General features: G+C 46.0%; 61 protein-coding genes and 2 pseudogenes (1 of these 63 only partly in view). 11 read left to right on the plus strand and 52 right to left on the minus strand.

Annotated elements, in window-relative coordinates:
- Nucleotides 1–40 precede the first annotated feature (40 nt).
- Together BQ5453_RS05470 and BQ5453_RS05475 are read right to left on the minus strand one after the other, a co-directional pair.
- Nucleotides 41–1,084 (minus strand): transposase, encoded by a 1,044-nt coding sequence (locus BQ5453_RS05470; protein WP_074027632.1) that lies wholly within the window; start codon nt 1,082–1,084, stop codon nt 41–43.
- Nucleotides 1,085–1,118: 34 nt separating this feature from the next.
- The gene (locus tag BQ5453_RS05475) at nt 1,119–1,496 is read right to left on the minus strand and encodes an ISAon1 family transposase N-terminal region protein (protein WP_143033257.1); all 378 of its coding nucleotides are present in this window, start codon (nt 1,494–1,496) and stop codon (nt 1,119–1,121) included.
- 131 nt (nt 1,497–1,627) lie between these two features.
- Between BQ5453_RS05475 and BQ5453_RS05480 the strand changes: the two genes are divergently transcribed.
- From BQ5453_RS05480 to BQ5453_RS13730, 3 genes are read left to right on the plus strand one after another with little or no spacing between them, the layout of a single operon-like run.
- On the plus strand, nt 1,628–1,999 hold the full coding sequence (locus tag BQ5453_RS05480; RefSeq protein WP_070613087.1) for a DNA-binding protein: 372 nt from the start codon (nt 1,628–1,630) through the stop codon (nt 1,997–1,999).
- Entirely contained in the window at nt 1,996–4,023 is a 2,028-nt protein-coding gene (locus tag BQ5453_RS05485) for a bifunctional DNA primase/helicase (RefSeq protein WP_071122430.1), read from the plus strand. The genes BQ5453_RS05480 and BQ5453_RS05485 overlap by 4 nt, the downstream gene beginning before the upstream one ends.
- Nucleotides 4,024–4,066: 43 nt before the next feature.
- Nucleotides 4,067–4,270: a helix-turn-helix domain-containing protein gene (locus tag BQ5453_RS13730; RefSeq protein WP_070613127.1), complete on the plus strand. Its 204-nt coding sequence runs from the start codon at nt 4,067–4,069 to the stop codon at nt 4,268–4,270.
- Between the two features lie 150 nt (nt 4,271–4,420).
- Here BQ5453_RS13730 and BQ5453_RS05490 read toward each other — a convergent pair whose 3' ends face one another.
- From BQ5453_RS05490 to BQ5453_RS05500, 3 genes and pseudogenes are all read right to left on the minus strand, one after another.
- Nucleotides 4,421–5,785, minus strand: a complete 1,365-nt coding sequence (locus BQ5453_RS05490; protein WP_071122431.1) for an ATP-binding protein — start codon at nt 5,783–5,785, stop codon at nt 4,421–4,423.
- Between the two features lie 129 nt (nt 5,786–5,914).
- Nucleotides 5,915–6,403, minus strand: coding sequence for an SLOG family protein (locus tag BQ5453_RS05495; protein WP_071122432.1), 489 nt, complete (start codon nt 6,401–6,403; stop codon nt 5,915–5,917).
- Between the two features lie 7 nt (nt 6,404–6,410).
- A pseudogene (locus tag BQ5453_RS05500) lies at nt 6,411–6,956 on the minus strand (phosphoribosyltransferase); the annotation flags it as partial.
- 444 nt (nt 6,957–7,400) lie between these two features.
- Between BQ5453_RS05500 and BQ5453_RS05505 the strand changes: the two are divergent.
- Complete coding sequence (locus BQ5453_RS05505) at nt 7,401–7,658, plus strand: helix-turn-helix domain-containing protein (protein WP_032839925.1); 258 nt, start codon at nt 7,401–7,403, stop codon at nt 7,656–7,658.
- Between the two features lie 34 nt (nt 7,659–7,692).
- Here BQ5453_RS05505 and BQ5453_RS05510 read toward each other — a convergent pair whose 3' ends face one another.
- From BQ5453_RS05510 to BQ5453_RS05565, 11 genes are all read right to left on the minus strand, one after another.
- Complete coding sequence (locus BQ5453_RS05510) at nt 7,693–8,070, minus strand: hypothetical protein (protein WP_071122433.1); 378 nt, start codon at nt 8,068–8,070, stop codon at nt 7,693–7,695.
- Nucleotides 8,071–8,147: 77 nt separating this feature from the next.
- The gene (locus BQ5453_RS05515; protein WP_032839926.1) at nt 8,148–8,510 is read right to left on the minus strand and encodes a hypothetical protein; all 363 of its coding nucleotides are present in this window, start codon (nt 8,508–8,510) and stop codon (nt 8,148–8,150) included.
- Between the two features lies 1 nt (nt 8,511).
- The gene (locus BQ5453_RS05520; protein WP_070613098.1) at nt 8,512–8,679 is read right to left on the minus strand and encodes a glyoxalase; all 168 of its coding nucleotides are present in this window, start codon (nt 8,677–8,679) and stop codon (nt 8,512–8,514) included.
- 7 nt (nt 8,680–8,686) lie between these two features.
- On the minus strand, nt 8,687–9,001 hold the full coding sequence (locus tag BQ5453_RS05525; protein ID WP_070613100.1) for a sulfide:quinone reductase: 315 nt from the start codon (nt 8,999–9,001) through the stop codon (nt 8,687–8,689).
- Nucleotides 9,002–10,231: 1,230 nt separating this feature from the next.
- A complete protein-coding gene (locus BQ5453_RS05535) occupies nt 10,232–11,266 on the minus strand; it encodes a Fic family protein (RefSeq protein WP_071122435.1) in 1,035 nt (344 codons plus the stop codon).
- 273 nt (nt 11,267–11,539) lie between these two features.
- Nucleotides 11,540–12,013: a hypothetical protein gene (locus BQ5453_RS05540; protein ID WP_071122436.1), complete on the minus strand. Its 474-nt coding sequence runs from the start codon at nt 12,011–12,013 to the stop codon at nt 11,540–11,542.
- A 77-nt stretch (nt 12,014–12,090) separates the two neighbouring features.
- Complete coding sequence (locus tag BQ5453_RS05545; protein ID WP_071122437.1) at nt 12,091–12,855, minus strand: ParA family protein; 765 nt, start codon at nt 12,853–12,855, stop codon at nt 12,091–12,093.
- A 351-nt stretch (nt 12,856–13,206) separates the two neighbouring features.
- Nucleotides 13,207–14,481 carry a PcfJ domain-containing protein gene (locus tag BQ5453_RS05550; RefSeq protein WP_071122438.1) on the minus strand — a complete coding sequence of 425 codons (1,275 nt, stop codon included), beginning with the start codon at nt 14,479–14,481 and terminating at the stop codon, nt 13,207–13,209.
- Nucleotides 14,478–14,909 (minus strand): PcfK-like family protein, encoded by a 432-nt coding sequence (locus tag BQ5453_RS05555; RefSeq protein ID WP_071122439.1) that lies wholly within the window; start codon nt 14,907–14,909, stop codon nt 14,478–14,480. Before BQ5453_RS05555 ends, BQ5453_RS05550 begins: the two co-directional genes overlap by 4 nt.
- A 50-nt stretch (nt 14,910–14,959) precedes the next feature.
- On the minus strand, nt 14,960–15,196 hold the full coding sequence (locus BQ5453_RS05560; protein WP_071122440.1) for a DUF6926 domain-containing protein: 237 nt from the start codon (nt 15,194–15,196) through the stop codon (nt 14,960–14,962).
- A 32-nt stretch (nt 15,197–15,228) separates the two neighbouring features.
- A complete protein-coding gene (locus tag BQ5453_RS05565) occupies nt 15,229–15,531 on the minus strand; it encodes a hypothetical protein (RefSeq protein WP_071122441.1) in 303 nt (100 codons plus the stop codon).
- Between the two features lie 397 nt (nt 15,532–15,928).
- Between BQ5453_RS05565 and BQ5453_RS05570 the strand changes: the two genes are divergently transcribed.
- A complete protein-coding gene (locus tag BQ5453_RS05570; protein ID WP_071122442.1) occupies nt 15,929–16,213 on the plus strand; it encodes a hypothetical protein in 285 nt (94 codons plus the stop codon).
- A gap of 94 nt (nt 16,214–16,307) precedes the next feature.
- Here BQ5453_RS05570 and BQ5453_RS05575 read toward each other — a convergent pair whose 3' ends face one another.
- The 10 genes from BQ5453_RS05575 to BQ5453_RS05620 form a co-directional block, all read right to left on the minus strand.
- A complete protein-coding gene (locus tag BQ5453_RS05575; protein ID WP_071122443.1) occupies nt 16,308–16,484 on the minus strand; it encodes a histone H1 in 177 nt (58 codons plus the stop codon).
- Between the two features lie 27 nt (nt 16,485–16,511).
- Complete coding sequence (locus BQ5453_RS05580; RefSeq protein WP_071122444.1) at nt 16,512–17,180, minus strand: Lcl C-terminal domain-containing protein; 669 nt, start codon at nt 17,178–17,180, stop codon at nt 16,512–16,514.
- The gene (locus BQ5453_RS05585) at nt 17,177–17,737 is read right to left on the minus strand and encodes a hypothetical protein (protein WP_071122445.1); all 561 of its coding nucleotides are present in this window, start codon (nt 17,735–17,737) and stop codon (nt 17,177–17,179) included. The genes BQ5453_RS05580 and BQ5453_RS05585 overlap by 4 nt, the downstream gene beginning before the upstream one ends.
- Nucleotides 17,734–18,273 carry a topoisomerase C-terminal repeat-containing protein gene (locus tag BQ5453_RS05590; protein WP_071122446.1) on the minus strand — a complete coding sequence of 180 codons (540 nt, stop codon included), beginning with the start codon at nt 18,271–18,273 and terminating at the stop codon, nt 17,734–17,736. Before BQ5453_RS05590 ends, BQ5453_RS05585 begins: the two co-directional genes overlap by 4 nt.
- A 124-nt stretch (nt 18,274–18,397) precedes the next feature.
- Complete coding sequence (locus BQ5453_RS05595; RefSeq protein ID WP_071122447.1) at nt 18,398–19,138, minus strand: hypothetical protein; 741 nt, start codon at nt 19,136–19,138, stop codon at nt 18,398–18,400.
- Nucleotides 19,139–19,142: 4 nt separating this feature from the next.
- On the minus strand, nt 19,143–20,327 hold the full coding sequence (locus tag BQ5453_RS05600; RefSeq protein ID WP_071122448.1) for a DUF3991 and TOPRIM domain-containing protein: 1,185 nt from the start codon (nt 20,325–20,327) through the stop codon (nt 19,143–19,145).
- A gap of 30 nt (nt 20,328–20,357) precedes the next feature.
- Nucleotides 20,358–21,683, minus strand: a complete 1,326-nt coding sequence (locus tag BQ5453_RS05605) for an ArdC family protein (protein WP_071122449.1) — start codon at nt 21,681–21,683, stop codon at nt 20,358–20,360.
- Nucleotides 21,667–21,897 (minus strand): hypothetical protein, encoded by a 231-nt coding sequence (locus tag BQ5453_RS05610; RefSeq protein ID WP_005938397.1) that lies wholly within the window; start codon nt 21,895–21,897, stop codon nt 21,667–21,669. Before BQ5453_RS05610 ends, BQ5453_RS05605 begins: the two co-directional genes overlap by 17 nt.
- A gap of 53 nt (nt 21,898–21,950) precedes the next feature.
- Complete coding sequence (locus BQ5453_RS05615) at nt 21,951–23,240, minus strand: MutS N-terminal domain-containing protein (protein WP_071122450.1); 1,290 nt, start codon at nt 23,238–23,240, stop codon at nt 21,951–21,953.
- Nucleotides 23,241–23,252: 12 nt separating this feature from the next.
- The gene (locus tag BQ5453_RS05620) at nt 23,253–24,029 is read right to left on the minus strand and encodes a DUF4099 domain-containing protein (RefSeq protein WP_071122451.1); all 777 of its coding nucleotides are present in this window, start codon (nt 24,027–24,029) and stop codon (nt 23,253–23,255) included.
- Nucleotides 24,030–24,119: 90 nt separating this feature from the next.
- On the opposite strand from BQ5453_RS05620, the gene BQ5453_RS05625 reads away from it, so the two are divergent.
- The 3 genes from BQ5453_RS05625 (at nt 24,120) to BQ5453_RS05635 (ending at nt 26,293) form a co-directional block, all read left to right on the plus strand.
- A complete protein-coding gene (locus BQ5453_RS05625; RefSeq protein WP_071122452.1) occupies nt 24,120–24,758 on the plus strand; it encodes a glucosaminidase domain-containing protein in 639 nt (212 codons plus the stop codon).
- A gap of 121 nt (nt 24,759–24,879) precedes the next feature.
- Nucleotides 24,880–25,746 carry a hypothetical protein gene (locus tag BQ5453_RS05630; RefSeq protein WP_071122453.1) on the plus strand — a complete coding sequence of 289 codons (867 nt, stop codon included), beginning with the start codon at nt 24,880–24,882 and terminating at the stop codon, nt 25,744–25,746.
- A gap of 118 nt (nt 25,747–25,864) precedes the next feature.
- Entirely contained in the window at nt 25,865–26,293 is a 429-nt protein-coding gene (locus BQ5453_RS05635; protein ID WP_071122454.1) for a hypothetical protein, read from the plus strand.
- Between the two features lie 743 nt (nt 26,294–27,036).
- On the opposite strand, the gene BQ5453_RS05645 is transcribed toward BQ5453_RS05635, so the two are convergent.
- The 4 genes from BQ5453_RS05645 to BQ5453_RS05660 all read right to left on the minus strand — a co-directional run bounded on the left by BQ5453_RS05645 (nt 27,037) and on the right by BQ5453_RS05660 (nt 30,951).
- Entirely contained in the window at nt 27,037–28,419 is a 1,383-nt protein-coding gene (locus BQ5453_RS05645) for a leucine-rich repeat domain-containing protein (RefSeq protein ID WP_071122456.1), read from the minus strand.
- Between the two features lie 3 nt (nt 28,420–28,422).
- Nucleotides 28,423–29,334 (minus strand): fimbrillin family protein, encoded by a 912-nt coding sequence (locus BQ5453_RS05650; protein ID WP_071122457.1) that lies wholly within the window; start codon nt 29,332–29,334, stop codon nt 28,423–28,425.
- An 83-nt stretch (nt 29,335–29,417) separates the two neighbouring features.
- Nucleotides 29,418–30,359, minus strand: coding sequence for a fimbrillin family protein (locus BQ5453_RS05655; protein ID WP_071122458.1), 942 nt, complete (start codon nt 30,357–30,359; stop codon nt 29,418–29,420).
- A 22-nt stretch (nt 30,360–30,381) separates the two neighbouring features.
- A complete protein-coding gene (locus BQ5453_RS05660) occupies nt 30,382–30,951 on the minus strand; it encodes a fimbrillin family protein (RefSeq protein WP_071122459.1) in 570 nt (189 codons plus the stop codon).
- A gap of 33 nt (nt 30,952–30,984) precedes the next feature.
- Between BQ5453_RS05660 and BQ5453_RS05665 the strand changes: the two genes are divergently transcribed.
- Nucleotides 30,985–31,965, plus strand: a complete 981-nt coding sequence (locus BQ5453_RS05665; protein WP_071121765.1) for an IS982 family transposase — start codon at nt 30,985–30,987, stop codon at nt 31,963–31,965.
- Nucleotides 31,966–31,979: 14 nt separating this feature from the next.
- Here BQ5453_RS05665 and BQ5453_RS05670 read toward each other — a convergent pair.
- The 8 genes and pseudogenes from BQ5453_RS05670 to BQ5453_RS05705 all read right to left on the minus strand — a co-directional run.
- A pseudogene (locus tag BQ5453_RS05670) lies at nt 31,980–32,297 on the minus strand (rRNA adenine N-6-methyltransferase family protein); the annotation flags it as partial.
- Between the two features lie 24 nt (nt 32,298–32,321).
- Nucleotides 32,322–33,302: an IS30-like element IS4351 family transposase gene (locus BQ5453_RS05675; RefSeq protein ID WP_005794072.1), complete on the minus strand. Its 981-nt coding sequence runs from the start codon at nt 33,300–33,302 to the stop codon at nt 32,322–32,324.
- 228 nt (nt 33,303–33,530) lie between these two features.
- Nucleotides 33,531–34,262, minus strand: coding sequence for a UpxY family transcription antiterminator (locus tag BQ5453_RS05680; RefSeq protein ID WP_071122460.1), 732 nt, complete (start codon nt 34,260–34,262; stop codon nt 33,531–33,533).
- 756 nt (nt 34,263–35,018) lie between these two features.
- A complete protein-coding gene (locus BQ5453_RS05685; protein WP_071122461.1) occupies nt 35,019–35,414 on the minus strand; it encodes a virulence RhuM family protein in 396 nt (131 codons plus the stop codon).
- Nucleotide 35,415: 1 nt separating this feature from the next.
- Entirely contained in the window at nt 35,416–36,681 is a 1,266-nt protein-coding gene (locus BQ5453_RS05690; RefSeq protein WP_071122462.1) for a site-specific integrase, read from the minus strand.
- A gap of 496 nt (nt 36,682–37,177) precedes the next feature.
- Nucleotides 37,178–38,308, minus strand: a complete 1,131-nt coding sequence (locus BQ5453_RS14545) for an AraC family transcriptional regulator (protein ID WP_071122463.1) — start codon at nt 38,306–38,308, stop codon at nt 37,178–37,180.
- 7 nt (nt 38,309–38,315) lie between these two features.
- Nucleotides 38,316–39,917: an RNA-binding domain-containing protein gene (locus tag BQ5453_RS05700; RefSeq protein ID WP_071122464.1), complete on the minus strand. Its 1,602-nt coding sequence runs from the start codon at nt 39,915–39,917 to the stop codon at nt 38,316–38,318.
- Nucleotides 39,914–40,129, minus strand: coding sequence for a helix-turn-helix transcriptional regulator (locus BQ5453_RS05705; protein ID WP_022251786.1), 216 nt, complete (start codon nt 40,127–40,129; stop codon nt 39,914–39,916). Before BQ5453_RS05705 ends, BQ5453_RS05700 begins: the two co-directional genes overlap by 4 nt.
- Nucleotides 40,130–40,435: 306 nt before the next feature.
- On the opposite strand from BQ5453_RS05705, the gene BQ5453_RS14550 reads away from it, so the two are divergent.
- Complete coding sequence (locus BQ5453_RS14550; protein WP_338142727.1) at nt 40,436–40,783, plus strand: DEAD/DEAH box helicase family protein; 348 nt, start codon at nt 40,436–40,438, stop codon at nt 40,781–40,783.
- Nucleotides 40,707–41,642: a phospholipase D-like domain-containing protein gene (locus BQ5453_RS05715; RefSeq protein ID WP_234983071.1), complete on the plus strand. Its 936-nt coding sequence runs from the start codon at nt 40,707–40,709 to the stop codon at nt 41,640–41,642. Before BQ5453_RS14550 ends, BQ5453_RS05715 begins: the two co-directional genes overlap by 77 nt.
- A gap of 870 nt (nt 41,643–42,512) precedes the next feature.
- Here the strand turns inward: BQ5453_RS05715 and BQ5453_RS05725 are convergent.
- From BQ5453_RS05725 to BQ5453_RS05790, 14 genes are all read right to left on the minus strand, one after another.
- Nucleotides 42,513–43,205, minus strand: coding sequence for a TraX family protein (locus tag BQ5453_RS05725; RefSeq protein ID WP_071122468.1), 693 nt, complete (start codon nt 43,203–43,205; stop codon nt 42,513–42,515).
- A 54-nt stretch (nt 43,206–43,259) separates the two neighbouring features.
- On the minus strand, nt 43,260–45,596 hold the full coding sequence (locus BQ5453_RS05730) for a type IV secretory system conjugative DNA transfer family protein (RefSeq protein ID WP_071122469.1): 2,337 nt from the start codon (nt 45,594–45,596) through the stop codon (nt 43,260–43,262).
- A 34-nt stretch (nt 45,597–45,630) separates the two neighbouring features.
- Nucleotides 45,631–46,104, minus strand: a complete 474-nt coding sequence (locus BQ5453_RS05735; protein WP_071122470.1) for a hypothetical protein — start codon at nt 46,102–46,104, stop codon at nt 45,631–45,633.
- A 12-nt stretch (nt 46,105–46,116) separates the two neighbouring features.
- A complete protein-coding gene (gene traN, locus BQ5453_RS05740; protein ID WP_071122471.1) occupies nt 46,117–46,989 on the minus strand; it encodes a conjugative transposon protein TraN in 873 nt (290 codons plus the stop codon).
- Nucleotides 46,990–47,123: 134 nt separating this feature from the next.
- Nucleotides 47,124–48,362, minus strand: a complete 1,239-nt coding sequence (locus BQ5453_RS05745) for a conjugative transposon protein TraM (RefSeq protein WP_071122895.1) — start codon at nt 48,360–48,362, stop codon at nt 47,124–47,126.
- Nucleotides 48,362–48,853: a hypothetical protein gene (locus BQ5453_RS05750; RefSeq protein WP_071122472.1), complete on the minus strand. Its 492-nt coding sequence runs from the start codon at nt 48,851–48,853 to the stop codon at nt 48,362–48,364. Before BQ5453_RS05750 ends, BQ5453_RS05745 begins: the two co-directional genes overlap by 1 nt.
- Before the next feature lie 21 nt (nt 48,854–48,874).
- Nucleotides 48,875–49,471, minus strand: a complete 597-nt coding sequence (gene traK / locus BQ5453_RS05755; RefSeq protein WP_005938437.1) for a conjugative transposon protein TraK — start codon at nt 49,469–49,471, stop codon at nt 48,875–48,877.
- A gap of 18 nt (nt 49,472–49,489) precedes the next feature.
- A complete protein-coding gene (locus tag BQ5453_RS05760; protein WP_071122473.1) occupies nt 49,490–50,638 on the minus strand; it encodes a TraJ family protein in 1,149 nt (382 codons plus the stop codon).
- A 30-nt stretch (nt 50,639–50,668) separates the two neighbouring features.
- A complete protein-coding gene (locus tag BQ5453_RS05765) occupies nt 50,669–51,310 on the minus strand; it encodes a DUF5045 domain-containing protein (RefSeq protein WP_200800565.1) in 642 nt (213 codons plus the stop codon).
- 25 nt (nt 51,311–51,335) lie between these two features.
- Entirely contained in the window at nt 51,336–52,034 is a 699-nt protein-coding gene (locus BQ5453_RS05770) for a hypothetical protein (protein WP_071122475.1), read from the minus strand.
- A gap of 14 nt (nt 52,035–52,048) precedes the next feature.
- The gene (locus BQ5453_RS05775; RefSeq protein WP_071122476.1) at nt 52,049–52,786 is read right to left on the minus strand and encodes a hypothetical protein; all 738 of its coding nucleotides are present in this window, start codon (nt 52,784–52,786) and stop codon (nt 52,049–52,051) included.
- Nucleotides 52,774–55,614, minus strand: a complete 2,841-nt coding sequence (locus BQ5453_RS05780) for a TraG family conjugative transposon ATPase (RefSeq protein ID WP_071122896.1) — start codon at nt 55,612–55,614, stop codon at nt 52,774–52,776. Before BQ5453_RS05780 ends, BQ5453_RS05775 begins: the two co-directional genes overlap by 13 nt.
- Before the next feature lie 16 nt (nt 55,615–55,630).
- Nucleotides 55,631–55,921, minus strand: a complete 291-nt coding sequence (locus BQ5453_RS05785; protein ID WP_071122477.1) for a DUF4133 domain-containing protein — start codon at nt 55,919–55,921, stop codon at nt 55,631–55,633.
- A 29-nt stretch (nt 55,922–55,950) separates the two neighbouring features.
- On the minus strand, nt 55,951–56,127 hold the 3' portion of the coding sequence (locus BQ5453_RS05790) for a DUF4134 domain-containing protein (RefSeq protein ID WP_071122897.1). 135 nt of this gene lie beyond the right edge of the window; only the last 177 of its 312 coding nucleotides appear in the window; the start codon falls outside the window, past its right edge; its stop codon occupies nt 55,951–55,953.

Below are 56,127 nucleotides of genomic sequence, written 5' to 3' on the forward strand. Positions count from 1 at the left end.
GGCGCACCCGACAAACCCTGTGGAGTAGGCCGTGCAGATGCTAACCCAAAACTGTTGCTAAACGATACATGAAGAATGGTATGTCTATGACTCCTTTTACTTGTGCACGAAAGCATTTGATCTTTGAGTTCAACGATTCAGCTGAAGCGTTAGTCTTACGTCCGTCAAAGTAGTTCAGGATTTCATCCTCATAGAATCTGATGGTATCGCGTACGGACTTGATTTCACGCAGAGTGCAGGAAGCCACTTTCTCATACCACCCCTTGAAATTCTGTTTGGCAGTCTCCTTTGTGAGTTTCTTGTTTCTGAATATGGCTCTAAGGGAGTTGATCAGATTGTATGCTTCTTCAAGTTTTGGGTAGAGTGCGAAAAGTATCTTCGCACGCTTTTTCTGCGTTGCGCTCCACTTCTCTCGGCTCATGGACAATTGCTTGCGACATCGTGTCTGTGCCTCTACAAGAGTCTCGCCATTTTCAAGCCTTTTGGGTTCAAAGCGAGTGTTCAGCCTCATAGGCTTTCTTCCGCGCTTGCTCTTCTTCCAGTTCTTCCCATGCCTTTTCCTCATTCGCTCGCGGTAAGCCTTTCTCTGCGCTGCCAGATTTTCGAGGTATTTGCGAAACTCTGCCTTCTGTCTGTTCGCCTCCTTTACGGCTTTTCGTTTCAGGCGCAGGCGTATCTCTTCGCAGCCCTCTCCACCGCGTTTTACGACATGGAAGCAGTCACGTATGACTGTGGCTTTAGGGAATGCCTCTCGGGCTATGACACGCATGCAATCTGAGAGATCCATCGTGATATTCTCAACCATTTCACGCTTATCTGCAGGTAGTTGCATGAGAACCTTCAGTACGTCAGCAGGATTCGTTCCCTTGACTACTGCTATGATTGCACCCTTGCGACCATGGGCATCCTTGTTGTGAACGATAGTGTACAGTTCGCCCTGGAGGGAGGTCTCGTCTATGCCTTGCTCCTTACCTACGTTTTGCGGAATAAGAATCCACTTGGATGCGTGATCCTTCTGCTCCCACGTCTCGAAGTTACTCAGGGCGTCCTTGTATCTTTTGGCAAACGTGGAGCTGTTAATCATGTACGTATAACCAATCTGACGAGCGGTTATCGTCTCAGAGTCCATTCGCCCTCTTTAAAAAAAGCGCGAAGTCCTTCGCGTATCGAGTGCCCTTATGCTTCAGTTCAAACTCCTTGTCAAGGTCAACACTTCTTGTTGTGCCATCCGGCATTGTCCAACGCCTTCTTCGTATGTGAAGTACCGCCTTCTTGTCTCGGGCTGGATAGTCAAGTAAACATGATTCTTCCCCAAAACCATTGCTCACGGAATCCTTCATGTCTGGTGTGCGATTGTCGCGCTCATCCAGATAGATGTGAAGCTCTGTTGTGTAAAGAACATCCTTGTCCAGAGTACGCTGTGTTGCAAAGTCTGTCACCTCGAAATATTTAAGAACTCCTTCGGGGAGGAAATATGAGGCGAGGCCCTCATACATATTTTTATTGCCATTCTGATTCATAGTGCAAAGGTACTACTTTTGGGCAATCATGTATCGTTTGGCAACTCAGTTTTTGGGTTAGCATCTGCACAGCCCTCCACAGGGTTTGTCGGGTGCGCCCAAATAGTATGGAAGTGATAACGATAGACAGCATTGCTTTTCAGAAACTGGTTGAACAGCTCAACCGGATTGAAAGCTACGTGGAGCGTACAACAGAGTTGTATCGTGATATAGACGATGCCTTGGAAATAAGCACCAAGGATCTGATGACCATCTTCTGTATCTCAGAATCTACGCTGTACAGATGGCGGAAAGGAGGTTCCATCAGTTTCAGATATACCGAAACCGGTGGCGTACGTTTTTCATACAGTTCCCTGTTCATGGCAATAAAGTGTTTCCGCATAAAGATTCCGGGTATGGCGAAGGAGGAAGCACTCAAACGACTGTCTGATTATAAAGACGGGATTCTTCTGAACAAATGCACAACTGAAACCAAATGATAGACAAGGAAGATATACTGGAACGTACAGGCCGCGGGCTTGCCGTGTTCAAACATTACATCAACTTTCCGGTGAGACCCGGAAAAAATTTCAGGAATCCGCTCTACGAAGACCGGATTGCTTCATGCAATATCTATTATGACCGGCATGCCCAAGTGTTCAAGATGAAGGATTTCGGAAATAACGAATATTCGGGAGACTGCTTCTGGTTCGTCGGCATGCTTTACGGATTGGACGTGAAAAGAGACTTTGTCGCTATCATCAACCGTATTGTATCGGACCTGAACATCACCATAGTCCACACAGGAAGCAACGATATGCCTGCTCGTAAAAAGGCAGTAGAAAAACGTATCATTATGAATGACAATGACAATCCAATAAGGAAGGATTACCATACAGAGGTTAAACCCTTTTCAGTTGCTGAACTTGCATACTGGCAGCAATATGGAATCAAGCCGGATACTTTGGAAAGATACAATGTACATTCCTTAAAGTCATTTGAAGGCTACAACCGTTCCGATAAAATTTATAAAATCAGTTCATCTGCAACAGAACCCATGTTTGCTTACATGGGCATGGGATTTACCAAGGTATACCGGCCTCGAAATCAGAATATGCGGTTCTTTTATGGAGGAGAGATGCCTGAGGTGTACTGTTTCGGTCTGGAACAGCTACCCAACAAGGGGGACATGGTTTTTATCACCGGAGGAGAAAAGGATGTAATGTCACTTGCCTCCAAAGGATTCAATGCCGTTTGTTTCAACAGTGAAACGGCCGCCATACCCACTTCACTGATTGAGATGTTTGACCGTAAGTTCCGTCATATTGTCTTTCTGTACGATATGGACGATACAGGCCGGAAAGAATCTGCTAGACGCATGGATGAATTGTCCTCGTTTCATGTACTCAGAATGGAACTGCCTATATCCGGAGCAAAGGGAGACAAGGATATTTCCGATTACTTTGCTTCCGGAAAAAGTGCAGCGGACTTTCAGGTACTGATTACCTCCATGCTGGAGAAGCTTTACTCACAAACTATGATGCTTTTAAAATCTTGCGAAATGGACTACAACAATCCTCCCGAATCTTCCAAAACAGTGGTTTCCGTCAACGGGGTACCGCTTGGTACCTACGACAACCTTCTATGTATAACAGGTGGTGAAGGTACCGGAAAAAGCAATTTCGTATCAGCCCTGATTGCAGGTACACTTGCTGACGACACACAAAACATCGATACGCTTGGCTTTGAAGTTTCACCAAACTACTCTGATAAGGCCGTGTTGCACTATGATACCGAGCAGTCTGAGTTTCAGTTATTCAAGAATCTGAGCAAGACAATCAAACGTATCGGATTACCTGCACCACCGGATTTTTACCATACGTTCTATCTGGCCCCTATGTCAAGAAAAGAGCGTATCAGCATGATCCGTGACAGCATGGATTTGTATTACCACCGGCACGGAGGAATCCACCTCGTTGTACTGGATGGCATTGCAGACCTTATCCGTTCGGCCAATGATGAAGCGGAAAGCATTGCCATTGTGGATGAAGTGTACCGCCTGGCCGGAATCTACAAAACCTGCATCATCTGTGTGCTGCATTTTGTGCCCAACGGAATAAAACTGCGCGGGCACATCGGCTCGGAGCTGCAGAGAAAAGCGGCAGCCATCCTCTCTATTGAGAAGGATGAGAATCCTGCCTATTCCGTAGTCAAGGCAATCAAAGTCCGTGACGGCAGTCCGTTGGATGTACCCATGCTGCTTTTCACATGGGACAAACAGAAGGACATGCACGTATCTGCCGGTGAAAAGCCGGCCGAAGACAAGGAGAAACGGAAAAAAGAAGAGTTGCAGGGCATCATAAAAGAAATCTTCCGAAGCCGGAAGAAAATCACGTACACTGAACTCGTAACCGAACTGATGCAGGCGATGGACATCAAGGAAAGGACAGCCAAAAGCTACATCAGCTACATGAAAACGAACGGTATGCTGAATCAGGACAGTTCGAACAACTACCAGCCTTGATGCTTCCGCTATTGGGAATAGTCAATCTAACAATTTAATGCTTATGAGAGAAATGAAACCTACATGCGACCCGAACGGGGTCTATTCCGTCAAACGTGTATGCGCCGAGCTGGGCATAAGCTACAAGACACTCCGGAAATACAGGGAAAGCGGCTATATCAAACCGCTGAATCCGGGCAATGTCTATCGGCCTAAGTATTCCGGACAATCCATCATTGATTGCTGGCATGTCCTATGCACCCTCTGAAACAACCGGCAGACTTGGACTCCCACCACACCAGTCCAAGTCTGTTTTCAGAAAAAAGACACAAAGCGAAATTCTATCTTTGGTTTTCAGATAAGGATTCCGCTTTGTGTCATCTATAAATAACCCGTGAGCAGACTCATGGGTCTTCATCTAAAACAATCCCGTCATGTATGCAGGCAAACAGAAAATATCCTTGTCTTTTCTTACATCTTTTGTGTAGAGAAGATACCTTTGCAGGATTCTTGAAGAAAATTTCTCCTGGAAAACATCAAGCGACTTATGGGACTTGTATCCGGAGGACTTCACTTCAATAGGACATATCTTATCTTTGCGGGAAAGCAGGAAATCCACCTCATAGTTACGGACAGTCTTGTTTCCGTCTTCGTCCTTGACTATTTCTTCCTGGAAAGTATAGTAGAATAATTCATTGCCGGCACTCTTGAGCATCTGGGCTATCGCATTTTCATATACATACCCCAGATCCACAGCAAGCTTATCCGAAAGAAGTTTCTGGTATATCACATTTCCTGTATAATCGCGATCCATAAAAGCGAGTGTAACGAACAGTCCTGTATCGGCAAGGAACAACTTGAAACAATCATAATCGGCATGAAGGGAAAAACCTACACTGGGGTCATTTGCATGATAGGAAAAGTTTACTGTCATCGAATCCGCCATATCCATCAGCAACTCACCCAGTCTGGAGGCAGTTGCATTCTCAATCACGCTTCCCACCTGATAACGCTTCGAATTTCGGGAGAGTTCTGCAGGTATTGAAGTAAACAAGCGTGAAGCACGTCCTGTCGGGTCTATTTTACGGAAATCATCAATATAGAGTTCGAGAATATTACGCTTTACCGCATCTATGGCTGAAAAATCATTCGATTCCAAATAAGCATTTACGGCCTGCGGCATACCACCTATAAGCATGTAAAGACGAAAATTACGCATAAGGTCACGATTGACAGCATCACCCAATGATTTTAAGTTTTGGTATGAGTATCTAATCAAATCGTAGGTTTGGGATTTATTGACAGCCCATAAAAACTCTTCGAAATCCAACGGGTACATAGAGATACGTGTTTCTTCACTCGGAATCACGATTCCTTTCACATTCTTTTTAATGGAAAGAAGTGACCCTGTTTCAATATAGTCATACCTCCGGTCCTTAACCAAGTGCTTGATGGCTTGTCGGGCCGGTGGATACAGTTGCACTTCATCGAAAATGATAACCGATTTTCGTTCATGCAATGAAACATTGAATAGTGACTGAATCCGCAGAAAAAAGTAATCCAAATCTGAAATATGGGAGAACAATTCTTTGACTGCTGCATCAGCTATTGAAAAATCGATGTTGATATAGGAGTCATACTCTCTACGGGCGAACTCCTCAGCAATGGTTGATTTTCCGATTCGACGTGCACCTTTTATCAAAAGTGCAGTCTGTCCATCACTTTCCTGCTTCCATTGGAGCATTCTTTCATAAATTTTGCGTTTGAATATTTTTTCGGACATATACTGAGAGTTTATTTGATTACAAAAATACACAATATATCGAAATCAGCAAAATGTTTTCGGCGGTTTTTGTCGAAATCAGCAAAATGTTTTTAGCAGTTTTTGTCGGAATCAGCAAAATGTTTGGCATTAAAAGAGATTGACGACAGTCATCCCCCTCTTCCGAGCCTCACGGCAAGTATAATAAGTCCCTCCTTTCTGTTTTCCGTCATAATAGGCAATCACATAGTTTGAATGCTGCAGCATGAAGTCATTTCGTCTGAGCAGACATCCTTTATAATAGGTATCACTCAACACAATCACCTTGTCTGCCTTGACAAGTATATGGTCATATCGTTGCTGTTCTGCCAAGTCCCAACGGCTGCTTTGTCCTCTGAACGGCACAACAGCTATCAGTTGCAGATAAGGAAGGCGAGCTTTGAGGGAAAGAACTTCCTCCGCTGCGAGCATGTCGAAACCCAAAGCCATCCCACAGATACATTGGTACTTTCCTTCCTTGTAAGCAAGAGAAACGGCCTTTCTGAGCCGTTCTCTCACCTTATCTTTCTGTTCGGGTGCAATATTCCGATGCCCTGTAAAGGCTATGGAAGCCTCCTTTATCGTAAATCTTTGTTTCATTGTCTGTTGTTTTAGCCAGGAAGATGCCCCCGATAACATGTGCGCCCAAATTCTCCAACTGGTCAGCATAGGTAGCCCATGTGATGCCGCGAGTGATAACATCATCAAATGTCACTACGGATTTTCCACTGAACCAATCTTCATCAAAATCGATGATATGCACTTTGCGGATTTCCTTTTCTATCTTTCGGTTTTCATGAATGGCAAGCCGTACGCCGATTACCCTTACATGCTCATAGCCGTTGATAGCTCCGGTCAGTTCACAAACCCTTTCACAAAAAGCCTTGTAACGAAGTTCGTTCTTTGGACTTGTGGATGCCGGAACTTGAACGAAAACAATATTCCTGCAGGATTCACCGTATTGTTCCTGCATGTTTGCTGCGGTCATTTGCGCTACCGCTTCAAAGCTTCTTCCGTCTTTGAAATCGTACACCATCTGTCTGTCGGCAATTTCCTTTTCACCGACGTTGCGAATACGCTTGGGAAAATACTTGCAGAACCATGTCTGAGGTTTTGCCAACTGCTTCTTGAGGTTATTGTCAATCTGTGCCATACGCTCTGATTTTTTCCCTTCTGTTTTGCTGTTTTTCAGCTTGTCCGAAGGGATATTTTTTGCTTTTATCAGAGTGCTGGCAGCCCAATAAGGCAAATTCAGGGCAGAAAATACGCTCAACTTGTTTGAGGAAGATTTTCTGCAAGGGATTTGACGTTTGGTGATGACAGCAATACCTTTGCAAAAAAATATCCTCGCAGGCAGAGATGATAAAATAGAACTGTCACCGTCTATACCAATCCTGTTTCTGAACTTATACATCCCATAAACAGAAATCGCAAGTCATTCCCATATAAATCATTCAGGAAAGACCGAACTCACCTTGGCAACAAGTAATGAGTAATACAAAGTCTTTCAAAACATCACAATATCCCTCATTATCAAAGATTTTACCTATTGCAAGAATGGACCTGCATGAGTAACTTTACACCCAAAAGAATACTTATGAACTATATACAGCAAATACAAACGATTGTGATACTCCCGGAAAAAAGATATTCTGTGAAGGAAGCCTGTATCTTCCTCGGCATCCACCGGTGTACCATCTATGACTACATCAGACATGAGGAACGTCCGCTTCCTTTTATCCGGATCCATACCGATAAAAGAGGCATCGTATTTCAGGGAAGCGACTTGCTTGCCTATAAAGCGGCAGGTCTCCCCAAGAAAGGGCGCAAATTCAAAGACAGTACATCTCGGTAGAAGGCTGTCTTTGAATAGTAGCAGGATGTGGGGGTCAGTTCCATTGGTTCCAGGGCAAGCCTATCAGCAATGACTTTCCGTCAGCTTCCCTCAGTTCGCAAGCCAGCAGCCACGCATCAGTCCGGATGGCATCCATGTCGTTTACCGCCTGCTGATACCGGGAAGGAGCCATAGCACCTGACTGAATCATCCATTCCCCGGCACAAGTCTCAGGATCAATGGCATCCACAAAGGATTCAATCTCCTTGATAAGGTTCTCCAACTTTCTATCTTTCATTTCAGCGGTGAAGGAAAACGGAACACCGCTCAAGGTTTTCCGATGGAAGTCAAAGAAAAGACTGCCATCTACATACTTTACAGAAACAGTCCAGCCAAGCAAGGCTGCAATGCTGAATACATTTTTATTTCTCATAAGACATAAAGCTACATACAGACCTGCCAAGTCCGTGATGGATATGGCAGGTCACTTTCTTGTTACAAATCATACGTTCAATAACCCATTCTTGCAAGGAACTCCTGCAAACGGCTGTCACGCAACTTTTTCAGTGGCACCGGATGGAAGTTTTCCTGCTGCCTTACTTGCAGCTTGCCGAAGCCTTGTTTGGTCAAATCCAACTCAATGTCCGAAAGTTCATTCAAGGAAATGTAGCCGTACTCGTCCTCCATCAGTCCGATGACGATACCGAAGAGGATAGTGTCGTTTCCTTCTTTTTCACCTTCAAGAATGAACCACCGCACACCACCGAGCGCAAAGATGGCACGGCAAATAGCGTCCTTTCCCTTGCCGTCCTGAGAATAGAGAGGAAAGCCTTTCAAGGCTTCCTCCAACTGCGTTGTCATAAGTCTGCACATATCAATCCAAAATTATTTCGTCTTTATAAACATCTATTTCTGCACCACTGCTGAACTGAACCACAAAACCATGTTCAGAGAGGGCTACGATAGTTCCTCGGTGGTAGCCTCGCCAAGGGGTTATCAACTCGCATTGTCTGCCATATTCGGGAAAATCATATTCATCCATAGTCCTGTCATTTAGAGGTTGGAAATTCGGGGTCAAAAATCAAGTCACACTCAATGAGCCGTTGATAGGCTTCTGCAGAAAGCCGTGATGCCCACTCATTGCGGTCATCGTATCTTCCCTGCTGATAGTTGTGTGCCAGCTGCTTCATGAAGCCGAGGAACACCTTGAACATCTGCTGTTGCAGGTAGCGGTGAGCTTTGGTCAGTTCCCTGCCAGTCTGGTCAGGTGAACACATACTGCCATTTACAAAGTTGGCGAACTCTTGTGCAAAAGCCTTGTCACGTTCGGAGATGGTAGCTCCGGATAATTCGGGATAATCCATAGTTAAAACAATTTAGATGGTTGCGATTCCGATTCTTCTCCCTCTTGTGAAGCCCTTTAGAGCTTCTTGGTCGGGAAAACCGTTTTTTCGTGCAGTTCCTCACTGCGGACAACAGGGAGAAAAAGGCAAGTGTGAGGTCCGAGGACTTTACGGAATACCCAATTTGGCACAAATTGCGGAAGGCTGCCGGAAAGTCCTCAGTCCGAAAGCGTCAGCGGCACTTGACGTTTCTCCCGTCCGCAGTACCTTTGCACGTATAAAACGAGTTGGACCAAGAAGCTCCAACGGTTTTCAAGACTTTCCCGACTAGGATTCCAAGGGAAAGAATTAGTTCTAACAGGTCATCTCAAATATATTCCTCAGAAAGTCCGCGTAACCCAGTATTCTGACCATCTTGAAGATGAGCTACCCGAAAACCGTTGCCGTTGTGAGAACCTACAAAGTGAAGCGAAGTGGAGCCTTGCAGGTTCTCTCTATGGCAACGGATTGGAGTTCCATTCGCAGCCAAAGCCACTCAGCCGAGCTTTGCTTGGTGTTGAAGACACGGAGCAAACCAGATGGCACATTCATTCCCAAAAAGGTCGTCACTTCCGGCATCGCATGAAATACGAATAGTCGGAAGTGGTGACCAACATCTGTGAGCTAACTGCATAAACCATTCGATGGCTCTACTTCCGCAAGCGTCAGCCTGCGTTCGGTAGAGCCATCGAGCAAGTCATCATTGGTAGATATGTTTTCCAACCTCATTGACACTGTGAGAAACAGCAGAGTGGAGCGAAGTGAAACCCTGCTGCTTCTCTCTGTGGCAATGGACTGAAACTTCCATTTGTAGCAAAAGCCTATCAGCCGGGCTTTGCTTGATGTCGAAGACACGGAGCAAACCGGATGGCACATCTCCCAAAAGGTCGTCACTTCCGGCATCGCATGAAATACGAAAAGTCGAAGTGGTGACCAACATCTGTGAGCTAACTGTATAAACCATTCGATGGCTCTACTTCTGCAAGCGTCAGCCTGCGTTCGGTAGAACCATCGAGCAAGTTATCATTTATAGATATGTTTTCCAACCTCATTGACACTGTGAGAAACAACTGAGTGGAGCGAAGTGAAACCCTGTTGCTTCTCTCTGTGGCAATGGAATGAAACATGCAAAAAAACGACAAACCTACCATGCTATGCTCCAGCCTGCATCAGGTAAGATTTCCGTTTAATAATCAATAGATTTCTGTAATTTCAAAAATATGTTTTTACAGCAAACAGGAACTGATCAATGAAAATCTGTTTGAATGCTGCAATATTGTTCTGTTCATAGAACATCAGCATTGCTTTTTTATAGTCAATTGAATCTACACTGCGGAATGAGATAGGACAATAGCCGTAGGCAATCAAAATTCCATTGCTTATGATGCGTGCCGTGCGTTTGTTGCCGTCAGAAAATGCCTGTATATAGGAAAGGAGCACAAGAGCCAACAAAGCCTTTTCAAACACTTCATTCTTGCCGTTAATAAGCTGACAACTGTCTTCAAGGGCTTCCCTGATTTGAAATTCATTATCAAGCGGTTGATAATTTGTTCCGGTTATACCGACACGCCTAAGACGGATATGGCGTTCGACACCCAGCTCCTTAACAAGCAGCGCATGGATTTCCTCTATACGAGTTAACGATATTTCTTTCAGATAATCCGGTACATCAAGGATAAAGTCAAGAGCATCCTTATGGTTAAGCAGCATCACAGCTTCCTCTTTGGTCTTTCCGTTAGCGGTCTGTTTCTCTTTCAACAGACGTTCCGTTTCAAGTAATGAATAAGTATTACCTTCGATTTGTGAGGATTTCCATGACAGGTCTATACCCAACCTTTCCATCTCCTTACGATATTCAATATCCGTCATTTCCGAAAGGTGCAAACGAAATTTTGACTGTGCTTCATGCAACAACGCCAGCTCATCGTCTGTAAACAAACGTACATTCGGCAATATGTCACGTATCAGGTCAAAGTTAAAACTTTCCTGGACCGTGCGTTCATCAATATCCTTGTCAAAATAAGTATCAAGACTGAGTGGCATGGTCACATGAGCTTGAGGAGTGAGTTTGTATTTGGTAGCCGGTCCTTTACCGACCACCTCGATATACCCTTTTTCCACACAGTCTGCAATGACACGCTTTAAGGTACGTTCGCTTATCTCTGTAGTGACAGCATGTCCTATCTCCATACGTTTTGAAAGCGGATGATAGTGCAAATATTGTAATATTTCAGTTTCTGTTGTCATATCTAAAATTCTTAATCGGGACAAATATACTGCTTTCTCGTAGAAAATCGGGTCAAATTGGCCTGTTTTATGTCTTTAAAATCATAGTTTTGTCCCGATTCAAATTTAAATTAAAATCATCAGCACAAGAATGCAAATGAACAAACGATAGAAAAATATCAGCTTGAATGAGATGCTGCAGATGGAATATTTATAGACCTCAATTCCCAAATAACGTAGCAGTCCTGTTATTGCTGTCTGGCGCTTGCAATGACAGAACTACAGCAGAAGTTTCTACTTCCTCTTTGGCAGGCGGATTTTTCGGTTGTCTGTTTCCCATTTATCCACATAGTTGTTCAGAGCTTCAGAAATAACGTCCTTCAATAAGGCACCTTCCACAAGAGAAATGTACTTCACCTTTTGAAGTAAATCCGGATCTACGATAAAGGTGGCTCGAATTTCATGGGGCTTCTTGCCACTTTTGGCTGTTTCGCCTTTCTTGGGGCGACCCACATTCTCCCTGCGTTTGGCTTCCAGTTTGGACTTCATTTTATCGGTAGCTTCCATTTCGGTTGCTTCTTTCTTCGAAGATGCTTTTGCAGGTGCTGCCTTCGGACTATCCATCTTATCCGTTTGAGCAGCCGGCTGTTTCGCTTGTTCTGCTGCTTGCTCAACAGCCTGTTCCTTAGGCTGTTCCTGTACCGGGTCAGATGGAATGGCTTCACCCATGAAGCCATCCATCAATAAGGATAAATTCTTCTTACTCATATTGTTTACTTTATTACTTGTTTACTTGCTGATTAACTTACTATGTTACCAATAACCTTTGTGATTAGTAATATAGTTTACCTATTTTCTTCCCGACTGATTATTTCATCGGCCAGTGTTCGATAGTCTGCTGCACCGTTGCTTTTCGGTTCGTACTCAAAGATGGTCTGACCAGACAGCGGCATTTCGGCTATGGAAATATTCTCCCGGATTTTCGTCTGAAAAACCTTCTCTCCGTACCGCTTTTCCACCATGGAAATCACTTCCCTGTTCAACTTCCGGTTATTGAACCTGGTGAAGAAAACACCGCCTAATTCAAGCATTGGGTTTACCCTGCGTTTCACTTCCCGAACTATATCATCCAGCATGGTCAAGCCTTTCAAGGGCAAGGCTTCGGCAGTGAGCGGTATGTAGAGTTTGTCCGCTGCCACCAGCGCATTGGTCGTCACGATACCGAGTGAGGGAGAGCAATCCATCAGGATGTAGTCATACTTCTCCTTATGTTCATCAAGACAGGATTTAAGGATGCCTTCCCTTGCCATCATGGTAGCCATGTCTATTTCGGCTCTTGCCAAGTCCAGTGATGCTGGAACAAGGTCCAGGTTTTCACGGATGGGTACGATAGGTAGCGGTTGGTCTTTGACCAGCGTATCATAGATACTTGTTTCCGGGTCTTCGTTCTGCGTCAGCGTGAACGTGAGGTTCTGCTGTGCATCCAGGTCAACGAGCAGCACCCGTTTTCCTCTCAGGGCAAGTGCTGCACCTATACATGCGGTAGAAGTAGTTTTGCCGACTCCACCTTTCTGATTGCCGATGGCTATTGTTATATTTTTTGCTACCATTTTTATAGGTTTACTATATTACTTTACTACTATATTATTATACTACAAATATACTATATTATTTTATTATTACATAATTAGTTTACCTATATTTTATTAAAAACAATACGCTATTTTATATGTTGTATATCACATATTTACATCGTTTTTTTTCAAAGGGAATAAAATATAGATTTACACACTTAACTTCAATGCGTAATTAAACATGTTATCATGTAAACTCTATTATATAACAAATAGATATTTGCATTAGATTTCATTTTAACATCGTCAACTATTTCTACTATCCAAATATAAAAACTCCGACCCATACCTTACGGCGGAAGTCGGAGCGGAACATATATAAGGAATCTACGCTGTCTGTTTGGCTGCAAGTATCTGATGGGCATGCGCATTGACCAGCCGGACAATCCGGTCATGGTGCGGAGTGTTCGTATTGCACAGCCCACGGCTCTGTATCACTTTCCCCTCGGTCAGTGAAAACTCAATTGTTTCAATGCGGTTTCCCTCCTTGTCATGAGCCGATAATATCAAGCTGTCCGCCTTGGCATAGTATTCGCATTGGAAGACACAATGATGCAGGGCATTTCCCTCGGCTTGGAAGGCTTCCAGACTATCGAGTACCGAAATCACCAAGTCTTTGTCGGTGATGGTGATGCCGAAGTAGTGTGACTTCTCCTTGTAGAACTCGGCTTCCTTCCGTTTGGCTCGCTGCATCTGCTCTTGGCTTTTACGTTTCTGCTCCATTTGGTTGTGTCGGTTCATCCAATAGTCATGCTCGGCTCTGAGGTTCTGCGGACAGATATACTTGGGGTTACAGATGTCCTTGCCACACTGCTCCAGCAAGCGGATGGTATCTGCCCACAATCCCATGTCCGAAGGGCGGTAATGATGCCGGGTGGCTACCTTATACGGCTGCCAGCATCGGTCAAGTTCCAAAGGTCGGTTTACAAAATAAGACACGGCATGTAAATCTTTTGACTTGAGGATGGTTTCCATCCGGCTGTCCGTCAGCACGGCTTTCATCAGCTTCATCGGGTGGCAGTCGGGCAACTTGCCTTTCATGCCGTTGCGTTTCAGTTCGGGCAGCAGCCGATGGTCCGGATAAACATAGGTGTCTGCAATGAGCCAGTGAACTTCGTTCGGTCGCTTCAAAGTGATTTCGGATGCCCAATCAAAGCAGTCCACATAATAGCTCAATGTCCTTGCTCTTGCCGTGACAGCCAACCTGCCTTCGGCATTGAGCCACAGACGGCATGCTTCCCAGTAGACTACCTCCATAGGCATTCCTTTTCGAAAGGTCGTTTCCAAGCGGAAGACCCGTTGCACCTGCAAATGGTCTATTACTTCGAGGGAAGAAAAATAATAGGCTTCCTTGATGGTGCGTTTGAGGGTGTCCTTTATCTGTAAGCGAGTACCGCAATAAGGGCAGCATACCGACTTCCCTTTTCCCTCATAGTCGAAGTGCCTGCCACAATCGCCACATGTACACTTGTGTGCGGAAGTCCGGAAGCAGACATGTCCTGCCACTTTCCGCACTGCCCATGTGAGCACTTTGGGGCTTATGGCGGTCAGCTTCTCATTGGAAACTGCCACCTGTTTTTCTATTTTCGTTCTTGCTTTCATAGTTCCATGCCTTGAAAGAGTGAGAGTTCTTGAATGGGTTTGGGTTGCGGTTTGGCTGCCTTGGGTCGGCTGTTGCGTTGCTGCAATTTCCGCATTTCCTCCTCCTGGTATCGTTTGAGTGCAATGGCTCGTTGTTCTGCCTTCTCCTCCTCGGTCAGCTCAATGTGATGATTCACTACAACATTGCAGTCCATCGGCTTGCCGATTTCCAAATCGGGCTCATCTATCGCATGGACTGCCATGGCATAAACCTCCATGTCGCTGAGACCGCAGCAGCCGGATTGCTGTACGGCATGGAAGATATAGTTGACCACATCGTCAATGGTGCGTGTGGTGGTTTCATACTTGGCACGGAAGAGTTCATCTTCCTTGGCTCGGTTATCAAGATAGTTCTTGATGAGTTCCTTGAAATGGTCAGTTCCTTTCATATGTTCCTAATGTTTAAGCGTAAATAATCATCAGCAGTCACCGGCTGTATTCAGCCTACCATAACGTGGCAGTCCACCACTTCGGCAGGAAGTCCGAAAGCCGGACAATGTGAGAAGTAAGGGAAACATTCTCCCTCTTGTTCCGTTGCGGTAGTGATACCCATGACTTTATTCTCCGTGTACCACTGGTCAATCAGAGCGATTTCTTCATCCGTCAGTCCGGTTGCATCCGAGTTGAACAGATAGCAGAGTGCCCATGTGGGAATGGCTTCAATGGGAGTGTCCATAGCGTTTTCTTTTAAGTTCGTTATTCCGTGAATCAGATGGGAAGCAGTTCCAGCAGTTTCTGCAGTGGAATGGTATTGATGTCCGACTTGAGGAAGTGAACTATCCATTCCGGCTCTTCAAAAAGCGAGTGCATGGGTTCCACACTGAAATCGTCCCCGGTGGAATAGCAGTCAATGAGCGCGAAGTTGTTGCCGTCCTTGCGGATGTGTGCATAGAAAGGAGGCATACCACAAAAGCACTTGCGGAGACTCTCTCTGTCCCACTGCAGGGTGAGTTCGTAAACACTGCCCTTGTAGAGCATCTTTTCTTTTCGGTCTTTAAGTTTGTATGCCATAGCTGAACTAATTTTTTCCCTTTGGTTTGAAGCCTTTCGGCTTCTCACTCCCGGGTGATTTTTACGATACCTCTTCTTACGAAGGGTGTAAGGGACAGAAGGCAAATGTGGCAAGGGGAAAGCAGACGGAATACCCAATTTGGCACAAATTGTGGAAGGCTGCCGGCTGCTTTCCTTGCAGCCAAGCAAAGCGCCATTTGCTGCCGTACCGACCCTTCGTTTCTTTGTATCGGAAAATTCATCGGGAGTGGAAATGCCTGACTAAGGAAAGAATCTGCCGGCTGTTAAAGAGGGATGTTTAACTTTTAATCTTTCCGAAATCTCACTATCTTTGCAGGCCCTGAAAACAAAGGTTCAGGAAGGCATGGTATAAAACAGACTTTATCACCTTACACAAATGAAAGATCAGATACGCTTATTGAGAGATTGCTTCCACAACGAGATTCCGGCTGTTGTGTTCCAAGGGAATGACAGCTGTGCCGGAGAGATACTGGAAGCCGCCAAAGAAATTTATCAGAAGCACGGTTGCAGTCAGGAGTTCCTTTACGACTGGCAAATGCTCATCAACGAAGTGAAGGCTTACCAGCAAGAGAGTCTGGAACAAGTACAGCTTCCCCAGCTGACCCATACCGAAGCAGAACTGATTCGGGAAGAAATGAGACAGAAAGACATGGTTTACTGATGCAACAAAAGGTCCTAATGCGCATGGATGAATGGCATCAGGACCTCTTGTTTTTTCATTGCCTATGAATGGCAACCACGTAAAGTTTTTGATTTTATCTTTTCGAAGCCGCCAACGAAAGTTTCCTGAACTGCTTCAGCAGCGGTTCCATTTCAAGTGATACACAGCGGGCACGTTGGCCGGCTGCCTTGTTTCCTTTTTCGGCTTGAAGGGCTGCATCCTTTTGGAATGCCTCCATCTTCATCTGGAGTTGTACGAGTAATTCATTCATAATCTTTGCATTTAGAGATTACACTATCTAATAGATACTTATCACGGGTCTGAACTTATGCGCCTGGTCCTTCGGAGTCTCTTGAATGGTACCCGACTGCATCGAGAAGAGCCAGGCCTTGCTATCCCTTTGTCCCTCCACTTCGGTGGAAGTCCACAGCCAGCAGTCACCGGGCTGCAGACTGATGGGCAATCCACCGACCGCTTCTATCCGTTGGTTGACCAACCCAATTTGCTGATAGAGGTAAGTAAGCTGCTTCACCGAAGGGATGTAGGCGGACTGACCATAGCGCCACATATCGAAGACATAAACGGCTAAGGGAGATTTCACTTCCTCGTTGCGGTACATGGCATGGGTGTTCTCGTTACCGTCTTCCTTCTCCAATGAAGCCGAGGTTTCCTGTTCGACACCCAGACTGTCTGCAAAGGCTGTCGATGCGACATCCCGGATGGAAACGGCATAGCCCAAAGCTTTGATCTCCGGATTCCGGTTCACATGATAGACAATGGCCACCGGCTCCTTTTGGGAGGAACTGAACTTTTCTTTGGACAGCACACTGCCATCCGAACAAACTACGTCACCAACCTGGAGGGAAGAAGCAATAGATCTGTCTCCTTCATGCTCACATTCTTCGCAGGAGGTGAACAACGTGGCAACTCCTGTGATTATAGCACATACTAATTGTCTGATTTTCATAGCAGCGGTATTTCAAATGATTTGACTACAATTTCTGCTTCCTTATCGAGGATGAACCAGTATTCCGAGTGGTAAGGCTTTCCTTTTAAGGTCTTGGCTTCAAAATCTATCTTGACCTTCCATCCGTTGAACGGCTTCGCAACCTTTTCTTTCCCAACTTTCGCTTCTTCCATTTCTCCATAAGCTATCAAAGCCCGGAGCGTGGTCATGGCATCCAGCTGACGGGTGACCTGATCACTCATCGCGGCATCGTCCTTGTCGAGGTTCTGGAAGTAGTCTGTTTCTTCCATCAACTTGTGGCCGTACTGCATCAGGTGCATGGATAATGCAGCCTTCTCGTGTGGATTGACATATTCCTTGCCAAATACAGAATCTGCCTTGCTGATGCCCTTGATTTGGATGGACTCCGGATTATCGACGGTTGCCTTCAGGGCTCTCTCTGCGATTTCCACCGCCCGTTGTTCGGGATGGTCGGAACAGCTGGCGAAGTAAAACAGGCCGCTCCAGAAGCAGACGGCGGTCACCAGCAGGATAGTGAGTTTCATTCCCGGTTTCATATCTTCACAATTTGGAGTTTATCCGGAGAAAGGCCGAGACGCTTGCGGTAGATGGTGCCGTCATCACGGTACATCTCCAGTTCGTTGGAGGTGATTTCTTTTTCACAGATTTCCTTGGCTTCTGTCAGACTCAACTGGTGACCACCGATGTTGCGCCAGATGGCAAAGTTGCACGGCGCCTGCTGGTTGCTGTAGTTGGAGCAGTTGAAGGCTCTCGTACCCACCCGAATATCGCCGCCACAATGCGGACACTTGCCGATGACAGACTGCATGTTGATGGCGCCGTTGTCTGCCAGTTCCAGCACGGAAGGGAATGCCTTTCCATCCTTGGAAGCAAAGCCGTCCAACAGGATGAAGCGGTGCTCCAACAATTCTGCGATTTCCTCGTCACTCATCTTGCGGTTGCCGATAATGCCGTTGATATTCAGCACACAGGTTGGCTGTTCGGCGATGTTGTTCTCACAGCGGTAGCCCTTGCAGGTCTTTACCACGTTGCCGCCACACAAAGGACAGCGACCGATTATTTTCTTTTCCATACGCTTTTGTTTTTGGATGATTTGTTTACTATATGATTCTGTTACTTGTTGCTTTGATTACTTTCTTATTTCCTTACTTGATTACTTTGTGATTAGTAAGTTTGTTTACTTGTTTACCTATTTACTATTTCAGGCTATAGCCCTGGTTCCAGTCGGAGATGATACCGCCGATGATGTTCTTGCCGGACATCACGTTGGCCCATCCTTCGGGATCGAGCGAGAACCAGAGGTCATTCCATGAGAGCGTGCGTACCTGCCAGGCCAGGATAAACAGGTTGGTGTTGATGGCTTCCAGCCGGCTTACCACCTCGTTGGCGATGTAGTAGCGTTCCGAAGCGTTCAGCAGGTTCACCTTGTACTTCTCGTTCTTTCCGTCATCTCCTGTCACGTCATACTTGCCCGAAGTCACCAGCTGTTTCATGAAGGGAAAGAGTGCCGTCATCTGTGTGGCAGCATCCGTCAGTTCATCCGATACCATGGCCGCAATAACGGTTCCCTTCAGATTGCCGCCCACTGATTTGAGGAGCAGGCTGCAGTTCTGCGGGATTTCCTTGGCCACCAGTTCCCCGGCACGCTTAATCTGGTAAAGGTTCTGCATGGCACCCTGCGCATTCGAGAGGTAGTCCAGCATCTTGTCTTCCACATGGTGAATCCGCTCCAGCGAAGCGGTAACAGCCACTTCCGCCGCAATGATTTTCTCCTGCGTCTTTTTGCGGTCCTTGTGGATCTTCTTCAAGGCTGCGGTCTGACCCAGTACGGCAGAAGTCAGCGCCGGGTCAGTCTGTTGGGCAAAGAGCGGAGTTTTACCTATCAATAAGCCAACAGCAGCGATTAACAAGGAGCGTTTCCATCGTCTTGCATTCATACGTTTATAATTTAGGGCCTGCATTTCTGCGTTCGGCCAGGTTATTGATTTGGTCCTGTTTAGTCGGATGCAGCCGCACCTCCATCGGTTTGTTGAGCAGACAGTCGTTCCAGTCCTTGAAAGCCTTGGGAGGAAGCCATTGTCCCATATCGTATCTGACCGACAGGTGTTCCTTGACCTGCACCTGAAAGGGACGCTCCGGATCAAGCCGGAAGGAACGTCCGTTCGCTTCCACTTCCAGACTGTCACGGGTTCGGTTGATTTTCATGGGGATGTTCTCTACCAGCGCCATCATGCGCAAGCCGTAGATACGACCGGGCAGGTCATTGTCGAAACAGTCAAACGGGCGGGCTTCGGGAAAGCGGTTCAGCACCTGCCGGATTTGTCCGTCAGAGAACGTGCCGCCCAGTGATACCAGGGCAATTTCATTGGTCAGCTGCTTCCGGTTCCATTGGTAAAACGCCAAGGCATCGAAAGCCGACTCACAGAAGAAGACACTCTTCACCACATTCGGATAGCCACCTGACAAGTCAGCCACCCATGCGGAAGAGGAAGAATCACTTCCGGCCGCCTTGGATTTGTAACCGCCGTACCCCCGCAGTTCGTAGCCCCGGACCTGATTGTTCTCTCCGTTGATATAAGGGAAGCCGATATTGTAGCCGTCAAAGTTCTCGTTCTTCCTGTCGCGGATGAGTCGGATGAACGGAGCAAAGGTGCGTACCGTTTCATCAGACAATCCCCTTTGTTGGAAGATGGCCGGAATCTTATCGGGATTTATCGGCTTCACCTCATACCTGGAGCTGTCGAAGGTGGCGTGATACCTGACTGACTGCACATACTCCCGGTCATCGCGGTATTCAGGCTCAGGCATATTGGCAAAGCGGGACAGCACCTTGGCTATCTTCTGCCATTCATCCTTGCCCGACACGTTGAAGGCATTCAGGTTCTCCCGGATGAGTGTGACCACATCCCCCTTGGAACCGTCACGGCGGAAGAACCGCTGGGAAGCCTTGTCCTGGGGATGGCAGATCACAAGCACATCCCGCTTTTCCTTGCCGTCCCCCAACACCAGCTCCATGTAGCGGCCCACACCGGCCCTTCGGTCCAGGCGGTACCCGAGCGCATAGGCTACATCGTCGATGCCTACCTTGGCTTTGAGGTCCTGGAAGTTTACCTTGTAATCAGTCATGGTTCATGGAATTGAAGGTTCTACATAAAATCAGATGCTTAACTTGGCACCCACGGCCTGCGTGCGTTTGAGATTGGCTATCTCCGGCTCGAAGGTCTTGTGCGCCGTCATGTTCAGGAAGGCTGCCTTGTCCTTGTAGTCCGTCAGTTGGAAGTAGGTCTTCGCCGTATCTTTCGATACCTTCTTCAACCCCAGTTCCACACCATCGTAGGAAGCACGGATGGCATAATCCCCATTGCGCGTCTTCACGATGGCCGCATTCTTGAACGGCACTTCTTCGCCTTCACCCAACGGGGCAAACGGGTCGTTCTTCGTCAGGTAGGGCTGCTCGTTCAGTGCCAGCCGCTGCTTGTCCACCTGGTCCAGAATGAGGTCCGAAGCCTTGTTCACGTCCGCCATGACGGAAACGATGAACTTCGGTTCCTGCTTCAGCACCCCAATCCAGGAATCCAGATAGGCTGCAGAGTTGTCCGTTATCTTGGAATCGAAGCCCATGGAGTGGCTGATCATGGCGGCGGTCAGTTCGGCTACCAGTTCCTCCTTGGCGTATTTCGGGTCTCCAAAGCGTCCGCCCATCTCGCGGTTGAGCCGTTCAGGTGTCATGGTGGAGTGTGACATCTCATGCAGCATGGTGGAATAGAACTCCATGCCGCCCCTGTAGACTTCCTCGGGGGTATCGCCGATGTTGAACTGCTCCTTCATGGGTAGCACCACGATGTCCTGGGCCGGTGAATAGAAGGCTCCGTCCACCCGTTTGTCTGCCTGTATGGGACAGAGCCAGCCTTGCGTCTCAATCATCCGGTCGAGGGCGGCATGGACATACATGCCTTCCTTATCCCGAAGCTCGGGCACCTTGAACTTCTCCATGAGTTTCTGCACCCGTTCGGGCTGTACCTCTGCCAGATTGGTCTGGTCGATGTTGTACACGGGGAAAGCCTTGAAGAAGGGAATGACGTCCATGCCTTTCTTCTCCTCCTTGCTCATGGTCTTATACTCATCCGAACTGACCTTATGGCCGTTCTTGTCCTTGACCAGCACGTCCCAATAGACCACAGGAAAGGCTTTCTCGCCTTTCAGTACATGGGCTTTCAGGTTGTGCGCCTGCTTGAAGGTGAGGTACACCGGCAGCCGGTAGCCTTGGGCAGCGGTCTGCAGCTGGAGGAAGAAGGAATTGGAACCCGAATAGTTGCGGCCACCCACGTTCTGCGGGAGACCTGCAAATCCGGATGCGCCCCCAATCCAGCCTTTCTTCCAGTCGGAGGCCTTCATCTGCTCCATACGGGCAATCATCATTTCGGCAAAGCGGTCGATGGCTACCTGCCCGGCATTGCCGGATGTGTTAGTTCCATACGCCATAGCTTTCGTCATCCATTACCTGACGGTCCATCTGGTCGATGTCCGTCTGTTCAACATAAAACTCTGCGGATTCATCCGAAGGATCTGTGCCGTGGGTCTGGCACCACTCCAGATAATCCTCTGCACTGTCCCCGTCCATCACAAAGCGGAGGAAACCGATTTTACCTGCCTGAAGGAGTTCCACCAACTCCTCGTGTGTCTTTTTAGCTGTCATATCTTTTCGTCTTTTATTGTTTCTTGAATATTCGTTTGTTCCTTTTGATTGCGTTACATTTTCATGGAAGCCGACTTCTCCAGCTTGTTGGTCACAGCTGAAAGCATCCCGGAAATTTCCGTATTGAGGTACTTGGCCGCAATCTGTTCCCGGGTGGCAGTCTTTGCCTTGAAAAGCGAGTAGCCGTCATCAAAGGAGAGTTCATGCTTGCTGGTCTTGCCCTTGTCGCCCAGGTCCATCGACACCTTCCATTTGTTGTCGGAGTGGTCCTTGGCCACACGGACTCCTTTGGGGTCCACTCCTTCGGGAAGCTGGTACTTCTCGTAGGCTGACTGCAGGTGCAGTCGTTCCCCGAAGTTCTTCTCCACAAGTTGTGTAGGACTGACCACCCGGTCGAAGTAGGCATTCAAGTCCTCACGGGAAGCCACTGCCGACATCTTGGTGTCGCCCATCTGCACATAGAACTTATACTTGCCGTAGTCCGGTCGCTGTTCGTCCTTTTCCTTATAGACATTGAACTTGTCGATGGTGATGGCTCCATCCGGACCGGACAACTGCTTCGGCATTTGGAACGCTTCTTCCGATACCTTCGGCATCAGCTTGGTGGGATAATAGCGTTCCATCAGCTGGGGCACCGTCATTTCCTTCTTCTGGTAAGCGGCCAAATCCGCTGCGTCCATCTTCTGCGGTTTCAGCTGTACGCCGTCCATCTTGGCGGTGAAGTACCAGTCTGCCGGATTGGTAGTGCTCTGGAAGGCATGGCCATGGCTGACTTTCTCGCCGTTGGCGGTAATCATCTGCGGTTCACGTGGCTTGCGTTCCTGCTTGGCTTCCGCTTTCTGCTCGGTTGCTTGTTCACTCTTCATTTCCTTGGCAGGTTTCTCCTCTGCAGCCGTCTTGACTGTCTTGGTAGGCTCTTCCTGCACAGCCTGTTCTTTCTTCTTTTTCGCCATAGTTTCCTGATTGAGGTTGTTTTCTTTTTTCACTTTATCCTGGCTTTTCAAATCTTCCCCGGTCTTTTCCCTGGGCTTCTTCATCAGTTTCGGCTGGTCTATCGCCTCGCAAATGGCGACCCGCTGACCGGAGCGAATCAGCTTGGGCAGATGCTTGTCCAGTTCATGACGGGGAAAAGTCAGGAGTTTGATGGGGTCATTCTCCAGCGGCAGAATCTTGTCTGATACCTTCAGCGCCAGTATCACCGATGCCTTGAGTGCATCTTCCTTATACATTTCGTAGAAGTTCCCGTTACGGAAGAGGAGCAGCGCATCGGGATGCTTCTTCTTCATGTCGTTGAACATCCGTACCAGACCTACATCCTGTTCGGCATTTTTCTTCTTGACCATAAGGGTAATGATTTAGAGTTTGAGTCCTTGGGAATGTTTTTCCTTCTGATTACCGAATTTCAAAGCTCTTTCCTGTGACTGCTTGTCTACCACTTTTTGGTATTCCCAGCGGTTCTTGTCCGTCATCACCAGTCCCAGGTACTCGGGATGCTGTTCGTCGTAGCGAAGTTTCTGCTGTCGCTCCCACTCCTTCAAGTCCCCTTGGATGAGCTTGAAACCCTGAGGCTCTTTCAGATCGACACCGACCGACACTTTCTCACCACCCACATTCAGCTCAATGGGTTTTCCCTCGCGTACCTGCTGCTTTTGCTGCATGCCCAGTTCGATGTCGTTGACCTTCTCCATGTCCTTGAGCTTCTGTTCCAACTGAACATCCGTGACACGGCGATGGAAGATTGATTTGGTTTCGGGGTCGAGTTGCAGATACTGCTGGGTCTTTTCACCGTTGACTTCCACGGCTTTCTGGATGACTTCACCTTTACCCAACCGCTCCGCTTCTTGGTCGGACAATCGCAACACTTGGTTGCGTTCCTTTTCCAGTACGGCACGGACAGGATAAGCCATAAGCGCCGGATTACCTTGCTGGTCGGTGGTCAGCTGAAGTTTGAGGGGAAGCGTGATGATGTCTCCGTTACGGGCACTGATGGACACCTGCATGAGCGGGGTGACCTCTCCGGATGCCAGCTTCTCCTTCACTTCCTGAGGGAGACTGTCGGCCTTTTCCCGGTCAATGCCCAATGCCGCCAACTTCTCGTAGGGCAGCCTTTCAGAATGATTGATGTTGTGCATTTTCGTATTGTTTAAGTAAAACGATATATTTGCGGTCGGAACCGCCTTGAACACCCGCAAAAGTATTGGCAACCCTATCATTGAAAAGAAATGCACAACATCATTCTGACCGCCGTGCTGTTGATTCTTGGTTCCGCTTCAGCATCGGCACAGTTCTATACAATTACAAAAGAGACGGAAATCCTACCTGAAAAGCAACAAAAAGTGGTTCCTGATACCCTACAGAGGAGTTTGGGCGCTTATGAGTCTTGCAAAAAGGCAGAAAAGGACTCCCTTGCCCCAGAGGTGCCTGTAAAACTGCTTTCGGAGCTATATGCCCGAAAAGTTTACGCAAGGGTGTCCCACGAAAAAGCGTCTGATAAGGGAACTGAAAAAACTGAGGTTTCTGAACGAAAAGAACTTCCTGCGCTCACTATTCCCAATCTCTACCAAGAAATCATTCGCAATGGCATCCGGCATCCAAAGATTGTATTGGCACAGGCCATACTAGAAACGAGCTGGTTCCGTTCACCGCTCTGCCGGAACCGGCACAACCTGTTCGGACTAACGAATCCCAAAACCGGGAAGTACTATGAGTTCAACCACTGGACGGAAAGTGTCAGGGCTTATTACACCAAGGTGCAGTACAAGTATAAAGGAGGAAACTACCTGCTGTGGCTACACAAGATTGGCTATGCGGAAGACCCAAGGTATGTGCGTGAAGTGATGAAAGTAGTAAGTCAATTATGAGCAATCCTGAACTGACTATGGAGAAGCGATAAAAATCGTAATACGGGCCGTTAAAAATGCAAATGGACGATGTAATCTCATGAATACTCTATACCTTTGAGTTCTAATATGTTTATGCGATATGGCATCAGAATTTATACAGTCAAAGGGGATTGAGATATACAATGCCTCTATTTATAAAAGTAGGCTGGAAGAAAGTTTACAGGCCGGAACCTGGGTCGTGGACAACTTTCTGTCTTCAATGGCTTGTGCAAATGAAGAGACTCAAAAAAAAATGATATGGGGGACATTGCTTCATCTTAGAAAGGTGGCTTTCAGCGATGATTACACTATCAGTTTTTTAGGAGCCAGCTATAACCACATCTTCTCCCATCCTCTCATCCGTTCACACCTGAACTATATGTTCAGACCGGCGGATGTCACAGACTTACTGGATTATGCCGCGAGGAACTTTCAGGAAGGTGACAGCCTGCAAAAGTCGTTTTGCTGCATTGTTCTGCAGCTGCTACTCTCGGAACATGTGGTTATTTCCGATTTGATTCAACCGGTGTGTAAGCAATTACAGGAACTACATGGATGTATCAGACAGAATCCAATTCCCCTATACAAGAATGCCTATGTACGTTATTCGTTTCTGCTATGTTGTTATCGGATTCAGCTATGTGACATGAGTCCGATGGAGAAAGAAGAGCTGTATGTCTTGTTGTACAAGGAATGGAGAATCATTACCCGGATTATTTCCATATTCTCCGGCATTGTGGTAGGTTGTGAGTTTACCAACTTTGCAAGCCTCACGACCAACATGAAAGGCCATATTGAGTTTGCCCATTTGTATTTGAAAGCTGCCCGGACAGACAAAGGGAAACGAAACAAGTATAGCGGTAAATCTGGAACAGATCACTTAGTGAAACTCCAGGAAGAAATGCAGAGACAGTCCGATAAAAAGAATTCGTCATTAGATGAACTATACAGAATTTTATTCAAATAAGAAAAGGTTCATTGTATCTGTACAATGGAAGTTATTTGTTTGATTTATTTAGAGAAAATATATGTTACAACGTTAATCAAACTTTGATTACTTTTGTAAAATACATCCAACTTATCCTATGGGTAAAAAGAGAAATAAGAAGAGAAACCTAAAGACTTGTTATGTAGAAGTCGAAAAAGACTTAGGAATGTGGCAGGACTATATGCAATATGGTCCGCAATACGACACGAACAATGATTGTCCGATAAATCCAGGTGAATCTGATATGGTGGAACAACTTTCTTTCAAGAAACTGTCTGTAGATACCAGAAAACAACTTCGCGCAACCATGGTTAATTGGGTTCTTGATTACTGGCAAACAGAAAGACTCATCCCAGAGGGTGCTATCATTAAAGAATTTAGAAACGCAGCTATAAAGGAAGTCTACTATATTTGCGGACAATATGTCAAGGACAGCAAAGAACTTAAATACATGTTGAACGAATGTATTGTTTCTACCATCAATAAAGAACTGAAAAAAGAGAAACAAATGATATTAAAGTTTTGATCTTATCAGTAAGAAGGCGTGTTCTTTCTGCTTTTCTTGTAATTTATTCAATCAAAAACGCATTACAAAGAGAATTCCTGATGTGAGATGGTTAATAAAAATTTTGTAGATGCTATCATGTAGTTAATAAAGATGCATACATCGCATAATGTTGCAGATTTATGATTTATTATACAGTCTCGCAGTTAAAAGTGAATTTTATTTTTCTTTTTGTTTACAACAACAAAAGAAAATCTTATATTTGCCATTGGAGCTATACCTCCCATTGTCGGCATCGGAATGATGTCTTCAACCGGATAACATATTCCGGACCAAATTCTCTCTTTTATAGCTCCGTCCGCACCTACCTTACTTCTTCAGCGGACACAATCCATTGGAAAGGCCGGTAACCTTTCCCATCATTAACCTTAATCACACAAGCGATGAAGCAACTAATGCTACTTCTATTCGGTGCAGGAGTTGTGACAGCGGGTGCACAGTCCCCCGGCGGTGTCAAAGGAACAGAGTTGTGGTTCCAGACATTGCCCGTGACGGCAGACCTTCAAGGCGCCTACCGCTGGATGGATCTCGCAGGGGATTCCGTAAAATTGCGTTTGTACGCCCACCTATCATCGTGGCATATAGACCCTTGTCGTTTCCCGATTAAGAAAAGAGCACACAATGCAAACCAGTATAGGTAATTTCTAATAAAAGCAACCAAATTCTACATAATAGAATGTGGACTAGTACTAAAAACTACGAACTTATTTTTTAAAGCTCACGGAATTGAATTTATATTCGAGAAACGATGTGCGGCCATACTCAACGCTCCCTTTATAATATTCTTTTGTCGGAGTCCAAAAATATTCATTTCCTTGCCTGTTTTTTGTCATAACTTTTTGGTTCTCTGACAAAACTAAATTTATACGTTCAGTGTTTACCCCAGGGTCAAGGATTCCGTCATAGTCATGAGATAGCCCTTTCACTTCAGTTAGCTCTCCAAAAGTAATTTTTTGTAAGTTTGTACATCCCCCAAAAGCATTCTCGTGTATTGAAGTTACATTTGGAGTATTTATTTCTTCCAAAAATACACAATAGGCTAAACCTTCTACTCCAATTCTTGTAATATCTGGTAAATAAATGGATTTTAAAGCATCTAACTTGCCGTCCCAATTACTCAATCCTGTTGTCGGAATCTCCTTGCATCCTATTAAAGAAAGGTTTATGCTACCTGCTGTTCCACCATATAAAGCATCTTTAATTATGGCAAATACATTCTCTCCTGCATCAGAAGCAAGTATGAGTTTAATATTCGTTTTTCCTGCATCCAATTGCTCCTTAATAGTTTTCCCAAGATCTTCAGCCTCCATGTTGTCTGCAAAGACAACATTTGCATCCAAAGCATAACTTTTGCCATCAATCGTACTTTCTCTAAATGTATAATTAAGTAAAGAATACTCTTTCAATTTTATACCAATAGAGGTTTGAACAGAAAAATGACCATACAAATAGACATTACCGTTATTGTCTGGAGTCAAGGTATAGGTGTTGTCTGTTAGGGCAACAGTATTGCCTGGACTAAAATTACTAACTGTAACAGTAATGTCCTCACTATAATTTGTCGCAATGCGCAATCGTGAATAGTTGCGTGTTGCCTTGGAAAATTCTACGGTTATAGCCTGACCATTAGGGGTGATATTGGCTTTTCCCTCGATATATTCATCCGTTCCAGCAACCTTACCTTCTTTCAAAGTTAATTTGCCTGATTCCCATTTGTAATTAGGGGCATAATATACATGAGGAAAGGTTGGCACTTCGTCTTCTTTATAAGACAGCTCTCCACTTGCCAATTCCCAGCTACTGCCATTATATTTAAAAGCAGCATACTTAGTCCCGAAAGTCTTACTTGTCATCGCCAGAAGCAACTCATCTCCTTCTGCCCATGAAGTCTTGCCCGGATCAGGTGTACCTATAGTACGAGTCTGTGAATCTCCGAATGCCGGAAATTCACCTACAACTAACTGTACGTTGCTCTTGCCTGTTGCTGCGGTTGTTTCTTCTATATCACTTGTGCATGACGCCATTACTATGGTAACGACTGCCAGCATGATGTATTGAAATATCTTGCACATAGTTATATCCTCCATTGTTTATTTGAGTTCTTCTTCATTTGTCCAACCAGTCATATTATCTATGCTGATTCTGGTCAGTTCCACTTTGTCTTTTCCTACATCGAGTTTGTAGATGTAGCGTTTACCCTCTTCAAACTCCGTTTGTGATTTTAGCTTTGACACAAAGTTTTTCTCACCTATTGAGAATTTTAAGAATTCCTTGTCTGTTCCCACCGTTCCAGGCACTATGATGGCAGAGAAAGTTTTCACTTCACCATCTTCTGTCTTACAGGCATCCACCAACTTAGCCTCTTGATAATTGGAAGTGTCCATTTTCCATTCATTTTTATCGTCTGGCAATTTAAAAGACGCCCCACTGCAAGGTGAGCAAATTTTTAGGCTACTTATGTCCAAATTAGGATAATCAGCAGTACCAACATGATACATGATTGTAACCAAAGACATACGATGCTTCATTGGAATCGTTACATAACCATAAGGAGAACCGTACCAATGACCATTTATTAAATCGGCAGACTTCAAATCTTTTGGTGAGCTTTGATTTGTTGGCAATTCATATACCAAATGAAATGGATCATAATCATCCGATGATGGATATACAGCTAATATAAAATGTTTGTCGACTTCATCTAACCAACGAAAACTTCCACTGCGAGACCATTCGTTTGTTGCACTATTAAAAGAAAGAATAGCCGTACTACCAGCAACGAAATCAGTAAATATCCCTACTTTCAGTTTATCTTTATTCTCCCAAAATTTACCGTCTCCCAATGTATTGACACGAGTCTGCATACCTCCAACCGAGAAAGTGGCATTGATTTCCTGCCCTTTCAGCGTAGGAGCCATATCTTCATTTTGCGTACATGCTGTAAAGCCCATAGCCATAAGGCTCATTACCGCATAGGAAATTCTTTGTTTTATCGTCTTCATAATCTTCAGTTTTTTATTGTTAGTGAGTTAGTGAGCGGCCAAGCTCACTAACCCTGTATTTCCTATTTGTACCTTCTTTACCATTACAAAGCTATATCTGCATCTAAATCACTTGAATTACCATTTTCCCAAGGAACTATATTAGCATTTTCTATAGTAATCCCAGTATTTTTAACAGTTATGTTGTATGTATATTTTTTGCCACCTTCAAATTGTCCATTGGTGGATGGTGTTATAGGGGTTGTGTATTTTACTTCGCTATCATTCAACAACAAGTAAATCTCTATATCCATTTTATTGCTTTCAAGGCTTTGCGGCAACATGATATAAGCAAAACTTTCTTCGCTTTCAAAAGGTACATCATTAAAAACACGAGTAAGAGTAGCTCTGTCACCAGCAGTTTCAACCGAACCTGTTCTTGTGTCAAATTTACCGCTTGTAAATATTCCTTTCATATTCAAGCTATTGAATTTATAATTGTTATATTTGACACCCTGCCCTGGCTTAATTTTGAATTCAACCAAACTCATACAATGCTTAAAGCGATGTTCTGCATCTGTAAAATCCACAGTTGGAGATGCTTTACTTGCAGTAGCCCCTGAGGCAAAAAGTACATCAGCCTTACAAGGTTGGTTTGCTTCTACCTCAGCTATATTCCAATTCATTTTACCATCAGTTAAGAATTTGTTATAAGGATAGTATGCACTAAATGTTGTCTCTTTGTTGTCCTTGAAATAGATGATGTTGTTATTGTCAGCAGCTTCAAAAGTACCATCCCCATTTGTTGTTACATACTTTTTATTGTCTCCTGTTGTATAGCCAGATGATGTGGCATATACGCCAATGGCATCGCCTGCTGTCCAGCTGTTGTTGTCTGCAGTTCCACGGGTTTTGATATTGTTGGAAATATCCGCCTTTACTGTGGCTGCAACAGGACCATTGTTGCCGATACCGTCTTCTTCGTTAGCGCAGGCTGCAAACAGCAATGCTGCGGCTGCGATGTATAAGATTTTAAACTTCTTCATAAACGTTATATTTTAAGTGTTGTTATTGTGCTATATGTTCATTATTGTCTCCTGCCTCTGTCCAAGGCTTAATGGTTCCAGAAATATCAACGGCAGAACGACTCAATTTTACTACTGTATAGTGGTATCTTTTTCCACCCTCAAGTTTTACAGGCATTGTCCATACGAAAGGAGCGTCGTAACCATTCTTGAGGTCAAACTCTATCACTCGGCTTGCTTCTTCTGTAGGGAGCAGGATTGCCTCATACAGCTTGCCAACTTCGGTAGTTTTCATCGTGATGTCCGCAGGAGTTTCTTCACCAGAGATAGTTCCATCCACAAGATTGAAAGTGGCTTTGGTATTCTGACCTTTCACTGTCACAGTCATTTTCTTAAGGTCTTCTTGCGTGAGACCGTTACCTGGTTGAACATCCAAAATAAGATTGCTTAACTTATGGAAGAACTTCAAGTCAACCTGTGGCGTAGCTTTGTTGCAGCCTTCTGTCTTGGCATACATGAAGTCGATAGTTTCTTGTTTCGTTTGGTCTGTTACATCAAGTGCTACCTTGTAGTCATTGACAGTGGTCTGTGGATAGTAAGAATAGAAGTCCACACCCGTTGGCGGAATTAATTTAAGTTGATAAATATGAGTAAAAAGTTGCACATATCGCTGATTTTTAGTAACTTAGTGGTGTTCAAAACATTAAGTCCAAACCATCGTATGTACAACCTTTATACAAAATTCGTCAAAATACTCGAGATATGCAAGCAATTCTCTGAAAATCTCGTCAATGAATCGGGTAATGTTCCACGTCGTGGTCCTGTTCCCAAGTTTTCGGATTTGGAAGTGGTGGCGCTATCCTTGACGGCAGAGACCGAGAGCATTGATAGTGAGAAGTGGTTGTTCGACTATAAATTGCAAGAGTACAAGGACAACATTCCTAATCTCATATCAAGGAGACAGTTCAATGACCGCAGGAAGAAAACGGCAGGCCTGTGTGAGGAACTGCGCAAGCGGATTGCCATGGAAATGGATGGCGGAGAGGAACAATTCTTTGTTGACTCCAAGCCGATAGAGGTCTGTAGGGTTGCAAGAGGAAAACGTTGCAAGATGGGACGTACCGGCAATTTCTCGCAAGCTCCCGACTTCGGCTTCTGTGCTTCGCAGAACACGTATTATTTTGGTTATAAGTTACACGCTCTCTGTGGGTTAAGTGGAGTTATCCATTCCTATGATCTGTCAAAGGCAAGTGTGGCGGACCTCCATTATATGAAGGATGTAAAACATACTTATCACGACTGTAGCATCTATGGTGACAAAGGGTATATTGGAGCTGACGTACAGCTTGACTTGTTCGAAACCGCACACATAAGACTGGAGTGTCCGTATCGGCTCAACCAAAAGGATTGGAAACCGACATTCATTCCGTTTGCAAAGGCAAGAAAGAGGATTGAGACAATATTCTCACAACTTACAGACCAGTTCTTGGTCATCAGGAACTATGCGAAAATAACGAATGGTTTGTTTGCCAGGATCATTGGCAAAATTAGTGCACTTACCATTCTGCAATACGTAAACTTCATTAACGACAAGCCCATTGGCAGAATTAAGTATGCACTAAATTAATTCCGCCAACAGGTATAAGGAATATTTGACACCACTTTGAAAGGAAATTTCGGAACTGCAAAATTCCTAAAATCACAACCGACAACTTGAACATTTCGGGCATCAGAAAATAATTTTCGTAAATGTTCAACCAAAGCTGTGTCGTTTTCAATAGCAACAACATTGTTGGCGATTTTTAATAAATGAACAGTAAGAAACCCCTTGCCTGCCCCAATATCTAAAACCGTATCCTGATTACTTATATTTGCTTGTCTTATTTCATCTTTTATTAGCACTTTATCAATAGTAAAGTGCTGACCCGTAAAACGAACGGGCAATTTCTTTTTTGTCATTAGTAACTTCTTACAGGGCTGAATTCAACTTGCAAATGCAACAGAATTCTGATTAATAATTTGTTTAAATTTTTCGTTTGGCGTGAGGTATCCAAGTCTTTTACGAGGTCGATTATTGAGTTTATTTTCAATCCACTTAATCTGTTTGTTGGTTACTTCACTAAAGTCCTTACCCTTTGGGATATACTGCCTGATAAGCCCGTTGGTGTTTTCATTGGCACCACGTTCCCATGAGTGGTATGGTTTGCAAAAATAGAATTTTATTTCCAATTTTTGCGCAATTTCCTCGTGCTTTGCAAACTCCTTTCCATTGTCAGCCGTAATTGTGTGTATTAAGTTTTTCACTTTCCGCAGTGCCCATACTGCAATCTTAGCTACCGGGATGGCTTCTTTTCCCGACAACTTGCGTATCCAGACCCTGCTTGTTGCTCTGTCGTTAATGGTAAGAATGGCACCTTTGTGGTTCTTACCAATAATTGTATCTATCTCTAAATCACCAAATCTCTCCTTCAGTTCCACTATCTCGGGACGCTCATCAATATCCACCCTGCCTGGGATAAATCCTCGCCCTGCATTTTTAGAACCACGTTTGGCATACCTGCGACCTTGTCTGCGAAGATATTTGTGCAGTTTGCCACCCCGCCGCTTATCCTCCCAAATCCAGCGATATATCGTTTCGTGAGATACCATCGCAATTCCCTCCAAGCGGCTCCTGCCGACAATCTGCTCCGGGCTGAATCCTTTCTTCAACAGCTTTATTATCCGTTTTCTCATTGCCGGTGTAAGCACTTCCTTGCGATGTTTTTGCTGCTTGCGCCTGTCTGCTTTTCGCTGGGCAAGCTCCATGCTATAGCTACCACTTCGGGCGTCGCAATTGCGCTTTATCTCCCTGTAAACAGTGCTTTTATCTACTCCGATAGCTTCCGCTATTGCTTTTTTGCTCATCGGTATTTGCAACATCATAGAAATTGCATACCTTTGTTCCTCGGTTATATGTTTGCTCATCTGCAACTTTTTTTTCTTTGGACGGACAATTAAAGCAAAGATAGCAAACTTTATCCATTCAGAGTGAGAGAAAGGGGGACATTGTCTCTCTTTCCTCTCTGAAAAATAAATGTTTTTATTGCTTATTATCCGCACCCAAAAAGTTGCATTTATAAGTTGAACTCAAGATCTTTTTATCGTTGTTCAGAATACCTTTGACAATATCTTCATCTGTGTAATTCATTGTTATCAATTAAGTATTTGCAGGAAACCACTTGGTACATATGCAGTTATCACCGTTACTAAATCATCCACAATTACCCCAACTCTCTGTTGTCCTTGCCAGCGTGCAACTCTTCCAACCACCCCTTTGAATACACCATCAATAACCTTTACCAACTGTCCTTTCTCGAACTTAGGTACTTCACCTAATGATACGATGGTATTGTCCGTATCGGCTGCACAGATTATTTTCAAACTATCCATCTGATAGTCGGGAACTATCAATGGAATTTTCTCTATTATGCGCCCAACGTGGACGTGACGATAGTAAAAACGAAGGAATGGGAGATTTACGTTGTCGTAAACAAAGGTTTTGAGTTGTTCTTCGGTACCGTAGGCGAAGAAGATGTTGGGTAAACGTGACTCGATAACAATTTTGCGCTTACCTTTTATAAGTTTCACTACCTCGGTGGTAGGATAGAAAGCCGTGATGCCTTTGGCGGTCATATAGTCGTATGCTTTTTTCTCTCTACCATAGGTGGTGCGTAAAGCATACCAATGAGGAATTTCTTCCTCTTTTTGCGCTTTAGGCTTACTTGCTATATGGGCATTTCTAGTGGACACCCCTGTTTGTGAGCTCTCTGCAGACATGGTGCTTTGAACTTCGGGGAGGGCGTTGGAGGTAAGTCCAGCGCACGGAGGGAATTCACCACCTCCTGAGGTGTGTACATCTTCTGATGTCCATTCATCGACTTTCATATCGGTGCTAACTTTTTTCTAGACAGAAATCCGTTAAATTGCGACAAAAAAAAGCGTGGAATCGTCCTGTTGTCCATTCCACCCTCTGAGGCTCTTGCAATTGCCTATCATAGTTGAACAGACAACGTCAGAGCCCACGCCGATATGAAAATCATGTCCGTAAAGAGACCTATATAACACATTTGACCGCACCCGAAAGGGTACAATCCATGCTTACAGGTCTCCACGGGATTGATATAATCACACCCGGGACATCTACCGTTGACTATATTCAAGACTATGATTAACTGTGAATTTGCAAGATTACAGAGAGTCTTAAACACAGCGTCAGATAAACGCCTTATATGTCTAGACTGCTTTTCCCACCCAACACCCGCTTTTGTATAGATATGTCAGATAAGTGACTTCACTACACTCAGCACGGCGTAGGCTGCCGACTCGATTATCTTGTAAGAACACGTCTAACTGTGAAAAAAACGGTCGAGCATATACAGTCCGAGTGCAAAATTAAGGAAATTAATCGAGAAAGCAGCAATAATGATTGAGAAAATCTATTATTTGACGTGAATTTAAGACTATTTAAGCCAATTCGCTTGAATATCTCGATTATTTTGTGTAAGAAAGCGCACCGTAATAGATGACAAACATTCTAAAATATGCAAACTGCGCTACAAATAGAAAGCAAAAAGCGCACAGAGTGATACAACCATTTGGTATTTCTTCTCTGTACGCTATTATATAATTAAGGTGTAATGCTTAACTGATACCTCTCGGCATCGTTCCATTCATCACGATAATCGTCGTTCGCCCCTGCTTTCCTGAAGTAGCTTGACATTCTTTGCGATTTCCTATCTTTTCAACAAGCCATCTTCTAAAAAGCAATGCTTGGTATGTATCCATTTGAAGTGCTATGTCGATAATCACTTCCATATCATAGACATGCGCAGAATATCCATTTTCAAGTTTGACATATTGAGAATGCTGGAAATCTTTCAGCACACTTTGTTTCCAAATGCGCTTGATGGTATTCTTCACTGCTGTCCCTGTTACATTCAACAGTTCGGCAATCTCCCAAACAGTCATCCACACCTCACCATGATGTGGGGCGTAGATGACCATATCTTCTTGTATTGTTATCACTTGTCGTTTCATACTATGCCTTTTTTGTGTTCGTATTATCGCTGCAAATATTCCCGAATGTGAATTCCTCAATGAGATTGAGTTGTTGGGACAACTTTTCTACATCCTTGCTCAACTTTTCCTTGGTAATCTTGGCGTACACTTGCGTGGTCTTGATGTCTTTGTGACCAAGCATGGAACTTACTGTTTCTATTGGTACACCATTGGAGAGGCAAACCGAGGTTGCGAACGAGTGCCTTGAGACATGCCAGGAAAGTGGCTTGGTGATACCGCATTTCTTTCCCAATCTTTTGAGCGAACGCAGACAACTTCTATAAGGTGGTACAGGAAAGACTCTGCCATCCTTGCACAATCCACGATATTTCTCCATTATCTGCTTGGGATAGTCAAGCAACTTGATGTCGGCTTCCGTTCCTGTCTTCTGTCGGTGGATAACAATCCACTCGCCATCGTCAAAAAATGTCTTGATGTTCTCTTCCTTCAAGTTGTACAGGTCAATGAATGCGAGACCTGTGAAACAGCAGAATAGATACAAGTCACGCACCAACCCCATATGCTTTCTGGTGATAGGAGTTTCCATCAACAGGTGAATTTCTTCTTTTGTCAGAATCTCCCTTGTTGTTTCCTCGTTTTTGTACTCGTATCGTCTGAAAGGGTCTTTGACGAGCCACTCGTTATCAATCGCCCGAAAAATCATGGCACGGAGATTACGGACAAACACCATTGCGGAATTTATCTTCAGTTGCTTGTCTATTCTAAGGAATGTCTCATAGTTCGTAATAAACGGCAGGGACAATTCTTTCAAGGCAATGTCCTTTACACGATAATGCGACTGCAAAAACTCGCCCACGTAAGCACAACCGATTCTATACTTTGTGTATGTACTCACAGATTTCATGCCAGCCTTGTATTGTTTTTCCATTTCATCCCTGCTTTGCTCATAGACTTTCATCAAGGTATGGCAGCGATACTCCAATCCAAGAAAAGCGTTCTTAACCTTGTCGGCAGAGACAAAGTTGTCTCGATCTATTATCTCCTGATAATGCTTGCTGATACTCACACGCATTTTGTCCAGTTTGCGGTTCACCTCCAAGGCTTGCATACTTTTTCCAGTCATGCGTCCGCCCTTGGTGTCCCACAAATTGGGATTCACAGTCATCTTGCAACTGAACTGTGCCTGTGTTCCGTCCACTGTGATACGTCCCATAACTGGAACAGTACCGTCTTTCTTTACTACCTGTCTTTTGAGGTAGAAGATAATTGAAAATGTACTCTTCATAACGTCATTCTTTTTTGCGTTCAAAATTAATACATGAAGAGTCTTTTCTTGCTACGCATTTCACGGCAGAACACGACAAATTTGGTTCGTAACCAAAAATCTTACGTTACTCATCAGTAACTCACTATAAATCAGAGTGCTCAAATTCAATTCGTAACCTTCCTTATTCTTCCGAACCCCAACATTCCCCATTTGGGGTATAGGTTACGGATAGGTAACGTTCCTCTGTCTCATCTTGTCGTATTCCCGTCTTCGTCTGTCCTCGCTACTTTTAACCAAAATGAGGAAAGTAACTGATAACCAGTAAACTTTCCTCATTCTTCTCTCAAACACTTTTTATATGTACTTTCTACGAAAGAAGGTGCATTTTTTCCCTGTTCATGTGTCGCATTCCTACCAAAAAGGTGTCGCATTCGTAGGAATGCGACACCTTTTTGGCTGTTTTTCGATAAAAGTTTTGCTTTTTCTTTGGAATTTTACAAAATGATGGTTATGCTCAATTTGAGTCATTTTGTGCTGCATTTGTAGAGTGGAAGTCTCTCCATTCTGTAGGAGAACAGTCTTCTTTTGTCTTGAAGATCCGGTAAAGATGAGTGCGACAAGAGAATCCACACTCGGCTGAAATGATGTCGTTGCTATAATCCGGATATTCCAACATCATCTTTTTTGCAGCGTTGAGACGTATCTCGCTGAGCCATATTCGGAAGTTAGAGTGCAGGCATTGATCGAAAAACAGGCTCAATTCGTTCTTTGATATACAAAGTGTACGAGAAAGCGTCAACATGTTTACATTACAATCCTTATAGCCCAAATCCATACACCATTGGTCAAGACTGTTTTGAATAAAGTTTCTGCGATCCTCAGGCAATTGCTGTAAAGGTTTTTCTTCTTTCGCCCCCCCACATCGTTGAATGTTCTCTTCTTTATCCAATAGCTCTTCTGTTGGAATATAACTGCTGCCAAGAGCAATAAACGTAAGATTGAAGAACAACAAGGCAAGCAATTCGGCAGGACCTACTATATATAATAAGGTGGTAGAAAAGATGGCAACTGGCATAGCGAGAACTGCGAGCCATAGAATGATTACACTTGCACGCGAATATCTTACGTAAGGCAACAAGTCCGTTGCCGCCATTGTCTCCAACATATTTTTACGCCTAATCATCTCCTGAATAATCATGTATATGCAATAGAAAACACTTACGCAAAACAGAGTCAGCATCAAATAAAGCCCTTCTCTGATATACAGGCTATGATGAAGACTGATACCCACGCAAAAGACCACAATGATGGCAGCATAAATGCCACTACACATCAATATCATCTTTCTGAGTTTGGAACTTGTGGTCTCTATGTTGTAGATTCCCATGGAGATAAGCGAAAAACAGGGAGTATAAATTAGAATATTGACGATTGCCCCAAGACTGTCGTCGGCAGCACGGAATCCGAAAAGCATCTGCACGGCATATTGTATCGCCAATCCTATTAAGGCGACAACAATCATCCATCGTGAACGCTCATACCGCTTGTTCTCCCATCTTACATGCAGATGAGAGAGTGCCACGAAGAAGGCATTGATGAGCATGAAGATGAAACATGCAAACTGAAGTAGAAATAATGAATCCATAGTTTTCTTATCTTATGTTTACTTTCTTGTATTTCTGGTTGCTTGCCGTAGGATTATCCGGATTAGTCATCTGCAAATATCCTGCTGCGACAAGGGAGGTGATGTATTTGGCTATATTTTTTGTATGATAGACAACACCGGCTCTTTCCAAAATTTCCCTACTTGTTCTTGGCACGCTACAGAAGTTTACTATATCCTTCTGTTTATTCGTCAATGACACTATTTTAGTGTCATGGTTAGTGTTATGGTAACTATGTATAGTGTCATGGTCTTCGACAAAAGTGTCATGGTCGGTGGCTAAGTCAGTGTCAGAGTGTCTAAATCCAGTGTCATGGTCTTCGACTTGGGTACTTTTTTCATGGACTTCGTTACCGACTTGGTTACTTTCTCCTCTCCAAACCGTGATGACAAATTCCTGTGCCTTGTTATTATTCATAAATGTGACATTGATGTCTTCGTCCAGAGCACGAGTGATGCCGCTACCTACACCAGTGTATGGCAGCAAGTATATAGCATTGTTAAAAAGGAACATATTGCGAGGCATGGAAGTTCCTGCCTTGATGTCATCAATAGTGAGTCCGTTAGGCAATGCACCTGGACTGTGAATCTCAACACGATTGTCGAAAATGAAAATGCGAACAGGAGCTTTCATGTTCAACGAGCGATGCACAAGGCTGTTTACCGTGAACTCAACCAAGCTTGTGTAAGGTATTTCCAACTTACCCATGCTGTTGAATTCATCTCCCACCTGCACATTATGCAGATTACGAGTGAAGAAATCCATGATAGTTTCATACTGATGAAGCAGGTTTCCCTCCATATCTGCATCATTCACCTTGTCACGAAAAACCTTGCTGCCGACACTGTTGCCTGCAAAACAGATACACTTGGCTGTCATCATTGGCATCCAGCGTTGGGTGTATTTGCCAAACAGAAGCATGGCAGCAACGGTCAGGGTACCATCAGGACGGATAAATCGCAGATTGCGAAGTATCTTCTCACAGTCATGTCCCTTAGCTATGGCAGAGCAAATCATATCAAGTGATGCTTCATTAAAAGCGTCACCTGTCAAGCCTTTCTTCTCCAACACTCTCTCAAAACGGTTGCCAAGAAACAGCTTAATGGTCGTTGCATCAAGGTCGTTGAGAGTAGCACCTTTGATGCTTGCCTCGTCAGGGGCAAAACTGCCACAATCGGTCATCATCTCGGCAAGTTCTGCATTATCGAACACTTTACGCTTGTCGGCACCATTCTTCACCCATACGATTCCCTTATTGTCATGATAAGGCTTGTTGACTCCTTCCTTGATTGTTGCTACTACCAAACAGCCGTCTTCCACGGCAACAGTTTCGACGTTTATCAGAATGGATGGCACTACGTTTTCTGAAGCAATGTCACTCAACAAGTTGGTTGTTTCTTGTACCTCAGAATACGACAAGGCATTGGTTTCTCCAGTCTTATCCTTTATACCAACTACCAACTTGCCGCCATGTGAATTACTGAACGCCACTAACTCACAGGCAATATCATATTTGTCGAGAATGCGCTCCTTGAACTGCACCCCCGACACCTCGCCAGCCTTTATCTGTTTCAATATATCGTCCATCATTCTTTGATACATTCTTTGTTCAACAAATCGTTTACATCCACTTTCAGCAAATCAGAAATCCGTATTAGGGTTTCCAAGTCTGGTTGACAAGTGTTGGTGCACCATTTAGAAATGGTTGCTTGGTCTTTACCCAACATTTCTGCCAACCACTTGTTTGAGCGCTTGGTTACTGCCAACATTATCTTCAATCTGTTTACATCTTTCTTTGCCATACTTTTATAGATATATGATTCGTATGCAAAAATACAATAATTATTCTAAATATTGCTGTGATATTTCCAAAAAGTTTATTTTAAAGGCTATTTATTGAATATTTCGCCATTTTTAGATAAAAACAGGGGTATCTTACGATAAAAACATCAAGATACCCCTATATCGACTTTACAGAAGATGAACTACCCCAAAAGTGCGGTCGTAAAAAGACCTTTTCTCCATTCGGTACATTGGATTCAAAGGGAAACACGTTGCATGGAAAAATAGACATCGCCCTGATACAGTCCTGTCTGGAGGGGAACGGGGTGAAGCCCTTTGTCCGAAACTACGGAATGGTGATTGTGGATGAATGCCATCATGTTTCGGCTGTGAATTTTGAACGGGTATTGAAGTATGTCAATGCCCGCTACGTCTATGGGTTGACGGCCACCTCCATCCGTAAGGACGGCCACCAGCCCATTATCTTCATGCAATGCGGGCCGGTCCGTTTTTCGGCTGATGCCAAAGTCCAGATGGCATCCCAAACCTTCGCACGCCTGCTTGTACCCCGTTTTACCTCCTACAGGGAACTGGCAGATGAAAAAATCCACTTATGCACGGATGGTGCAGAAAATGTCCGAAGACGTGAACAGAAACAGGCTCATCACGGATGATGTATGTGAAGCCTTGAAGGAGGGACAAACACCTATAGTACTGACCGGCCTTACCGCTCATGTAGAAACATTGACAAAAGCTTTGGCTCCTCATTGCAAACATGTAGTTACCCTTGTCGGTTCGGAACCGGCAAAGGAAAAACATCGTAGAATGGAATATCTGCAAAATGTACAGCCCTCAGAACCACTTGTCATCGTGGCAACCGGAAAGTATGTTGGCGAAGGATTCGACTATCCACGTTTAGACACCCTGTTTCTGGCATTGCCCGTTTCCTGGAAAGGGATTGTCGCTCAATATGCCGGGCGATTGCACCGGGAATATACAGGTAAGAAGGAAGTCCGCATCTATGACTATATTGACATCCGCATGCCGATGTGCGATGTGATGTACAGACGCAGACTGAAAGGATATGCATCTGTAGGTTATCGGATCAAGCAGGAGAAACCGGTGTATGTATCTGCTGAAAGCCTACAAGGCATTATTTTTAACGGACACACCTATCAAAAGTTGTTTCTCAATGATTTGTCCCAAGCCAAACATTCGGTCGTCATTTCTGCAACGAGGCTATGGCTGAGCAAACATTCCCCCATACTTGACATGCTGAAGGAATTATCGGCACGAGGCGTGGAGGTTTTCGTCTTGGTCAAAAACAAAACAGAGAAGGAAGAAAAACTGAAAGAGACAGGAATCCGGACCAGGGTCATTGATTCATTGTCGATGGACGCTGTTGTCATTGACAAGTCTTTGCTATGGTATGGAAGCGTCAATTATCTTGGTTACAATACGGATGAAAACAATGCCATACGCATTAGTGATTCAAAAGTGGCTGATCAAATTTTGGAAGTTCTATATACATAACATCTGTCGGTCTTTTATCCAACTTGTACAGAAGAAGTATATATAGATGGAATATCGTTTTTTCATTAAACAGCTATTGGTGTTATGTTCCCTGCGCAGCGTACCGTCAAACTCGTAGTACACGTCCTTTCCGTTTTTCATTCCTTCTTTGTAGAAGCGTTCCTTTTCCAGTTTCTCCTTTGTGTAAAACGTGCGGTGAGCACCGTCCAGTTTGCCGGATTTCTAGGATTTCTCTTCCGTTACCCTACCTTCATCGTCATACTTCCTGCAGGTTCCGTCCTTCCACCCTCCTTATAGGAACTTTTGGCTTTCAACTTGTTGTAGATGTACTCTTCATAATCGCCATTGAAAAGACCGCCCTTGAAACGTTCAAGGATATAGGAGGAATGGTAGCCGTCGATAATGCGGTGCTCTCCGTCAAGAGGCTTGTCGCCCGAAATTTCCCGGTGGAGAATACGGCCGTCTTCCAGGTTTATGCCTGTGATACCATCTATCGGCTACTCTTTCTGTGCATGAAACAGTAAAACACATAGTGCGGCTACCAACAGCAGAAAATAACAGTTCATTCGTTTCATACTTTTGTTGTTTTTAGATTTGTTTCTATTCTTTGATTCTCACTCTTTCTTTAAGGTACATACCCTTCGAACAGGATGCTGTACAATCGCAAATTTACACAAAGGAACAAAAAAACAACAGAGTGGGCTGTTTTTATGCTATAATAGTTTTCGAAAGGGAATTGTCACAGCCTTTATGGAAGAAAGGAATTAGATAATAGCACTATCAGGAAAGCAAGGAATGGTACTACATCAACAAGGAGGGGAAAAAAATAAAACCTGAATAAGGACTCAACCTTACCCACATTAAGATAGATTACTTTCCTATCAGAACCAAAAGAATCAGATGCACTGGATAAAACGCATAGAACCCATACTTCGCCACCTTGCCATGAATGAAGCCACGTGTTCCATCATAACAGGCAATCACCAGGCAAGCCAGCAAAGCGCCAACTATTCCATAGTGCATCATGAGTGGAAAGGCACAAAATAGCTGCGCCTTTCTACCCGAGGGAAAAGAAGGATTGCTGACGTTCCCAAACAGGTAGAATACCACCATCATCAGAATCCCCCGCCACTCGTAGTCCACTCCGGACCAAGTGGCGAAGCCGGCTATAGAAAGGATGACAGCCCCACAGAGGATGCCATCCTTTTTTAATGCTTTTATCGCAGCCAGCGCCATCACGCCCAATGTCAGGGTAAAGAGTACATTGTGCGTCCCGTCTGCGCCATTCAGCAAGTACCACGGCACCTCACTGACTACAGCAAATCCCAGCAGCTGCAGGAAGTACTTCATCCGGTTTCGGGTATGCCGGAAGCCCTCTGCAATGAGAAAAGCAAACACCGGAAAAGCGATGCGACCGAAGCAGCGCATGACCTCGTAAAGAAGTGTGCCGTGCTCCATCAAGTAGTAGGCACTGTGGTCTGTCACCATCGAAAGGACGGCAATGACCTTCAGTGTACTACCACTCAATCGAATTGAAGTATTGGTGGAATGAAGTATCTTCATTTCGCTGTATTACAATATTCTACGTTTATCTGTAAAGATACTGCTTTAAGGTGGTTATGCCATACCCAGCAGTTCCTTGACCATCTTGTCCACCTCCTCGTTCACCCGTTTGAAGTTACGGTTCAGCATGATTTCCTTCTCGCGGTCGTTCTTGAACTCATAGATTTTCGGCAGCGGTACATAGTGGTCCTCTTCGTCCTTAATCTTCTTCATGTCGAAGTGCGTCTTGCAGAAGTACTTCGTGGTCTTGAACTCCTCCGACTGCTCGATGTCGAAGTGGTTCAGCATGCTGTCGTCCGTAGCCGTGAAGTCACGGGCAGCCTGACCCGCCAGCCAACCGGTTGCCATGTCCGCAATCTTGGCGGCAGGCACCAGGTAATCCATCTTCTCGGAAATGGTGGTCGATACCTTGTTGTCGTTGATGGAGATGGATCGGGAAGTCTGCTTCGCCTTACCGAACACATCATTCTGCGCCCATTCCAGCGTTTCCTTGTTACGGGCAGCACCCATGAAGATGTTACCGCAGGTCGTAATAATTTTCTGCATGCCCACCTTGCCGTAGTCCGCTTCCAGCTGTGGCAACTCCTGAAAGCCCAAGGTCACCGCTACCTTGTTGGAGCGAGCCGTACCAATCAAGCGGTCTATCTTATGGAAGTAGAGTGTAGGCAGCTCATCCACGATGATGCTCACCGGGATGTTGCCCTTGGAATTGACTCGGGTAATCAATCGGTTCAGCACCAGTGCATTCAATGAACCGATGACCTGTTCCTTCTCCGGGTCGTTGGCAATCACGAGATAACTTGGATTTGCCTTGTCCGAAATCTTCAAGTCGAAATCATCTCCCGTAAACACCCAGTAGGCTTCGGGAGATACCAATCGGGCGGCATTGACACGAAGGGTACCCACCATACCTTCCAACTGGTCGTTCGCCTTGTTTTCGTAGGCACTCTTGAAGGGCGCCATGAGGGAAGCAATCTTGTCGTCCTGCATGAGGATGTTGAACACCTGGTCGTAAGACCTGCCAAGGAAGGAAAGCACATGCGGCATGTCCGAATACTCCCCTGTGATAGTGTCCGGCTCCACTTCCTTGCCTTTATCATCCTCGTACCAACAGCGTTCGATGTGAACTTGTTTACCCGTCCGGTCCAAATACGAGAAGCCGTTTAAATCTACAAACATCCGGTCTTCATCCGTTGACACGTCGTTGCCGTCTTTGTCCACAAAGTCCAGGATGGTGTTGCCTTTTTCATCGAGGGCATGGTAATCGTCCCAATTCCGTATCACCAATTCCAGTTTATTTCCCTCGGGTATGACCACTTCGGAGTCTGGTGCCAGGGAAACATAGCGTTTCAGCTTCTTGCCATTCTTGAAGCCTACCGGATGGAAGTTCACAAAGAAATAGATGATGGCTGCCAAAAAGTTCTCTGCCGAATTGGTAAAAAACGCCTCCGAACCGCCTTTCTTTTCACCGCCTCCCTTGTTCAGGGAAGCCAGCAAAGTAGCAGCGGTTTCCGATGCTGCCGCCAGGTCCGGAATATACTTGCGCTGAATCGGATTGATGCGGTCGGAATACTCCACATCCGTGAAGTTGATGATGCGAAAGCCGCAGTTTTGCGGCAGTTTACCTGCCTTGCGGTTCTTACAATACTGATAGAAAAGTGTCTTGGCCAACGTCGGGAACTTGAAATCGTAGCACATGATAGCAAATCCCTTGGCAGCGTGCTGACGGATAAAAGGATCGATGATACCGAACGACTTACCCGAACCCGGTGTACCCAGCACAATCGTCCCACGGAAAGGATTGATGATGTTGATCCAGCCCTTGTGCATCTTCTGCTTCCAGTAGTAAATCATCGGGATGTTCACCGAATAGTCATTGTCTACCAGAGTTTCTGATTGCTGGAACGATTCGTTCTCGAAATTGAAACGGTCTTCACCCACCTTGTAGTTGTAGTACTTGGCAATGCCATCTAGTCCCTGATGCACCAGCATGGTACCTACCACCGAACAGAGCGCATACAGGATGCGGTTGGCTGGGAAGCCAAACCAGCTCATGCCGATATTCATGCCGTGAAAGATAAAACACATGCCGACCAATGTCAATCCGGCCAGCACCGGATAGATGACCATCGTCTTCACGTTGAACTTCAATGCCTTCTTTGCCTTGGTGCCGATGCAGACTACACAGATGCAAATCAGCTCAGCCACCTTGCAGCCTGATACGGAGTTGAACACCTTGAAGCGTGCCAGAAGGTCCAGAATAAACTGCGTGCCACGGTTATCCGCCGTAATAGGAAGATTCATCACAATCTCGATGATGAGAAAGATGTAGATGCAACTGCGGAAGTAGTTGTACATCTGTTGCTGTTCCCGGGTTTCTTCGAATGCCATTGTTATTGCATTTAAAATACACGTTAAACGATAATCAGAACGGAATCTTCACACCCAGTAAGAGTCCGTTGCGGAAGGTATCTCCATGCAGGAAGTTGACGTTGTTCTTCTGGATCAGCGAAAACTCCCAGCCGTTCTGAAAGACATAGCTGTATTCAAAGCCGGCTTCCACACCGAGGAAGAACTTCTTCTGGGTGGCACCGAACTGAGGCCCCAAACGGAAGCGGAGCATGCCGTTCTTGTAACGTACCAGTCGCTGCTTATAGACCAATCCGCCATCCCAATAGTAGCCCTTCCAGAATCGGCAACATGTGGGTTTTTGCCAATGATTCCCCACTTCACCATAGATTTCCACGGCATTGCCATAGCTCAACGGATGCTCGTAACCAATCATCGCATTCAAGGTATTCGGGAACAGGAAACCGGCATTCAGCGTGAGTTTCTTGTCCTGTGCGGATGCCGAAAGCACGGCAAACGCACAACAGATAATCATTAAAATCTTCTTCATATCGGATAGGTTTTAACGGTAAATGTAATAGTATGGATAGCACGAAGAGTTCTTCAAAATGTCCGAATCAAAGCCATCGGCATTGAGGATGTCTTCGTATTCAATGGTGAGCGTAATCACACGGCCACTGATTTGGTTCTCTGAGATTTCCAGACGGAGTACCTTCTCATCCGGGAAGGTCAGCTTCTCAATCACCAGCACATTGCGGTAATTCTTCTTGAATTTCTTGACCGGGTTCAACGAGTAAATCGGTGTCAGTTCGATGGTCTGCGAGTTGGTGGCTTTGGTCTCTTTTTTATCCGTCAACTTCACGCGGAGTTCCTCAATGTCGTAGGCTATCTTCGTCTTGTTTTGTAACGAATAATCAATAAAGAAATAGTCACCGATGGTATAGATGTTGTTGACGATGGCCTTCATGCCATGGGCGTTAGACACCACCTGGTTGTACTTGCGTTTGCTGCCATACACCGCCCACGCATAGCGCACCATTTCGGCCTTGGGCATCGACACCTCGGGGTTGATATAGGACTGGGTATCGCTATAGGCCACTTCAAAAATGGAGGCTGCCATGCTGGGATAATGGGTATAAACCACGTCATACTGAGCGATATGGCGCTCTCCAATCAGGGTGATGGTGCCTAAGAGCTCATTCTCGCTGAACGCTGATTTCACTGAATCCTGCTCTAGATAAGGCTTGATGCGTACCATGTTGTCGGCACACTGGTTGCCCATAATCTTGGTCGTGGAGATGTCCACCAACTTGATGTTTTCTGGCATGACGATGTGGGTAGTGACCTCACTGTTCACGTAGATCTTCTCCTTGGCTGCAGCCTGTACGACAAAACCTAGAAGACCGAAGAAAAGTAAAAATAATTTCGCTTTCATATTAGGTAATTTTTATGATTTACTGATTTGATTATTTGTTGATTCCGTTACTTGTAAACTTACTTACTCTATTACTTGTAACCTTACTTACTCTGTGATTAGTAAGATAGTTTACCTATTTTCATTCTTGACCTTTACCTTGCTTCCTCCGAATTTATCAGATACACAATCGTGTTGTACTTGATTTTCGCTTTATTCTTGCGTATGTTGGACGAGATGGCCGAAGAAGCTGAGTTATAGACGTTTTGCAAGGCTTGCAGCGCCAAGGCTTCACCTGAGATACCGGAACCATAGCCATCTTCCGACTGGAAGTTGATGTTCTGCTGCACGGCACTGGAGCTGGCATCCTTTACAAACTCACGGAAAGAACTTTCCGGTACATAGAACCCTTCCATGCCGTCATTGTCAAATACTGAAAGCTTCACGTTGATGAACTTATCACCGACCAGAATGCTGGTAATCGTGGCCTTCACACGCTGCTGTCCGAAGCCTGTTACTGTACCATAGAGATAGGTGCCTTTCTTCAACTTGGTGTTGCTGACGGTAATATCATCCAGCAACTTGAAACGAAGTCTGGTTCCTTCTTTTGCCTTGGTGGTCTGGTCAATCATAGCGCGAATCAACTTGGCTTCAGCTACATCATCGGGGGATGTTACCGTGTGGAACTTCTCCGCATTGGTATCACCGGATTTGATAACAAGCTTGGGGCGGTTGCGTTCCTTTTCAGCCTGACGGACTTTGGCGATGGAATCAGTACTTTGTTTCTCAGCCAACTCATCCCGGTCAAAGCGACCGATACCCAATCCGCTTTCAATGGCCTTCTGGCGCTCGTAACTTCTGCGTTGGATTTCCTCCAGGTCACGGGCGAAGTCATCCTGTGAGGTATAGCCTTCGGATGTTCCGGAAGGATTGCCTCTCTGACCTGTACGGGAGTTTCCTGTACTGCCAGGAGCATTGTCCCCGTATGCAAAGGAGTTGATGTGTCTTCTGGACTCGGCCAACGACCTCTCCAGTTCCTCCATTTCCCGTTGCTGACGAAGCCGTTCCGCTTCTGCTGCATCCAGTTTGTTGAGTTCGTCTTCGCTGTAGCCATGCTCCAGTTCCTCGTTCTCTTTCTGTTCTTCACCGATGGCACCAATCGCAGTGAAGGCATCTTCGTCCCCGAAGCGGCGCGACATCTCATACATTTTATCTCCGGCTTCCTCCGCATTGGCTTGCGGCAGTTCCGTATTGATGCGGTCGGTGGCAACCGTCTGTTGGGCGTCCTCGCTGCCTCCGAAGGTCTGCATCACGAAGTACACCAGGGCACACAGGGGAATGAACACCACCAACGGGAAGATGTACTTGGGCTGTTTGAAATTGATTTTTCTGATCATGGATGGTCATTGTTTTGAAGTGATTTGACGATGGATTCCAGCCGGTTGTAACTTTGTACGATGTGGATGGAGTCCTGATGGCTTTTACGCGGTATTGCAATGAGCGAGTCCAGTTCCTCCCTAAGCAACTGCCCTTCATGGGTCAACTTTGTTAGCGTGGAACGGTGTACGCTCTTGTTTGTCTGAATGGTACGGAATCCGGAAAAGATGGGTTCCAACTGGGCAATGCTGCTGACATCCGGCTCACGTTTGTCTGACAAGGTCATGCTGTCAATAGCCACGGTACTTGCCAGCAGGAAAAAGAGCGAACCGGTGACATAGGCAAAGGTGCGTTTGGGATGCTTCCTTGCCCAGATGTTGGCCAGACGGATGCGTCCTGCCAGGCGATATCTGGTGCCGACGGCTCTCAACTTGGGTTGCAGCCAGGAGCGTATCAAGTGATGCGTCTTGAGCCTGCTTTCCTGAAGTGTCTTTCTAAATGATTTCATGGGGTACTTATTCTCTAAATGTTAGTAATCGAGGTCCTTGTTCTCCAGTGTCCTCCAGTTCGTGATCATCAAACCGTGCGGATTGTTTCGGGTACGGGGGACTGATTCGATGTAGCCTGTAGTAACCATGGAGCGTTTCAAGTCCCGGGTACGGCGCTTGATGAGCTGCGTTCCGTAGTAGGTGAACTTCCGTTCGTGTTCGTCGAACTGAATGGAGTCACACATGATGGTACACACCGCTGAAGAGGAGATGATGTCGGAATAGAATCCGTTCTCATCCAATGCCTGCTTCTGCTTGAGGGCAGTACCATCTGCCATGTACATTGCCTTGCCGACCGTCCACTTGATGTAGTCGTTGTCGGGAGGCAGGTTAAAGAAATACTGATGGAAGAGCTGGATATGCGCCTTGGCTTCCATCGTGAAGTTCGCTTCCAACTGGGCACGCTGTGCCAGGAAGGGAATGTCACCGTCCAGTATGTAAATCTGCTCCCGTTCTTTTGTCACGAGCGAGATGCAGCACCAGACGGTGAACCCGCAGATGAGGGTGCAGCCACCTATCGTGGCCAGCACCGTCATCAGGGCGAGTTTCGTTTTCTGTGCTAAGGATTCTATAAGCATAGGGAATGGTTTGAGTGATTACTTCTTGTTGTTGCTGTTCTTGGATTTGCCCGGTCTGACCAGAGAAGCGGCACCGCTGGCTACAGAGCCGACCACACTTCCTGCCATACCTCCTGCCATTGCTGTCATGCCCATCACGGTACTGCCGGCTGCTGAACCTGCACCGGAGCTGACACCGCCCGGAATTAGCCAGGAAGCCACTTCGGGCACAAAGCGGATGATATAGGCACCCACCAGCATCCCCATGGCATACATACAGTTGGAACCGATACCCTGCAGTCCCAGTGCGCCGATCTGTTCCCAGGAGTTTACCGAACCATGAAGCAGGTGGTTGTAAGCTATGAGGTCCTGCTGCAGGTTATAGAGCAGGATGAAGTCAATGTAGTAGATGCACATATAGGTGACAAAGCCCCACAGCGAGAGGGAAAGGAACTTCGACATCCACTGGCTCCAGGCCGAGTTCCAGGGCGGAGCCAGAGACAGGGCGAACATGATGGGACAGAAAATCATCATGATGGCCATGAAGATGCGCTGCGCCACCAGAATGCCGTAGTAGGACATCTGGAATATCAGTTCCCCCACAAAGCGTATGACATCGTTGATCCATTCGCTCATCTTGGTTTCAGCCGCCACCGCTGCCCGCTGCGCATAGTTGTTGATGGTGTTGCCCAGATTCTCCACGTTGTAGATGAGTTTGTCCCACCAGGCAGCATCCTGTCCGATGGCGGCTACCTGCTGGGCGGTGGAAATGGAGTCCTGTACCTGCCGCAGGCGGTCGAGGTATTCACTCTGTTTCTGTGCCACCTTCAGCTCGAAAGCGGCCACTTCCTTGTTCTTGGCTTTTGCCATGGCCTTGGTAGCGGTTTCCAGTCCTTTGCCGGGAACCTGCAGGGCCTGACAGATCCACGAGGAAGAAGAGATACAGATGGAAATGCCGATGATGCGCAGGAGTTTCATCACGTCCATGCCGCGCCGTCCGAGCATCATCATCCAGCATTCGTAGGAGCCTACACAGAGCGCCAGCAGCAAGCCGATGATGCGTGCCAGTCCGACGGCATCACCCAGCACCGCCACATTGGGAAAGGTTTCCATGGCGACCAGCAGCTTGTCCAGACTCTCGTCAATGGCAGGCAATCCGATGGTTAATGGTACTAACAGTAGATTCATATTTCATTCTATTTTTATTACATAATCCTTTTAATAGTGTGTGGAAGCCACTGCACAGAGGTTGGCGGTCCGTTTGACCAGTTCCTCCATCTTTTGCCGGGCTTCCTCGTAAGCCTTCTGCCGTTTGGCATTCTCCAGTCCGTAACCGACTCCCATCTTGTGGATGTAGGCGATGTCGGCACAGAGGATTTCATTCTGACGGCTCAGTTCGTCCACCTGGTACTGGAGCTTGCCCTTGCTTTTCTGCATGCAGTAGAGCAGTCCGTCGGTGATACAGTCCTGCATCCGGTTGAACTCGTCCTTGTAGGAAGGAAACATCAGATCCACGTTGCGGTCTGCCTCGCGGAGCAGTTCCTCCTGATAGAGTTCCTCCATCTTCTGCCGCTCTTCCTCCACTTTCTTGATTTTCTGCCGCTGGGTCTCTTCCGCCATCACCCGGGTGGGCATGATGCGTTTCACGTTGGACTTGTGCTCCTTGAAGCGCACCCGGAAGCCGGATTGAAATCCTGCCCACTTCCAGTACATTTCCGCTCCCGAGTATTTCTTATGAAGGAAGAAATAGTACCAGTCCGGTGCGAAATTCCAGGGGCCGTTCTCCATGGAGCGCCACTGCCGCTGTTTCTCCTTATCATTGGCCTTTCGCTGGGCATGCAGACCGGAAGCCATCGTCATGCCCAGCAAGCAGAGTAATAAAATTCTATACCGCATATCCTTTGTTCCATTGATTGATGACACGATTTGCTATCTCGTCCTTCACGTTGGAGTTGAGTATTTCCCAGATGTAGTCGGGCTTCCAGCCGCAGTCGGTGATGAGAAAGCAGTAGAGGTTCGCATTGTCCACGATGTAGCGGGCCTTGTCGATGGTGGCTTTGAGCGTCATCACCAGATTCAGCTTCTCGTCCATGGAAGCCTTCATCAGGTTGATGCCCGAGGCGGCCACGGAAGCATAGAGTTTGTAGCAGTGCTGCACTTCCCGGGCTATCGCCACGTTGGCATCGGCATAGTACCAGCCTACAAAGGGCTTCTTCTTGACATGCTTGAAAGTGTTGGAGGTAAAGTCCTTGTACTCCTTCACCAGCATGTAGAGCGAGTTGGCGGTAGAGGAAATGGCTCCGGCCAGTACCAGATAGGAATGGGCATTGCTCATCTTGGTGTTCAGCGTGGTCCGTACCTCGTTGAACTTGTTGGCACCTTTCGTCACCAGCGACTGTTCCCCGAAGCTGGTGACCACTCTGCCCAGTGCCTGGTCCTCGTCCTTCTTGATGCACTTGTGCAGGGCTATCAGCGCTTCAATGGTCGGCAGATCCTTGGGGATGACCACAGCAGTGGCCGTACCCGGCACCAGAAGGGACAATACCAGACAGACTGCGCCCAATTTCTTTTTCCAGTGTTCCATAGCTTTTTCATCTTTTAGTTAGCAGCCACTAGTCCGTTCCAGTCCGATACCAGTCCGTCCACATGGTTTTTCATGGTGACCATGTTGGCCCATCCCTCGGGGTCGATAGCAAAGCAGAGGTCATTCAGCGTGGCATACTGTGCCATGAGCATCATGCCGTCCACCTTGTAGCGGATCTCATTCATGTGGGTGTAGATGGAGTTGGCCAGCGACATCCGTTCGTAGCGGTCGAGCATGTTGTAGCCGTCGCTCTTCTTCTCGGCAGTGCCTTCTCCCTTGAGCGGATTGGAAATCCTCGCATTGTTCACGATGTTTACGAAGTTGCCCACCAGCTGCTGTGTTTCCATCACCAGCCCTCCCAATTCCGTCAGGCAGTAGAGCTGGTTGGTGAACTTCGCCTTGCTGACCGTCTTTATCAGTTCCGGCACATTCCGGATGATGTCGAAGGCGCAGCTGCCGATTTCCTTGTAGTACAGGCTCTTCGTACCGAAGCCGGAGATGTTCTGCATCGACAGTTTGTAGAGTTCCTTCATCGTGGCCATGCTGACCGAATAGAGTTCCACCTTCTGCTGCTTGGCGGCGATGGTGTCCAGCCGGGCATTGTGCTGTTCCTCGATGAGTTTCTGGGCGGCAAGGTTGGACGATACGATTTTGATGCAGTTCTTGTCCACAACTACACGCCAACCTGCAAATGATTGAATAGATGCTGTAAGAAACAACATGACTAAAAAAGCAAATTTTAACTTGACCATAATGACATGACTTTTTGATGTTGATTGACTTTTCTGGCAAATTCCAGATACTTATGGCCACCGTCCCGTTTGCGGTCCGCCTCGATATGCGTGATGGCTTCCTGCATGGTTCCGTAGTGGGCCAGATAGAGTTTGAGGGCTTCCTTTTCCGTGCGTTCGGTAGTGTAAGCCCAGTAGCATTCCGGTGCTTCTTCCACACCGTACACATCCGAGTTTTGTCCCCGGCATATCCACACCTCCTTGAAGTAGCTGCGTCCTTCCCGGTTGTTCAGGGCATTGATGGTAAATATCTGCTGCCGCTGAATGGGGGTCAGTCCCAGGATGGCGGCAATGTCCTCGTAGCGGTCCTTGAACTTGGTCTGGTCGAGCAGTATCTTCACATCGGAGTTGTTGATGATGGCTTCCTTCACAATGGGCGAATCTATCACATCGTTCAACTCCTGGGTAACGACACCTGCAATGCCGTGGAACTTTCTGACCGTTTTGTACAAATATTTTATATATTCTGCCATGGTGGGTGAAGCAATCGCCTTCCACGCTTCCTCGATGATGAGTGCCTTGCGTCCTTTCTTGATGCGCATCTTCTGCAGGAACACATCCATGATAATCAAGACAACTATCGGGAAAAGCACGGGGTCATCCTTAATCTTGTCGATTTCGAAGACGATGAATTGCTCATCGAAGAGGTTCACGTCCAGGTCGGAGTTCAGGGTCATCTCCAGTTCGCCTCCCCGGTAGAACTGCTTCAGGATAGCTGCGAAGTCGCGGATGTTGAACTGAATCTTCTCCTGTGCCACGATTTGCGGAATGCGTTCCAGGGCAAACTCATAGAAGGAATTGAAGGACAGTTCACGGACTTTCAGTCTGCGTTTCTGTTCCTCGATGTGGTCTATCTGCTTGTCTATCTTGATAAGCATGGAGTTGTTGTAGAGTTCCTTCTTGTAGTTCTCGATAATCTGCAGGGCACGTTCCTTTTCCCCTTTGCTGGCAGCTTCATCTTGGGCAAGGGCATAGAGCGAACGGCACTGACGGAGCAGTTTGAGTCGCCGGGCTTCTGCAGGAAGCATGAGTGCCTTGCTTTCCGCCTGCTTGTCCATTTCAGCATCCTGAATCTGGGCATCAATGTCCTCCATACTGTGGGAAAACTTGTCGTAGTCTTCTTCCATCTTGGAGGCAACCAACAGCTTTTGTCTCAACCCTTCACGTTCCTTTTTGGTGAACTTGGTGAAGGGATGGAAGTAGGCTTCGTAGTATTCCACGATGGTCTGGTTAATGAGCATGTCCTCAATCTTACTTGGAAAGTCGTTTCCTTTGAATATCAAGAATATCAAAGACTTCAAGAAATTCTTCTTTTCCCCGAAGTTCAAGTCATACTCTTCCTTTGTTACCTTGAAAGGATTCATGGAGATGGGCTTCTCCTTGGAATAGGATATGTAAGTGCCCTTGTAGTAACCGCAGATACCTTCATAGGAGTCGCCCGTATCAACCATAACCACATCCGTCTCTTGCTCCAGCAGCTGTCTGACCACGCTGTTCATGTGGAAGCTCTTACCACTGCCACTCGGTCCGATACAGAAGAAGTTGGCATTGTCCGTCATCTTCACCTTGCCCTCTTTCCCCGTGATGTCAATACATACCGGCAGCCCCTGGCGATCGGTATAATAGGTAGTCAGCGGGGTATCTTCCGAACCTTTCAAGTGTTCCTTGAAGAAGAAGCACAAAGCTGCATCAGATAAAGTAAGGAACAGGTCATAGTCCGGATTGAAGGCATAGCCGTTTCCCGGGAAACTATCTGTAAACAATTCCAACTGGTTGTAGGCGGTACGGGACGGCATGATGCCGCACTCATACAGTTTGGTTTCCAGATAGGAAGTGACCGGAGTGACCTTGTCTGCCGGGCAGCTCACCAGGATGTTGAAATTGCAATAGACCAGCTGCGTGCTGTCCACCGCCAGGCGGTCCAGCACTTCCTCGATGTCCTCCTTGGCAATCTTGTTGCTCGGGTCGGGCATGGAGCCGTGACGCTTGGCTTTGGCCTGGAGTTTTCTCAGCAGTTTCCGTTGGTTCGGTATCTGTACCACCTGGTTGAACACCACACAATCGGCATGGGGCACACTCGTCAGAAAAGAGAACAAATCCGTGGCGATGCCGTAGCCGTTGATGTTCATCTGTGTGTAGGGCTTCACCAGCGAAGGCAGGTTAATCTCGTCTATATCCACCAGCGGATAAGAACGGACTACCCGGTCGCCAATTTTCAGATATTCGTCTGATGCCTTGAAGTTGGTCATGGAGAACGGGCCATGCCGGAACTGGAAGGCCATGAAGCGGTGGCAATACTCATCGACTTCCGTCTTACTGAGTTTCCGGTGCTTGATGTTCTTCTCCTTGAGGATGTCGCTCACCTTGGAAACCTTGGAATGGAAGTCCAGCCATTTCTTCGGGTCGTACTGCACGAACTGGCTGCGCTGCACCTCCTGCGTGAGGATAAGGTAGGTACGTATCTCCGTAAATTCTCTTCCCTCAAAGTAACGGAAGTAGCTTTTGGTCAGGAACTCCGCATCCTCCGGCACCTCATGGTGGTAGGACTGCTTGCAGAGCACGTCCTGTTTCTGCAGGGCATAACCCTCGCCGAGCGTCTGTACCACATTGGAGAGCACATCCTGAAAGAGCATGTACTGCTCCGCATCGGTACAGAGCTGCTGCACGGGATTGGTTATCTCGAAAATAACCGACGGTTCCCCCTTGGCTGAAAAAAGGACGACATTGCCGTCCGTTTCCTCCAGCTGCGCATAAAGGCCGTCAAATATTCTTTTCTTGGTACGTGCCATAATCATTCATTTTATTTTACGAGTTGCGTCTCAGATTCTTGTAAACATAGATACCTTTTGCCCGCCGTTTGTTATGGAGACCGCCACGCTGCTTGACGTAAATGGTGACCAATCCGACCACTGCCATCACCAGCATGGCGATGAACCCTGCAAGCTTTCCCAAGGCGATGGAGAAACCGATAAAACCCACGAACGACACACCGATGGCCGCTGCTGCCAAAGTCAGAAAACGACCGCGTATGCCCATGAACTCCAGCGGTTTCTGCAAGCCTTTGAAAACGGGATAACCCTCTTGATTCATCGTCATAATTCCGGATAGTATATTGACAGATTGGATTACTTAAAGAAGAGCGGAAGAGCCTCAGAAAGAGCGATAAATGCGATACAGCCACCAATCGTCAGCATGATAGTTTTCTTGACATCCTGGTCACCGTTCTGCATCTTGAAGTAGACGTTAAACGCCCCTACAAGCACAATAACGGCCGCAATCGCTTTCATCAAATTTGACACCGG

This window comes from Prevotellamassilia timonensis, from assembly GCF_900106785.1.
Taxonomy (GTDB): domain Bacteria; phylum Bacteroidota; class Bacteroidia; order Bacteroidales; family Bacteroidaceae; genus Alloprevotella; species Alloprevotella timonensis.

Excerpts from the sequence above, each read along its gene's own strand:
- BQ5453_RS05470 (WP_074027632.1), bottom strand. The coding sequence starts at position 1,084 with ATGATTAACAGCTCCACGTTTGCCAAAAGATACAAGGACGCCCTGAGT.
- BQ5453_RS05475 (WP_143033257.1), bottom strand. The coding sequence starts at position 1,496 with ATGTATGAGGGCCTCGCCTCATATTTCCTCCCCGAAGGAGTTCTTAAA.
- BQ5453_RS05480 (WP_070613087.1), top strand. The coding sequence starts at position 1,628 with ATGGAAGTGATAACGATAGACAGCATTGCTTTTCAGAAACTGGTTGAA.
- BQ5453_RS05485 (WP_071122430.1), top strand. The coding sequence starts at position 1,996 with ATGATAGACAAGGAAGATATACTGGAACGTACAGGCCGCGGGCTTGCC.
- BQ5453_RS13730 (WP_070613127.1), top strand. The coding sequence starts at position 4,067 with ATGAGAGAAATGAAACCTACATGCGACCCGAACGGGGTCTATTCCGTC.
- BQ5453_RS05490 (WP_071122431.1), bottom strand. The coding sequence starts at position 5,785 with ATGTCCGAAAAAATATTCAAACGCAAAATTTATGAAAGAATGCTCCAA.
- BQ5453_RS05495 (WP_071122432.1), bottom strand. The coding sequence starts at position 6,403 with ATGAAACAAAGATTTACGATAAAGGAGGCTTCCATAGCCTTTACAGGG.
- BQ5453_RS05505 (WP_032839925.1), top strand. The coding sequence starts at position 7,401 with ATGAACTATATACAGCAAATACAAACGATTGTGATACTCCCGGAAAAA.
- BQ5453_RS05510 (WP_071122433.1), bottom strand. The coding sequence starts at position 8,070 with ATGAGAAATAAAAATGTATTCAGCATTGCAGCCTTGCTTGGCTGGACT.
- BQ5453_RS05515 (WP_032839926.1), bottom strand. The coding sequence starts at position 8,510 with ATGTGCAGACTTATGACAACGCAGTTGGAGGAAGCCTTGAAAGGCTTT.
- BQ5453_RS05520 (WP_070613098.1), bottom strand. The coding sequence starts at position 8,679 with ATGGATGAATATGATTTTCCCGAATATGGCAGACAATGCGAGTTGATA.
- BQ5453_RS05525 (WP_070613100.1), bottom strand. The coding sequence starts at position 9,001 with ATGGATTATCCCGAATTATCCGGAGCTACCATCTCCGAACGTGACAAG.
- BQ5453_RS05535 (WP_071122435.1), bottom strand. The coding sequence starts at position 11,266 with ATGACAACAGAAACTGAAATATTACAATATTTGCACTATCATCCGCTT.
- BQ5453_RS05540 (WP_071122436.1), bottom strand. The coding sequence starts at position 12,013 with ATGAGTAAGAAGAATTTATCCTTATTGATGGATGGCTTCATGGGTGAA.
- BQ5453_RS05545 (WP_071122437.1), bottom strand. The coding sequence starts at position 12,855 with ATGGTAGCAAAAAATATAACAATAGCCATCGGCAATCAGAAAGGTGGA.
- BQ5453_RS05550 (WP_071122438.1), bottom strand. The coding sequence starts at position 14,481 with ATGAAAGCAAGAACGAAAATAGAAAAACAGGTGGCAGTTTCCAATGAG.
- BQ5453_RS05555 (WP_071122439.1), bottom strand. The coding sequence starts at position 14,909 with ATGAAAGGAACTGACCATTTCAAGGAACTCATCAAGAACTATCTTGAT.
- BQ5453_RS05560 (WP_071122440.1), bottom strand. The coding sequence starts at position 15,196 with ATGGACACTCCCATTGAAGCCATTCCCACATGGGCACTCTGCTATCTG.
- BQ5453_RS05565 (WP_071122441.1), bottom strand. The coding sequence starts at position 15,531 with ATGGCATACAAACTTAAAGACCGAAAAGAAAAGATGCTCTACAAGGGC.
- BQ5453_RS05570 (WP_071122442.1), top strand. The coding sequence starts at position 15,929 with ATGAAAGATCAGATACGCTTATTGAGAGATTGCTTCCACAACGAGATT.
- BQ5453_RS05575 (WP_071122443.1), bottom strand. The coding sequence starts at position 16,484 with ATGAATGAATTACTCGTACAACTCCAGATGAAGATGGAGGCATTCCAA.
- BQ5453_RS05580 (WP_071122444.1), bottom strand. The coding sequence starts at position 17,180 with ATGAAAATCAGACAATTAGTATGTGCTATAATCACAGGAGTTGCCACG.
- BQ5453_RS05585 (WP_071122445.1), bottom strand. The coding sequence starts at position 17,737 with ATGAAACCGGGAATGAAACTCACTATCCTGCTGGTGACCGCCGTCTGC.
- BQ5453_RS05590 (WP_071122446.1), bottom strand. The coding sequence starts at position 18,273 with ATGGAAAAGAAAATAATCGGTCGCTGTCCTTTGTGTGGCGGCAACGTG.
- BQ5453_RS05595 (WP_071122447.1), bottom strand. The coding sequence starts at position 19,138 with ATGAATGCAAGACGATGGAAACGCTCCTTGTTAATCGCTGCTGTTGGC.
- BQ5453_RS05600 (WP_071122448.1), bottom strand. The coding sequence starts at position 20,327 with ATGACTGATTACAAGGTAAACTTCCAGGACCTCAAAGCCAAGGTAGGC.
- BQ5453_RS05605 (WP_071122449.1), bottom strand. The coding sequence starts at position 21,683 with ATGGCGTATGGAACTAACACATCCGGCAATGCCGGGCAGGTAGCCATC.
- BQ5453_RS05610 (WP_005938397.1), bottom strand. The coding sequence starts at position 21,897 with ATGACAGCTAAAAAGACACACGAGGAGTTGGTGGAACTCCTTCAGGCA.
- BQ5453_RS05615 (WP_071122450.1), bottom strand. The coding sequence starts at position 23,240 with ATGGTCAAGAAGAAAAATGCCGAACAGGATGTAGGTCTGGTACGGATG.
- BQ5453_RS05620 (WP_071122451.1), bottom strand. The coding sequence starts at position 24,029 with ATGCACAACATCAATCATTCTGAAAGGCTGCCCTACGAGAAGTTGGCG.
- BQ5453_RS05625 (WP_071122452.1), top strand. The coding sequence starts at position 24,120 with ATGCACAACATCATTCTGACCGCCGTGCTGTTGATTCTTGGTTCCGCT.
- BQ5453_RS05630 (WP_071122453.1), top strand. The coding sequence starts at position 24,880 with ATGGCATCAGAATTTATACAGTCAAAGGGGATTGAGATATACAATGCC.
- BQ5453_RS05635 (WP_071122454.1), top strand. The coding sequence starts at position 25,865 with ATGGGTAAAAAGAGAAATAAGAAGAGAAACCTAAAGACTTGTTATGTA.
- BQ5453_RS05645 (WP_071122456.1), bottom strand. The coding sequence starts at position 28,419 with ATGGAGGATATAACTATGTGCAAGATATTTCAATACATCATGCTGGCA.
- BQ5453_RS05650 (WP_071122457.1), bottom strand. The coding sequence starts at position 29,334 with ATGAAGACGATAAAACAAAGAATTTCCTATGCGGTAATGAGCCTTATG.
- BQ5453_RS05655 (WP_071122458.1), bottom strand. The coding sequence starts at position 30,359 with ATGAAGAAGTTTAAAATCTTATACATCGCAGCCGCAGCATTGCTGTTT.
- BQ5453_RS05665 (WP_071121765.1), top strand. The coding sequence starts at position 30,985 with ATGAGTAAAAAGTTGCACATATCGCTGATTTTTAGTAACTTAGTGGTG.
- BQ5453_RS05675 (WP_005794072.1), bottom strand. The coding sequence starts at position 33,302 with ATGAGCAAACATATAACCGAGGAACAAAGGTATGCAATTTCTATGATG.
- BQ5453_RS05680 (WP_071122460.1), bottom strand. The coding sequence starts at position 34,262 with ATGAAAGTCGATGAATGGACATCAGAAGATGTACACACCTCAGGAGGT.
- BQ5453_RS05685 (WP_071122461.1), bottom strand. The coding sequence starts at position 35,414 with ATGAAACGACAAGTGATAACAATACAAGAAGATATGGTCATCTACGCC.
- BQ5453_RS05690 (WP_071122462.1), bottom strand. The coding sequence starts at position 36,681 with ATGAAGAGTACATTTTCAATTATCTTCTACCTCAAAAGACAGGTAGTA.
- BQ5453_RS14545 (WP_071122463.1), bottom strand. The coding sequence starts at position 38,308 with ATGGATTCATTATTTCTACTTCAGTTTGCATGTTTCATCTTCATGCTC.
- BQ5453_RS05700 (WP_071122464.1), bottom strand. The coding sequence starts at position 39,917 with ATGATGGACGATATATTGAAACAGATAAAGGCTGGCGAGGTGTCGGGG.
- BQ5453_RS05705 (WP_022251786.1), bottom strand. The coding sequence starts at position 40,129 with ATGGCAAAGAAAGATGTAAACAGATTGAAGATAATGTTGGCAGTAACC.
- BQ5453_RS05715 (WP_234983071.1), top strand. The coding sequence starts at position 40,707 with ATGAAAAAATCCACTTATGCACGGATGGTGCAGAAAATGTCCGAAGAC.
- BQ5453_RS05725 (WP_071122468.1), bottom strand. The coding sequence starts at position 43,205 with ATGAAGATACTTCATTCCACCAATACTTCAATTCGATTGAGTGGTAGT.
- BQ5453_RS05730 (WP_071122469.1), bottom strand. The coding sequence starts at position 45,596 with ATGGCATTCGAAGAAACCCGGGAACAGCAACAGATGTACAACTACTTC.
- BQ5453_RS05735 (WP_071122470.1), bottom strand. The coding sequence starts at position 46,104 with ATGAAGAAGATTTTAATGATTATCTGTTGTGCGTTTGCCGTGCTTTCG.
- traN (WP_071122471.1), bottom strand. The coding sequence starts at position 46,989 with ATGAAAGCGAAATTATTTTTACTTTTCTTCGGTCTTCTAGGTTTTGTC.
- BQ5453_RS05750 (WP_071122472.1), bottom strand. The coding sequence starts at position 48,853 with ATGAAATCATTTAGAAAGACACTTCAGGAAAGCAGGCTCAAGACGCAT.
- traK (WP_005938437.1), bottom strand. The coding sequence starts at position 49,471 with ATGCTTATAGAATCCTTAGCACAGAAAACGAAACTCGCCCTGATGACG.
- BQ5453_RS05760 (WP_071122473.1), bottom strand. The coding sequence starts at position 50,638 with ATGAATCTACTGTTAGTACCATTAACCATCGGATTGCCTGCCATTGAC.
- BQ5453_RS05765 (WP_200800565.1), bottom strand. The coding sequence starts at position 51,310 with ATGACGATGGCTTCCGGTCTGCATGCCCAGCGAAAGGCCAATGATAAG.
- BQ5453_RS05770 (WP_071122475.1), bottom strand. The coding sequence starts at position 52,034 with ATGGAACACTGGAAAAAGAAATTGGGCGCAGTCTGTCTGGTATTGTCC.
- BQ5453_RS05775 (WP_071122476.1), bottom strand. The coding sequence starts at position 52,786 with ATGGTCAAGTTAAAATTTGCTTTTTTAGTCATGTTGTTTCTTACAGCA.
- BQ5453_RS05780 (WP_071122896.1), bottom strand. The coding sequence starts at position 55,614 with ATGGCACGTACCAAGAAAAGAATATTTGACGGCCTTTATGCGCAGCTG.
- BQ5453_RS05785 (WP_071122477.1), bottom strand. The coding sequence starts at position 55,921 with ATGACGATGAATCAAGAGGGTTATCCCGTTTTCAAAGGCTTGCAGAAA.